Below are 54,108 nucleotides of genomic sequence, written 5' to 3'. Positions count from 1 at the left end.
AAATTGCGCAAATTATCGCAATATCACATAGTCATTCGGCTTGATCTCTACTGCGCGATGAATTATTCAGCGTTTCCTTAAGTATATTTAGTAAACTGGCACCGTAATTGCAATTGATGAACCGTTGACATATAGAAAAACAGCGGCGAATCAAAGGAGACTTCGATTCGCCGCTCGTTGAAAGTGGCATCAACTCCAATTTCTTTTAAAAGAGCTAAAAGCTACTCTGGAATTGGCTTGAATTTCTAGTGGACCGTTTATTTTCCTTTCTTCATAGCTTCGCAACTATCGAGAAAGGCTTGCCGTGCAGCTTCGTCGTTCTTAAAAGCTGTGAGGGATGACTCCAGTCCTCTTCCTGCACAATTCTCAGAACTTGCTTCGGGAACTCCGCCACAACCGATCAGTGCGATACTTAGGCCAATAATACAAGCAACGCTAAATTTAAAATTCATCTAAAATTTTCCTCTATAAAATATTCACTATGGCTTGATGGTTAAACTCGATTTCTCAAACGTTTGGCGCTGGCCCGGCCATTCGAACCCAACGGTATAATTCTACATGAATCCTCAGAGTCATAGTATTTCTGTCATGCTTTAGGCTGGATGGAACAAAAGGAGATTACCGTCATGTCATGGAGTCTAAAGAATTGGCACCGGAACCACATTCTTCAGCAAGAAGGAAACCCAATTCCGTCTGGTAGAAGCTAATCCGGGCTTAGTAAAAAGCATAGGCAATTGATTATATTTGATTTGTTGTATATTCTAGTAAAATAGTTCACGTAAATAGGTGAGCTAACTCCAGAAACTGTGCACTATGATTCGTTATATCAGCCAAAAGCAACTGCCGCTCGAAGGATTTGATACACCACCAGGCATGATTCTTGATTCCAATATATCCTCTTCGCAGGCAACCCACTGGGACGTCCGCCAAAGTGTATCCCTGAAAATAAAGATGAATTGAAACGCCTGAAAGCACAACATCGGCAGGAATATTGCGAGCGCATTCCGATTGGAGGAAAGTTTGGCCTAGGGAAGGATGGTTATTGGCTCAACAATATTCGAGCCAAGTGCGCTGATAATCTGCCGCATGGATCAATAGCGTCTTACTGGTTATGAACCTGCTCATCTTGGTGCGGGTTTTTATTTGCCTGAGGAACTTTTCTGCCAAAATAGCTTTTGGGTGACAAAAAAGGGTATGCCCAGAGAATCCCGTTTGCGCGTGCCTGCCAAGTCGTCTCAAACCGGGATTCTTACTTGGCAGTGCATATCTGATCGCTTGAGTTTCTGAGTAAGCTCTAATTTCGAATGACGTGTTACATTGTTAAGTTGCACAGAACTTCGTGCGTTGATATTTTTTAGCGGTAATGGATTAATAGGCTTTATCTTGCGAAAAGAAGCATCGCCGATTGACAAGAAATTTAAGAGGGGTTGATAAACCCCTCTTTGTTTGCTTAGATTAACTCAATACACTGACATCGTCCCAACTGATTTGATCCGGTTGTACGCCTACCAGCGTGATCGACACATCATCGCCAAAGTCGACGATGAAATCTTGACCGTCGTGATGGAGATTTGTAACAAAACTAGCTAACTGCTCGATTGACGTCAGACCAAGGCCAGTATCAAAAATAATGAAGTTGTCTTCGCTCGAGTTGAAATCCCCAATTCGTAAATGGGCAGCCTCACGGATCACGAAATCATCCGCGCCTTGCCCGCCACGGCAGTCTTCACCACCACGCACTCCGACATGATCGTCGTCGTCAGTTGGGGAATAAACGAGCCTGCCTTCAAACCTGAATGGGCCTTCTTCGGGCGAATCAAGGGCCCATTGTTCCGAAACACGGAAATAGGTGCCATCGCCATCCTCATCAGCGTAAACAGTTATTTCTGTGCCAATACCCAGTTCTTCATCCGTTCGCACTACTCCATCTTCATTGACTGCATAAGTCTCCGTACCGTCATCATCAATGGGTTTAAGTTCCGGAACTCCATTTTTGATTTCAAATACTTCAACGACTTCACCATCATCGTTGATGGTGAACTGGTAACCTTTTCGGTCACCACTGCTAGGGCGATCATCATGTCCTGTACTCATCTTATTTCTCCTGAGAAAGTTAATTAAATCAATGTAACATAAATACTGCTTGATATGACCAAGCAGTATCAAGCACTACTTATGTTAGTCGTTCATCCATTGAGTTAGTTATATTATAAATATAATTATTCAATCGGATTGCGTTGCGCCGGGGTCAATTGATTACTCCAGGAAGCGGGTAGATTCTGAACCCAACCGTTATAAACTACCGGGATCGGCAGGATGCCTTGTCCACCCATTCCCGGATTGCCTTTTATTGCGTCATCCTTCTGTGTGGTACCTGCGGCAAACAATCCTACCGCACCCACAATTTTTGCATCCGATGGATCACCATCATTGTTTGGATCAGGATCTACAATCAACATCCTATTGGAGAACTTGCTGGATACATAGGCATAGTAACCTCCCCCTTTCTTAGCACCATATTGCACGCCGTGGCAACCCGGATCACAGGGCAGCATCGCAACCACTGCATCGGTACTCGTATTGAGGATAGTTATCGTCCCTGAGAGCGTGTTGGCGGTTACCATGTTCTTGCCATCCGGAGAAACCGGAGTTTGGATCGGCAATGCACCTATCGGACCGGTAATGGAACCAGAAATCGGATCATAGTTCTCGATCAGGTTGATGTGTTTCATAACTTTGTGGGTATCCATATTCACCACCGCAATAGTGCTATCGAGCAGGTTAGCCACGTAATACTTGCTGGCATCTGGCATCATGCCTGTCGCCAAGGGATGGCCGAAAGGACTGCTGACTGGCAAAATGGCCTCAATAGAATCGGTATAAAAATTGTATTGCGTGGAGTCCCCTGTAAAGACATTGGGCGTTACCATGGTTTTGCCATCATGGCTCATCCAGTGCGCATGCGCGTTTCCACGTCCAATATCCACTCTACGCAGCACTTGGGTTGCAAGAGGCGCCAATTCCATTACTGAATCAGTGCGCGTATCGCCATTATTTGTGACGTGAAGGCGGTCAGAGTCAGTGAGTGTCATCACATGTGCAGGAGATTCGCCTACGGATACGTTGCGAATAAGTGCGCCGGTTTTACGATCATAAACGGTCAGTTTTGAATCAAACCATTGAGTAACATAAATCACGGCTTGATTTTTATCGGTCCACATATTGTGCGGATTGTTCATGTCGATAGAAGGTAATGCAACTTTACGTGTCACTTGCCATGAAGATCCATCGATCGCTGATACCGTACCGGGTTTTTCTTTGTTTCGCGTAGTTTCAAATTGCGTGGCTACCCAAATTTCGCCGACTGCGGGAGTTTTGGGTTTTTTCAGTGGCGCTAACGTAATATCGTTTCCATAACGCGCATTCAGTACGTCCGGAAGATTGATTACACCTATGTCCACACGCACATCGACATCCGGATAGGTGATATGCCATGGTTTATTACTGGCATAGTTCTGCCAGTTAGCTGGATTGGTGGCAATAAAGAAAGTCCTCAAGAGCCGTGTCGCTAGGTCGCTGCTGGATGGAACAGTAATGCCGTTGATCAAACTGATTGAAGAACCCAGATCCAATCCAGTGGTTTTAGGATCATCGACAATCACTGCGCCAAACATATAGGGATGGATACTGCAGGTGAAAACATACAAGCCTGGCGTCGTTAGTGTGACATCATCGCCACCCTTCCTAGGCTTGGTATTGAAAGGCATGTTAGCGGCGCCCGTGGGGTAAATCAAGCTGGTTCGCGTATGCACAGTGTTGGAATTGCCGGAAAACTTCACGCGCACACCTGGCGTAGCAATGGCAATCGAACGATTGCCTGCAACCGATGTTCCGGTATCAAACCAGCTTCCAGGGGTATCTGTCAGCGCGAAATTGACTTGATTGTCATTCGCAGAGACATTGTTTACAGATAGAAATGTTAGGGTTGTCGTGAAATAAATGATTGCGCTAACAATCTTTCTAAATTGTTTTGTCTCAAACATAGAGAGTCGTCCTTTTTAATTAACTAGAAACAAATTTTGTGTAAATCTTACAGAGTTATATGTATGATTCTTTTGGTTTCATTTAATTCCGGTATTGTTTCGTCGTACACCCCCTTTTGCTTTGTTGAGATTAGAAATTTATATCGACTGAAGCAAAGACCAGATCCTGGTGGATCCTCCGAAATGGCGAACGAAGGATCACCTCTATGAATTAGAATACAACAGAATTAGCTGTTCTGTTTTTTAACGTGCACGACAGGTTCTAGTGGCCTGTGCAACAGTAAACCCTTGTTCGTTAATGAGCTGTCCGGTTACTTGTCCTTGAATGAAGGTGCGATTGATACGTGTGGCGACTGCGGCCACATCGGCTGGATCGCTATCAAAATCAAGTCCTACTTCATCACCGGTGGTGGCCTTGGGACCGGATTTTTGTATGGCTACCCGATATAATTTTGGCAATATAGTTACCAGTCACTAAATTATTGCCATCCACAGAAACTGAAGATCGGTTCGCCCTTGTTTCGCTTGTTACGCGAATATCAGCGGCATTTGCTTCTGAGACAGGTAAGGTCGTTGTCACGAATGCTGCTAATACTGCTAATACTGCAGTTAATGCTGTAAAGAGGTTTTAATTATTGATAATTTCCTTACATTTCTCTCTATTAAAAATTTAAGTCATGTGGATTGTGCATGCTAAGTGCATGTAGTAATAGTAATCCATTTTAATTTTTCACATATAATCCGAAGCGCTGTAGATAGAATATGCTCAAATCAATATAAAGCATGATCTTTTTGTCTGACGTGCCGTATATTCCATCTCAACAAGAAAAGGTTCAGAGCTGCCCATTTAATTTTTCTGGATTCGAAATAATTGGTTCACATAAGTTATTAGATAATTGTATTTCTTGAATATTCTTTGATGTTTATTTTTTATCCACACGCACAAGAAACCATACTGGAATTAAGTCGGCCAAGTTGTCGATTATTATTGCTCATATTAAGTCTTGCTTATTCTATTGATTGTGTTGCTGAATTAACCGGAAAAGCAAGTAGTAGCTTTACCGGTGCTACTGATTATATTTGGCGGGGTTATTCAAAGAGCGATGGAAAGCCTGTTGTACAAGCTAACATTGATTATGAGTTCAAATCGGGAATTTACCTGGGGTCTTTTGCTTCAACGGTTAATTTTGCTGACCATGGATTCGAGAACCGCTCCACCGCTGAATTCAGGCCATACCTAGGGTTTTTTTATCAACTTTCGGATGATTGGCGATTTAATACAGCATGGACCCGCTACATATACGATGGCAAAATATTTGGTCAAGTTGTTGATTATAATGAATTTTATTTATATAGCCATTTTCGTGATTTGCTGACAGTCAACTTAAATTTCTCAGAAAATAGCTATAAGCAGAACCACATGTCATTCAATGCCGAGATTATAGGCCGTTATCCAATCACCGATTCGATCGGAATATCCAGCACCTTTGGCTACAATGACCAGAGGAAGGTTCTGAGCTATGATTATCTTTATTGGACATCAGGAATAACAGCACATTTCTCCCGTAATATTGGTATCGATGTGCGTTATTACGGTGGCATCCACGCATCAAGTGAAAAGGAAACTTCGCCCTCACAGTGGCAATTCCACCCCCATGTTGTCGACAACCGTGTTGTATTTTCCATCACTGTCGGATTCTAATTTTTCCATTTTTTTTGTAAGTCATGAACTTTTTTCTCGTTGTGAGGAATAAACAGACTAAAATCCTAAAAATTAATATCTTAGATTTATGAAACAACGGGTGGCGCCAGAGTTAAAAATGCAAAAATCGTTTAGTTCGCAGGCGCAGCAGGATAAGGAGCGGGGTTTGATCGCAGAGATCGCGAGTGGCGATGAGCATGCCTTTGAACAACTTTATCAAATCTACTTTACTAGGTTATCTCAGTTTATATTCCACATCACAAGACGTCAGGACTGTATTGGAGAGATTATTAATGACGTCATGTATGTGGTCTGGGAAAAAGCATACACATATGATCAAGTGTGCCGTCCCTCCACATGGATATTGGGTATTGCTTATTTTAAGGCATTGAAAAATACAGTACAAAGTAAGAGAAGAGAGGATAGCTTGGTGGAATTGAATGATGAACTGGATTATTTTCCTGAAAGAGGTGCGCAATGGACCTCTCAATTGGAAACCCGTAACTGGCTCGAGACCGCTTTCGATAAATTGTCTACGGAGCAGCGTGCCGTGGTGGAAATGACATATTATCAGGGCTTGCATTACAGTGAAATCTCAGAAATTATGCAATGCCCTGAAAGTACAGTTAAAACAAGAATGTTTCATGCGCGAAAAATTTTGGCAAAAATTCTTCCAGAGCTTGGTGGTAGGAATTCAATATGACACTTACACAGATCAAAATCACTAGTAAAAGCGAGCATCAAGAGGTATGGGATCTTTTACCTTGGTATGTTAACCATTCCTTAGATCCTGCCGAACATGATTTTGTAAGGCAGCATGTTAAAACTTGTGTCACTTGTAGAATTGAAATAAATCAACAACAACAATTGCTTGAAAAGATACAGCAGCAAGATCTTTTGCAGCAGTTGTCGCAGGTTTCTTTTGCTCAGCTGAAAAAGCGAATGCAAGAACAATCCAAACTGAGTGTGTTTGCTGAACAGGCCAAGCCAAGCCAAGAGCAGAAACTTTTTTCGCATCAGTTTCTTGGCTTTGTAAAATACACTGCTCTAGCAGCAAGCTTGCTATTGCTGGCACTGCCATTGATGTTAAATCTGACAACTGATGATCCTGAGTTAAAAGGCGATTACAGAACACTCGCCAATCCGGCTGAAGGTAAACATAAAAACAATTTCATACGCATTGTTTTTGCAGAACATTTAGGTTCAGAACAAATTAAAGCCATTTTGAGTGGTGTTTCAGGCCAAATCATTAAAGGGCCATCTAAAAATGGTATTTATGAAGTTCAAATCGGCAATCGGCAAACTAATTCTCTGGAAGTCAATGATGCCATTTCACAATTGCGTAAAAACTCGCTGGTTGTTTTTGCTGAACCATCTCACCAACTACCTTCTGATTAGGATCATACAATGATGCTGAATATTCAAATGAGAATTAGTTTGCTTTTTTTTCTGTTATTAATAGTAATGCTCGTTGCATTACCAGCTAAAGCTGAGCAGAAATTATCTGTTGATTCTCAACTTTTTGATGCCAAACAAGCAGGCCGTATCATTTTAGTGACCTATGCTGATAAGCACATAAATCGTATTCCGATTGGGGCCGCGGACCAGACATATCGTCAAAGGGGGAGTTACAGCAGTTCAACTTGGAGCAAAAGAGTGGCTGCCAGCATCGGGGGGGATTACAAAATAAAAGTTCTTTCTCAATGGCCCATCAAAGAAATTGGTGAACATTGCGTGGTATTTCTGGTTAGTGAAGATCAATCTATTGTTGAGGTCATCAACGCGCTAAGAAATGACAGTCGTATCGATAATGTCCAGACGATGAGCACTTTTAAAGTCATGGCGAGCAAATACAATGATCCTTATTATCGTTTCCAAACGAATATTCATTCGATGGATTTAGCCAAAATACACAGCCAGGTTACTGGCAAAAATGTAACAATTGCGATTATTGATACCGGTGTTGACGCTACGCATCCGGATTTAGAGGGGCAAATTCGGCAGAGTAAAGATTTTGTTGCACAAAAATCATCAGATTCTTTTGGTGATAATCATGGTACGGCAATAGCTGGTGTTATAGCGGCCAAGGCAAACAATGGGCAAGGCATTGTCGGTATTGCCCCAGATAGCCATTTGATCGCATTGAAAGCCTGTTGGGGAATTAAAGCTGGTGGTTTAGAGGCGATTTGTAATAGCTTTACCTTGGCCTTAGCTATCAATGCCGCAATTGAAATGAAGGTTGATATTCTTAATTTAAGTTTGACTGGCCCTCATGACCCACTCTTGTCCAGGTTAATCGAAAAAGCCATACAACGAGGTATTTTTATCATCGCTTCTCAACCTGACAGCGAGGATGAAAAGTCCGGGTTTCCGGCACAGGAGCCGGGTGTGATTGGAGTCCGAAGTTTAAGCGACTCGGATATCCATCTATCGCCTGAGGACCACATTCTTGTTGTATCTGCGCCCGGGGAAGATATACTCACTACGCTGCCCAAGGGAACCTATGACTTTGTCTCGGGCAGTTCTCTAGCTGCAGCGCATGTTTCAGGACTCGCCGCATTATTGCTGCAACTAAAACACAGTTTAACTAAACAGGAGCTTTTCAATCTATTGGCAAAAGCGAATGAGCCAGCTTTCGATGCGTTATTCAGCAAGGGTCCCCAAAGCAATATAGGCAAAATTAGGTCAAAAGCGGATAAGCGCATATAAAGAGTAGGGCGCCTGAAGAGCTTTGCCATTGCTCGGAAACACGCAGATAAACACTACTTGCATCCACATAACATGGCTCGTCGATGATCAGTAGCTTAACGTTGGTCAACTGTTTTTGTAAATATGCAGTCGTTTTTCATCGCTCACCTATATCTTCCTGTGCCAGTCCTAATGTTCCCCAGAGCGATGACATGCTCGCTTGTCGATCCATTCACAATGTATTCTCGAAGGTATCCAGACTCTTAGTCGCTGGGATTTCGCCAGACGTATGCGGCGTTTAACGATATTTTTTCATAGTATCTATTACGCGCTATTATTGCCAAGTGTAATGTGCAGAGAGGCCGATGAAATTAACGATTTGACTCGTATCCTGTATTAATCGAGTGCCGTCGGTATAGGTCCAATGATTCCATGTCCACTCATTGGTTTTGAAGCGGTTAAGGATATAATCCAGATGCAGGCTGAGGTTTTTCCGCAAGGCATACCTTGCGAATAATTTCAAATTGCTTAGTTCAGTTGAGATATTGGGTACTGAATAAGTTGCTGGATCGCTTGTTCTTTGCTTAAACTTATCAGTAATGAAAGATTGAGATAAACTCGCTCCGACTTCTAATTTCTCAGTTGGCTTTCCATTGATATCGACCCCAAATGAAGTGCCTATGTTTTGGAGATTGGCGGACCAAATTTCACGAGAACCATCCGCAGGACTCCAATTTCTTGAGGCTTGATCAATAAAAGTTTCATTGCGTGAGAACCACGCCACCGCTTGTAGGTTCTCCGAGACTGTATAGGCTGCATCCAATGAATAGTTTCTTGCAGAACCATTCTGTAATCCAAGGTTTGAGCCGCTACGATGCCCATAATTATCGAATGATTCGTCGACCATCACTTGCAGTGACAGGGGTTCAATGGGTTCCCAGTTCAGCGATAGGCGAATCTTGTCACGATTCCGATCAGAAAGATTGAGGGGTGCAATCGTGTTGAAGAAAGGATCACCCGTTGCGGTCATGGTCGAGATAAAGGGCGATCCAAATCGATTGCTGTGGATGTATGCAATCGACCCTGTCACGCTATCGGACAAAGTACGCCGTAGCTCCGCCCGATAGGAAATTTCATCCGTTCTGGCGCGATGACCGACAAAAGTCGGCTGCCAGAGACGATCCCAATGTTCATACTCAATACCGCCAATCAAACGAAAATTCATTGGCAATGTGTAGTTGGCTTCTACTTTGCTCGTCAACGTACTAAATGAACGCGGATGATTGAGCCCGCTCCAGCGATTTCCGTTGAAATCTAATTGCCCTGCCAATGGATTGTATAAAAGCACGGGCGTATTATCATCGCGATCTTCAAATCGAATATTCGCCACGACAGATAATTTTGGTAACGGACGACTGGTAACGCTGGCTTGTACTAATGCTGTATCAATGCGCCCATCCAGATTACTCCCGACACCGGGAGCTAAAAATTGTGTAGGAAAGAAACTGTCCGTCTGCGTTGCTCGGGTATAAGCAGCCTTGAACGTGCCGCGGGTGGTTGGATTAAAACTATAACCGCCGGATAAAAATAACTGATGCGACTGATTATCCGGAGGCAGCGCAATCGGAGAAAATAAATTCGGTGCATAGATTCCGCCTGCACTACTGCCGCCCGTAGTAGTTAAGGCGGTATTCTTATTAATAAACATCGTTCCATAATACCCGCCGGACAACTGTAAGTCCTTACCGTTATAATTAAGGGTGCCGCCGAACTGTCGGGTTGAGTAATTAATGGGTTCGGGCAAAAACTCATAACCGCCGACAACACCTGAAATCGGCGGCCCCAAACGATTACCACGCCCGAAAATTCTTGATCCATCTTTTTCTTCATTACGGAAGTGGAACTGCGCTTCAAAATTGCCGGGCAGAACTCGATTCATCCCAAATGATATCGCCTGACGTTCCGTCTTCAGCTGTGCAGGTTCGCCGGTTGTCGGTGATGTTGGCACATCCAGATGCGCACTGCCAATGCCTGTGACGGCGGTAACGGCTGTAAATGGCTCATATCTGGGTGTTTGACTGAAATCAATAAAATAACTCCAGTGGCCTTGCTTAGTATGCTCGAAGCGGATGTCGCGATTCTGTAATCCTAGATTGCGTCCTAACAATTTTAGCCAGGTGCCGGTATTCTCATCGCGTTTTGTGATGTCGAAATTGAAAGTGCCATATGGTCCTTCATTTCGTACGCCACTGTATTGGCCGAAACGCGCATTATCATTCGCGAGGTAACCTACACCAAAATTGATTGCGCTTTGTGGTTTGGTTAATCGTCTGAGATTTTCATCTTCAGTTGATGCAGCTGTTTCAGCGATAAGCAAGAAAAAAACAGCATAAATAATCTGAAGAAACTTCTTCGTTGATTTGTTCATTTTTCCCTCCCCAATCAGCGCTGCAGAAGATCTTCAAGGCGAACATCCTCAGGGTTATTGCTGCCATGAATCTGGGTATGGCAATTTAAACACCCCCTTGCCAGGAGATTTCTTCGGTAAGAGCCATCGATTGTTCCTGGGCTGCCTTGATGTGTATTGGGCTCATGGCATTCTTGACAAAGAAAGGGCGAGCGAACTTTCAACAGATTGGGCGCTGTCGTTCCGTGCGGGTTGTGGCAAAGTGCGCAATTTTCCTGAACCGGCGGGTGGTTTCGCACGAAAGGGCCACGCTTTTCCATATGACAGGTATAGCAAGTATCGTTAATGCTATCTCGAGTCATCATGCCAGGCCCAGCCGAGCCATGAGAGTTATGACAATCGGAACAAATGACTTTCCCTTCCCGGACAGGGTGACGGGAAGGCCGATTAATCTGCGCACGTTGTTCCTTATGACAGGAAAAACAGACTTCCGATTGAGTAATTCTGTCGCGTACTTTGTCCTGTGCGGTGTGTATCTGATGACACGAAGTGCAAGCCACATCTCTATTGGCATGAGTGCTGCCAGCCCAGTGCATTTGTTTGTCGCCCTGATGACAGTTTAAGCAGGTTTGATTTCTATCTTCCACGGGGTTCAGTGAATTCTTACCAAATGTGCGCGATGGCATCGGTACTTTTTCGGGCCTATCCATGTGACGAATACTCTTACCATGGCAGCTTGTGCAAGTTGGCGCGCGTTCGTCCGCAACAGTTCCATGCTTTGTCTTGCCGATAGTGAGTACCGATTCGGCACCTTCATCATGACAACCCGTGCACGTCCGGTCGCCTCGTAGAACTATATCTTCGGTTGGTTCGTCGTCGTCATCATTATCTGATGCCATTACATTTTGGGAGATCATCCCAATGCTAAGTACAAAAAATATTCCAAGAATTTGTGGAAAAAAGGCGTGCATATTCCATATAAAATTTTTCATAATTTTCTCCTTGTCTGCTGCTGATTCAACGTGAATTGAAAGTGTGACTATTCAATTCTGCTGAGAAAGATGTGATGCTGATTAATGTAAGAAATGGATTTCTTACATTAAGATGCCTTTCCTAGCCTAGTTATGCTATTAATTTCGCCTAAGACAGTATTAGTAGATTTCTGCGGTATACATGGGAAATATTCCCTCGTTATTGGATATTACGTGGGAATATTTCACATGTCAATTGATGGTGTGATGTTTTCCCACATTGTGTTAGAATTTTGAAATTGATTTTTAGGCTATAAATTAACCAGTGAAAAATTTTTATGCATGCTGTCCGTCCAATTAATTCAATCTTCCCGCCTGCACTTATTACTGCACTCCGCTGGGTACTACGTCCATTAATTAAGCTAATGCTGGCAAAAGGGATTACCTATCCGTTTTTGTCGGAAGTGCTTAAAGATTTATTTGTAGAAGTAGCAGAAAATGAATTTAAGATGGATAAGAGACCTTTGACCGATAGTCATTTGAGCTTGATCACCGGTATTCATCGCAAAGATATCAAGCGATTACGTCATGACGAGCACTCCGAAACCGAAATTATTCCACAAACCATTTCACTGGGAGCCCGGCTCGTTAGTCGTTGGACAAGCGATGCACGGTTCCTGGACGAGAACAATCAACCCAAACCATTACCAAGGTTTGCGAGAGAGGGCGGGGATATTTCTTTTGAAGGACTGGTAGCCAGTGTGAGCTGTGATATTCGCTCGCGCGTTGTGCTTGATGAATGGTTAAGACTCGGCGTTGCTCATTTTAATGACAATAATCATGTATGTCTAAATACGTCTGCGTTTATTCCTGCCCATGGTTTTGATGAAAAGGTCTATTACTTTGGCCATAACTTGCATGATCATGCGGCAGCAGCCACCAATAATCTGCTGGGTGAAAATCAACCATTCTTTGAGCGTAGTGCTTATTACGACGGTTTAAGCGTGGATTCCGTCAAAATACTCGCCGAGCAATCTGAACGCTTGGGGATGAAATCCTTGCTTGCCATCAATAAATCGGCTATGGAGCTGGAAAAAAATGATGCTCTGAAAAACGACTCACGTTATCGCATGACTTTTGGTATTTATTTTTTTAGCGAACCGGTGGAGGCTGAAATGCCTGCTGATATAAAAGAAAGTCCGCATAACTAAGTTATAAAAAGGATATTTGTAAATCTGGATAAAAAAAATTCATTGACGGCGATATATCGTAGTAGCTTACCTATATTAAGTTTCATCGCGCTGACATTCGTATGTTCAGTAAGTGTGCTCGTAGTAAATTATTGCGATAACGATACTTCAACGATAAATCCTGTAATCCTTGCAAATTCTGGTATCGGTGGAACGGGTGCAACTCAGTCTGGCATTGGGAGAACGGGGCTTCTCGATGGAGAAAGTAGGGATGCCGGTAATCTGGAAGGTGGAATAGGCGGAACTGGAATTGTCGTAAACGACGGTGGCATCGGTGGCACAGGAATTATCGGCATCATCACTGGATTAGCAAGTATTTGTGTCAATGGTATTGAACTCTACTATGGCAACAATACACTTGTTTCGGTGGATGGACGTCTATCTACAACCCGAGATCTTGCCGTTGGACAGGTAATTGCCGCACGCTCACTTGAGACAGGTCATCAGCTCGCAGCACAAAGTATCGCGATAATCCATGCTGCTGTTGGACCGATCAGCTTCTTTAATGCTGAAATGAGAGAAATGCGCATTTTAGGTCAAATCATACAAGTTGATCCATCCAGAGATCACGGTAATTTTTCAAACCTGGAAACCGGTGACTGGGTGCAAGTCAGTGGTCATAGACTTTCGAATGGTACGGTTGTCTCATCACGTATTGAAGTAATCCTGCCACTTGCAGAAGCCAAAATAAACGGCTATGTGACCCAAATTGATGCGCAGGGCTTTGAAGTCAATGGCACACGTATCAATCATGACGCTAATTTACTTCCAGTTGGCATAGCCCAAGGTATGGAAGTGCTGGTTGCGGGTTATTGGGATGGCGTTAGCCTGAATGCACGACATATCCAGACAGAGCCAACTCGACTAAGTATTGGGAATGTGGAACATGTAGTGATCGAAGGATATATCCATGCAACCACAGATAAGGAATTAAATTTGAGTAACCGGATTATCATACTGGATCCGAGTACTCAGATTGCTGGCGATGCAACGGGTGATCTCAAACTGGATCAACTTATCCAAATCAGTGGCCGACTCAATACGGATCAGCGCATTAGTGCCGAGCGTATTGAACTGGTGCAACAATTGCCAGTGCAAATTCAGGAAAGGAATGAGAGGAGCCAAGTGGATGGCAGTAACAATGCTAATAGAGATAGCTCAGACAATGAATCGGATGTTACATCTTTTCCAAGAAATGATATTAATCAAAGTTATGACAGTGGATTTACAGACAGCGGCTCTCATTCGAATGATGCGCCAATTTCGTCTAAAGATGAGGAAAGACAGATAATTTAGGTTCTGTATGAGGAGCAACGAACGGAGGAACAACAAGACGGTCGAATCAAATCCCTCTGACATTGTCTTTGATATCACAGCGCGTTTATAAATCTCGCCAGCCAGAGTTTAAGCGGACAGGTCGATTACGCTGTTCAGGGAGATTTGTTTAAAGCGATTTCCAAATTCATATTTAATGCAACTTTTGGCTATCGAATACTGGGTAATCCATCTGGTATTACTTTTCATAACGTCTTGTACGGCGCAGCGGGAGTGGCCTATCGATTGTCACCAAATTCAACAATTGGGACAAGCTTTAATATAGGACAATCAACGGTGAGACTGCAGGACAGCAGGGATCTCACACTCTATCTATCACACCGGGTCAGTGATAGATTCCGGCTCAATATCTATGGTTTACGAGGTTTTTCAGAGCGAAGTCCTGATTGGGGTGGTGGCCTTAACCTACGTTACATTTTTTAGTGCTGTCAATATTCGGATATCTGTCTGTATTATGAATATTAGCTGACCCCAAATAGCCGAGCCGGTTATATCGATGCATTCACCAGTTGGATAATAACAACACTTCTGTTGCGCGTTAGACATCCAGAGGAAAATCAGATCGCAAGCAATAAGTACAGTCCAGTTTGAGCATCTTTGTTTAAAGATTTTCTCCAAAATAGTCATCAGAATTTTCATTTAATTTATAGATACCAGCCAGTTAGATTGCTATTTAGAGGTAACTTAATAGCTTCTGATGCTATAATTCCTACAAATATTTCTGAGTGAATAAATGATAAATAAATCATCAAGTTTAGGATCACTCGACATGGGTGATGAGCTGATATTCTTCTCGCATGAAAAAACCAATTTGTCAGATCAATATAGCGATTCTTTTAGAACGCATATTTTTCAAGACTACGTTGAGTGGAAAAAAGAGAAAGTCCACTCGCCGGTAGTAATAATCACCGGGAGTGATCAAAATTACATTACTTCCACTTTGGACAAAATACGAAGAGACGGAGACCTATTTGCATCTTTATGTTTCGTAACGGAGTCAGTTCCTGCATCTTATAGCAGTCTCGTCGATGGACAATTACCGCAACCGCCACAATTAAAACAGATCATTAGTCAATTCTTAGATCTTTTCAGCGCATACAATAATAGTGAAGTGCAGATTTCGCATTTAGGGCGATTAATTAAATACCTATGGTTACGGCCGAATTTCATTCTCCACCCCTACCAGGAATGGCAGCACTTACGTTCGTACCGTTATCCTTTACTAGAAGCATTGAGTCAGGATAAATCTGATTCCTTTGAATGGTTACAGAGTCTCTCTGTTTCTAAGTTATTGGAACCTGTTGCACTGATAGATCGACAAAGGGAGTGCACTTTTTGTCATTCCTCTCATTTAAGCTTTATAGATATTTGCCCCAGCTGTCATGCAATTGATATTGATCTGCAGGCATCTTTACATTGCTTTACCTGCGGATGTGTTGATGTGCAGGAAAAGTTTATCCATAGTGGTGCACTCATTTGTCCAAAATGCAATACTCAATTACGGCACATTGGGAGTGATTACGACCGCCCAATTGAAAACCACAGCTGCCATGTCTGTCTACAAACATTTGTAGAACCCAAGGTATTAGCGCGTTGCACCGTGTGTGAAAAAGAAATGATGCCGAATGATCTCGCTTCAAACCGGATTCAAAGTTGGAAGCTAAGCGATAGAGGAAGGATTATAGCTGTGCGTGGCGAAGTCTTCGACATTGCAACGAGCTTTGATCAATTAAATTTTATTCCTAAAGATCTATTTATTCATGATCTTGATTGGTTATTGATCTCATCTCGGCGTTATCCGGATATAGCATTCGGCCTGTTTGGTATTTATTTTATAAATTTAACAGAACTGATAGATCTCATCGGGCATACGCAGCTATTGCAAATGCTTGAATCCTTTGCTCAGCGGCTGCGCAGTATGCTTCGTACACCTGATTTATCGACACGTACGGCTGAAAATATGCTGTGGTTATTATTGCCGCATACCGACGTACAAGGTCTCAGTAGCTTCCAAAAACGTATCGGAAATAGCATACAATTATTACAAGCAGAGAGTGATATGAAACTGGATTGTCGCTTCATAAGCGTTGACTCTTCACAAATACTAAGGTCAGAAACTGCGGAATTATTGCTTGCTCGATTATATGGTGAGTTAATTTAAGTCATGCAAACTTTGACACAAACCGGACAGATTCTGCTGGTCTCTCTGCTACAAGACCAAGGTACAGTTTCCTATTTGCTCATATTTGTTCCGTTTGTGTTATTCCTTGAATTACCATTATATTTTATGACCTGGTTTGGGGTTTTTCGTTATCTTACGAAAGATACTTATGAGATACCTTTTATTTCACCCGCTACCCCTCGCGTTACTTGTGCCATTACTTGTTATGCGGAAGGAAAGGCCGTACAAAATACGGTCATCTCGCTATTGGAACAGACTTATTCAGGTCACATTGAAATCATTGCGATGGTTGACGGGGTCCAAAAAAATCAAGCGACCTATCAAGCTTTGAAAGATCTCATCCCGCGGATTTTATCCTATCCCAGACGGTCATTAATTATTATTCCAAAGATTCAACGGGGTGGTCGAGTTTCCTCTCTTAACGCAGGATTGAGTCGTGCGAGTGGTGAAGTGTTTCTGGCATTGGATGGCGATACCTCATTCGATAATCAAATGGTTTACCGGTCTGCTTTGCATTTTCAGGATGATAATGTCGTTGCGGTTACGGGACCCATGCGTGTGCGTAATGCCAAGAAATCTTTAGTAACCCGGCTGCAAAGCTTAGAGTATATGTTAAGTATGCAAGTCGGCAAGCTGGGTTTGACGAATATGAACGCGATTAACAACATACCCGGTGCTTTTGGTATCTTCAGAAAATCTCTTCTCCAAAAAATTGGGGGATGGAATACAGGTACTGCTGAAGATCTCGATTTAACGCTGCGTATCAAGCAATATCAAGGACGCTATCCAAAACTTCGGTTTGAATATGAGCCCGGTGCCGTATCGCATACTGATGCGCCTGAAAAATTCAGTGATTTTCTGAGACAACGACTCAGATGGGATGGAGATCTCTGGTATATCTACGCGCATAAACATAAGCACGGGATTTCTCCATCCATCATGGGTTGGGGTAATTTCCTATTTATCCTTTGGTACGGCATCTTGTTTCAGATCGTTATGCCTTTTACCATTGTGTTCTACACGATCTATATGGCGATTACTCAACCTTTACCATTCTTTTTAGCCAGCATGGTATTAGTCTATCTTTTCTATTTTTGTCTGATACTGGTTCAATTTGTTTTATATCTATCGGTCCTTTCGGACAGGAAATGGGAAGACTGTGGCGCTTTTTTGGTATTGCCAATTTATCCATTATTTTTGTTCATAGCGCGTCTCTGGAGTGCGGTTGCTCTTCTCAATCAAATGCTCAACAAAGGTCACTTAGATTCTGCCATGGCGCCCTGGTGGGTTCTGAAAAAGGGTAAACAATGAAGATTCATTGGTACCTGTTACAGATATTGTTCATTTTACTACCGATCAGTGCTGGTGCTGAAGTCAGAACACTTGCGGATTTTTATTTGCATTTGGATCAAGCGGCTTCCGTTCTGAAGACACAAGCAGATCTTGAAGCACAGCAATTTCATTTGCGGGCTAATGAAGCACAGAAGGGTTGGGAGGTATTTGGCGGTGTATCAGGAGGTTACCAAAAAAGTCCATTTGCAAGAGAGCCTTTCGGTAACTTCTTTGACCCCCTGGCCCGAATTGGTTTGCGTTACCCCCTATTGGGTAGTGCAGAAAGACAAGATCGTGCGATTGGTGATGCGGAAGCCCAAGTCAGAATTGAAAATATCCGTCATGAATGGAGCAAAAAATTAGCTGCACTATTTATAGAAGAGAATTATGCAGCTTATTGGAGCGCTGAGAAAATGCTGGCGCTAAATCATGCCTACACCCATCTGCGAAATGCAGGCATCGAAAAAACATTGCGCCAAAGACATGAAACGGGATTGTTGCTCATGTCAGATTATTTCGAGTTTTTATCTGTTTTTGAGCAAGCAGAACGGATGCGATTAGAGTTTATAAACAACAAAGAACAAGCTTTAATGCGATTAGCGCATTTAACGAATACCTCCGTCACGCCTTTTGAAGCAATTAAACCCGGGCTAAACGAGATAACAGGTAACTTAACTTATGATATCAAACAACTTGATCTGGAGATTCTACAAGCTCAAATAGATAATTTACGCAAGGTCAGGGAAACACAAAACTGGCAAGGGATTGATTCCGATTTATCAGTCGTTGCATTTGGCGGACCTGCGATACCACATCCTTCCCCTGAGTCAATGCAATGGGGATATGGAGGGGCTGTGGGGTTCAATTTCAGGATGCCGCTCGAAATCGTTAGCTATCGAAAAAATGAACAATCGCGTTTAAACAGTCAAATTATTAGCTTTCAAACCGAGTATACGCGGCGGGATCAGGAATTAGATCTGGAATTTCGTTCGATGCTAGGCCGTTATCAACAGCTCATGCAACAAATTAAATTTCAGCAAACTCGGCTTGATGCAACCCGGGAATCTGTGCGTGAGCGGTATTTACGCTTGCAATCATTGGATGGAGATGTGCTTGAAAAATATATTCAAGCTATTAATACGTATTACCGGACTGCCATTGAATACGTGGAAGCGGAGGCTGAGCAGTGGAAACTGCATGTTCGTCTGCGTCAGTTTGTTTCCTCACCTGGCAGCACGAGTGAAATCGCTCGTTCAGAAACGGATCTGGTTGGAATGCTTGAACCACTGAGGAAGGCTGATCAGTTTTTTGAAAAGCGTAATGCAAAAGAAATGAAGCCAATAAAATTGGCCAATTCGAACGATCAATTGCTAGTAAGCCGATCGAATTCAACATCGGTGAATTTCTCAGTCTATGCCTGGAACTATGACGATATTGTTGGCCAATCTGGATTTTGGGAAAAAAGTCAATCAATGGGAATAAACCGCCTACTGCTTTCTTTAAATGAGAAGCAAATTGCATCAATTGCTCCTCATCCAACCATATTAAATAAATTCTTGCAAGAAGCAAAACATCATGGCATAAAAGTTGAATTATTATTGGGTGATCCGGGGTGGATTCTTCCGAAAGAGCGTGTGCGGTTACTGGAAATTATCAAGCGATTAAAGTCTATTAGTTTTGATGGATTACATCTTGATATTGAACCCGACCAGCTTGATGGAGAGTTGGCCGGGGAAAATATGCTGGAGGAATTTATAGAAACAATTCGTCAAGCTACCCGTCTTTCTCCTTGGCCGGTTGCAATTAGTATTCATCCCCGCTATCTGGCGAAAGAAACATCCTTTAACTTATGCATACCCTGCCAATTTAAAGAGATAGGGGTAAAAGAAATTACTGTAATGTATTACTCTATGAATCTAAATAGTATTGCAGCGACAATGAAATCCGCAATGAAACAGTATCCAGGGCTCATGTTTAGCCTTGCTCAGAGTCTGGAGCCTGAATTAGGTGTAGAAAACAGCTATGCACACAAGCCGCAAGCATTTTTTAGGGACACAATGCAAAAGCTTTATACTCATTTGCGCGCTTCAAATTTTAATGGACTGGTCATTCAATCATTGAAAGATTGGGAAACATATATTCATGAAAATCCGCTTTAGTCAACCAGAGCACAGAATACCGAATGATGATCGAGGCATACGTATTCAGTATGGAGAGGCAAAACGTCCCATAAGACCATGGCGTTGGTACCTGATATTAATCGTTTCCAGCCTTCCCTTGCTGTATCTGATTGGATTGGTATTGCAAGAAATGCTAATTGTCAAAGCGGACGGGCGTATTACGGTACCGAATATTATCGTGCGTGCATCAGTTGATGGCTATGTAAAGCAGGTATTTGTCAAGTCACTGCATAATGTGGCAGAGGGTGAAGCGCTGGCTATATTGGAGAATTTGCCACTGGAAGATAGTTTTCAGCGGTTAACCACTGAAATTGATTTTCTGAATGAGGAAAAAAATAAGCTACAACGCCAGTCAGGCAATACGACATCGCGGTCTATGTCCCTGTTGAAGTTTGCCCAGGAGCAGGAAAAATTCTATCACAATCGTTTGCATCAATATGAATCATTATTCAAGCAGGGTGCAGCCACTCAAGCTGAGGTTGCAACAGCGCGTAACCAATATCATGGTGCGCTTGAGAATTTGGTGCTGAATGAACGATCACAACGACGAGACCAAGGATTCCCTACCGATACGCTTCAAATGGCGAGTAGGATTAGTCAATTAAGTTTAGAGCTGGAGCAAGTTAAAGATCAGAAGAAACAGTTGCTTATTAAATCTCCCGCAGATGGATTAATCACAGAGCTATTTGTGCAGCCCGGAGAATATCTAGGGAAAGGCCAACCATTTTTAGACATCATCTTTCCTGAAAAAGCACATATCAGCGCGTTTATTCCACCGAAATATCAGGATTATGTGGTGGTTGATCAGATCGTTACGGTGACTCTTCCCAACGGGGAGACTGCCAAAGCACGAATTTCCTCTATTCCAGGCGTAACACAAAAATCACCGCCAGACGGCATTAATTTACTAGAATATCCTCGGTCCGCCATATTGGTTCACATGGAGTTTATCAATCCGGTAGAAACACAATTAATTAATGGAACACCGATTGACATTCGTTTTCCTTTTTTCAGTGACCAGGCAGATCGAAGCCGTTAAGTTTACGTTTTGCATAAAGGCAGATCAGATCGCAGGCGATATGCGCGGCAGCCAGTGCCGTGATCTGGCTGTGATCGTAGGCAGGAGCAACTTCAACAATATCCATGCCGATCAGATTGATTCCGGTAAAGCCACGAATGATCGCTAATGCCTGCGCAGTAGACAGCCCGCCACAAACCGGTGTGCCAGTGCCGGGTGCAAACGCTGGATCCAAACAATCAATATCAAACGTGAAATAAGCTGGACGGTCACCGACAATACGTTCAACTTCTGTAATTACTGCATCCGTGCCGTGCCGGTGCACCCAGGTCGCATCCAGGATGTGGATGCCCATGAAATCATCGTTCCAGGTGCGAATGCCGATCTGCACAGAATGTTTGGGATCAATCAATCCATCTTTCATCGCCTTATAGAACATTGAGCCATGATTCAGCGAATTGGGCGAATCGTCTGGCCAGGTATCACTATGCGCATCAAAATGGATCAGCGCGAGCGGTTCTCCAAACTTCTCGGCATGTGCTTTTAACAACGGATATGTAATATAGTGGTCGCCGCCGAGAGTCAGCATGCGGGCACCGGATGCCAAAATATGACGGGCATGATCGGCAATCGTTTCATGAATTGTCATCGGGTTGTGCACGTCGAGATAGCAGTCGCCAAAATCAGTCACAGATAGATTCTCGAATGGATCAAAACCCCACGGATAAGGTTTTAGCGAAGCGACTTCTGCCGACGCAAGTCGGATTGCCTGCGGACCGAAACGTGTGCCCGGACGGTTGGTTACAGCCAAATCGAAAGGGATGCCGCTGATCACCAGTTCGGCACCGGTAAGATCTTTGCTGTAATTACGCCGCATGAAAGAAAGAATACCCGAAAAAGTCGGCTCACGTAGCATTCCATAGGGATTCTCGCACGCTATGGCGTCATTAATCTTATTTGTCATATTTCTGTCCTTCAGTGTCAATGGTTGATTGCTGTATTTTCCTTAAACATCGTTTGCTGTAGACGATCTCAATCCAACATGATAATACGATTGATTGGAATAGATTCAAGATTCTGATAGAAGACAAAGACCCGTCCGATGGATATTTTCAACAGGATGTAGTTATAATGACCTGCGTATATAAAATTTTGTATTAAAGATGCTATGCAACGATCAGTCTATCGCAAGCACATTGGCGTCATGTTGCTGACTGCCGGTTTGATAAGCGGTTGCGCTTCCATGTTTTCCGGCACTTCGCAGCGATCGACAGAAATACGCGGTGATCAAGCGCCTAAACTTACCGCTCCTTACAACAAGCCTTATAAAGTACAAGGGATAACCTATTATCCGATGCGATCAGCTGCCGGATACCGGGAAGTCGGTCATGCATCCTGGTATGGCTCAGAATCAGGCAATCGCACTGCCATGGGTACGCGTTTCGATCCTCACGGTTTAACCGCCGCCCATAAAACGCTTCCGTTGCCTTCCAAAGTCAGAGTCACTAACCTGCACAACGGCCGCCATGTCGATGTCCTCGTCAATGATCGCGGACCTTTCAAAAAAGGCCGAGTCATCGATTTATCACACGGTGCTGCAAAAAAAATTGGCCTGCACGGCGTGGCTAAAGTCAGAATTGAATATCTTGGCGATAAAATCAGCCAGAAGTAATAACTGGGCTGAAATACTAGTTTCCATTTGATAACGGAAGAAGACTAAGAAGCGTAGTTCCTGATGACGTTATTTCATTAACTCCAGCTTGCAGAGATTCTTGATGTAGATTTCTTGCCGCCCAATTGCCACAGAATATAAAAAATGGGACTTGGGGATCTACGGATCGAATCTTCAAGGCAAGATCTATTCCCGCCTTTCCACCCTCAGGACGTCCCATGTCCGAAATAATCATGTCATATGAATGTGATTTGAATTTCTCAATGCCTTCATTAGAACTTAGTTCGACATCCACTTTCACCCCTCTGTCCTCAAACAAAGCGACTAAAAAACTATTATTCTTTGGCTGATCATCAACCCAAAGAATCCGTTTGGTGCTTGGAGTAAGTGATTTGGTTACTCGTGCAGCATCATTTTTGGTCAGTTGCTTTTCTAGCTCTGCCAGTTTTGACTGAATGTCATCAAGAATTCGACGTTGCTGTTCCGACACTTCTTCCATTGTAAGTTCATTCCCTGCTATTTTGATCTTAAACTTTCTGGAGTGTGCTGATTCGATCAATTTTTTAGCGGGTCAGAAAATTTGAATAACATCAGAGCAAAAATGACTGGCCATGCTAGCGATGCAAGAGCGATCAAGAGCTTAGAGAGTGATTCCATATGCATTCCATCAAAAAGCTATTAATAGTAAACAAACCTCAACTTAAAACATAAAATTTGCTACGTCAATGATGTAGCAATAAGAAACGATCATTAACTGAAATTCTGAACCTAGCCATGTTGTTGTTGCGAAGAAATTTCTGAACAAGCGGTTTTACTAATCAATCCCTACTAAACAGAGTATCCTTCCGAGTTGATATATCATTACCCCTTTTGGGGGAATGTGATCTTGGTTAAAATTACCGGATTGGTTGGGGAAGAAACTTTTTTGAGCGTTGGATAAAAGCGGAATGACCACACGAACTATACCGGCCGAGCGTGCTAATGCCATGTTGTCTGTTATCAAGGAGTTTCAAGGCCTGTCACCCAAAGCTATAGAAATGGTTGCGGCTTCTTGTCAGTGGCATCGCTATGAAACCGGTAATGAAATTGTGCGCTATCATGATCACACTAACAGCGCTTTTTTCATCGCCCAGGGTAAAATTCGTGTCATTTATCATGGCTTGTCGGGGCAAGAGGTTATCTGTGTGATTTGCCCACGGGTGAGATGTTTGGTGAATTGACAGCGATTGACGGCTATCCCCGCTCGGCAACGGTGATTGCCCGAACCAGTGTGCTGTTGGCGTCTATGTCTGCGCTGGATTTTCAGAATCTGATTTATTCCAATCGCCAGATAGCCGAAGTTATTCTGAAGCGCTTGACCGGGCAAGTTCGCCGTTTGACCGAACGCGTATATGATTACAGTACACTGGCTGTGCGTAATCGTATTCAGTCGGAATTGCTGCGTCTGGCAAGGAATCACATGGCATCTGCGAATACTGCAATCATCTCTCCGGCGCCAACCCAGACTGAAATCGCCAATCTGGTCAGCACGCATCGTGAAGCCGTATCGCGAGAACTGAATAAGCTGGTAACAAGTAAGCTTATTATGCGGCAGGGGCACGATTTGCATGTGCTGGATGTAGCTAAGCTGACTGAAATGGTCAATGCGGCGCGCGGCGGTCTCTAATGGAAATCTTGCAGTAACATTTCCTGATTACAATCTCTTGATTATTTGTTATGCCGTGCTTAAATGTGGCAAACTTCGCAGTTGAACTTATTACGGGTCTATTAAATTCGTGTCCCCTTATGAACTTTTCATTGGTTTGCGTTATACGCGCGCCAAAAAACGCAATCATTTCATTTCATTCATTTCATTAATTTCTCTGATGGGCATTACGCTGGGGATGACTGCGCTCATTACAGTCATGTCGGTCATGAATGGTTTCCAGAAAGAAGTGCGCACACGGATTCTAGGCGTCGCTTCGCATGTTCAGATCGGCAGCATTCATGGCAATCTGAGTCACTGGCAGCAAACCGCAGAAGAAGCAGCTAAGCACCCATTCGTAGAAGCTGCCGCACCTTATGTCAATGCGCAAGGCATGCTATCGCACAACCAAGTTGTTCAGGGGGTTGTTGTGCGCGGTATTCTGCCAACAATGGAAGATAAGGTGGCGGATTTTGGAAGAATGATGGCTAGCGGAACGCTGGATAATCTGGTGCCGGGTGAATTTGGTATTGTCATCGGCATGGAATTGGCGCGCTCTATGGGTACTTTCCTCGGTGATAAAATCGTTTTAATTTCGCCGCAAGGGCAGGTCACGCCTGCGGGCATTTTGCCACGGCTGAAGCAATTCACCGTGGTCGGTATTTTCGAAGCCGGGCACTTTGAATATGACTCCGGATTGGTTCTGATTCACATGTTTGATGCGCAGAAACTTTATCGTATGGATAACGATGATGTTTCCGGTGTGCGCCTTAAGCTGAAAGATTTGTTTCTGGCACCCCAAGTTGTTCAAGAATTACCCGCGATGCTGACGATCGACAGCTATATCAGTGACTGGACAAAACAGCATGCCAATTATTTTCGTGCAATCCAGATCGAGAAACGCATGTTATCGCTGATTCTCGCATTGATTATTGCGGTGGCAGCGTTCAATATTGTTTCCACATTGGTAATGGCGGTGACCGACAAAGAATCGGATATCGCGATATTACGTACCCTTGGCGCAAGCCCGCGCAGCATCATGAAGATATTCATTGTGCAGGGAACGTTTATTGGCGTTTTTGGCACAATTTTGGGGGTCGCGGGCGGTATGTTGTTAGCCTACAACGTGGGTGAGGTGGTGGCGTTTATTGAAAGTTTGTTCCACGTTCAGTTCTTATCGCGAGAAATTTATTACATCAGCACCATTCCAACCGATCCACAGATGGCAGATATCACCACCGTTGCTGTGACATCATTTGTCCTCAGTCTGCTGGCAACGATTTATCCCAGTTATCGTGCTTCCAAAGTGAATCCAGCGGAGGCGTTACGCTATGAATGATACCGTTATTTCTTGCCGCAATTTGGTTAAACAGTTTTCTCAGGGTGATTTGGCAGTTCCGGTATTGAAAGGCGTTAATCTGGATCTGATTAAAGGGGAAATGCTGGCAATTGTCGGCGCCTCCGGTTCCGGCAAAAGCACGTTGCTGCATATACTCGGCGGACTGGATGCACCGACGAGCGGGAATATCCGGATTCTTGGACAGGATATTGCGCAAATCAATGAAGAAGAACGCTGCCGGTTACGCAATGGGTCGCTCGGCTTCATCTACCAGTTTCATCATTTGTTACCGGAATTCAGCGCGCTGGAGAATGTGGCTATGCCGCTGCTGATTCGTAGGTTGCCGAACCAGGAAGCCTATGACCGGGCAGAAGATATATTGAAACAGGTTGGCTTGAGTCATCGTTTGACACATACACCCGGTGAATTATCCGGCGGTGAACGCCAACGCGCTGCGGTTGCGCGTGCATTGGTTACACAACCCGCCTGCATCCTGGCTGATGAGCCTACCGGAAATCTTGATCGGCAGACAGCTGAGAGCGTCTTTGATTTGATGCTGGAGTTGAACCATAGAATTAATGCCAGCCTGGTCATTGTCACGCACGATTCCCGTCTTGCCAATCGTGCTCAGCAAATCAAGCAATTGATCGACGGCGTTCTATGCGACATTCCAAATGCATAATGACTACGTGAACAAACCACCGATTATTCATCTATCTTTATAACCGGCTTATGCGTACTTTATTTACGTACATTATGGTTTTTCCCCGGCGCAGCGCTTTTGTTCTGATTGCATTGCTGATTGCCGGTATCGCCGAAGGCTTGAGTTTAACGGCGCTGCTGCCTTTATTATCGATCGCTGTCGGCGATTCAGGCGAATCGGGCGATTCGGGCATCGGTAAATTCATGGAGAAAGCGCTGCAAGATATCGGCATTGAACCCACGTTGGATGCGATCTTGATCATTATCGTTGGCGGCATGTTTCTCAAAGGTGTGGTGTTGCTGTTGGCTAATCGTCAGGTCGGTTACACCGTTGCGCATGTAGCGACGGCCTTGCGCCTGGATCTAATTGAAGCTTTGCTGGCTAGCCGGTGGCAATACTATTTACGGCAACCCGTCGGATCACTTGCTAATTCGGTTGCGACGGAAGCGTATCGTGCGGCCAACGGTTTTGAGCACAGTGTCAACGTGCTGGCGCTTGCTATTCAAGTACTGGTATACGCCATCGTCGCATTGTTTATTTCATGGGAAGCGACACTGGCTTCATTAATTATCGGCTTATTCCTGTTAATTGTGTTGAATCGCTTAGTCAGCGCAACCCGGCGTGCAGGTAACAAGCAAACCCAATTGCTACGTAATTTATTAACGTACTTATCCGATGTGCTCAGCTCGGTGAAATCACTCAAAGCCATGGCGCGAGACAACGTTGCCGATGCTATTTTGCACGAACAAACGCAACACCTGGAAAAAGCCACGCGCCGGGAAGTGATGAATCGAGCCGCGCTAACTGCGCTACAAGAACCCATACTAGCTGCTCTGACAGCCAGCGGCTTATATCTTGCCTTGGTGGTGTGGCAATTATCCTTGCCGGAAGTCATGTTGATGGTTTTTTTGCTGACGCGTATTCTAGGGTTATTGAATAAAACACAGCGCAGACACCAGCAACTGGCCGCGCAAGAAAGTGCTTACTGGGCTTTACGTAAGGCTGCCGAGGATGCGCGTGCAGCGGCGGAAAGCGCAACGGGAACACTGCAACCTACCTTACAAAAAGGTATTACATTGCAGCATGTTAAATTTGATTATGGCCAGAAAACTATTTTCAAAGATCTGAATATCGAAATACCGATCAACTCATTTACTGCGGTCATGGGGCCATCCGGCGCCGGCAAAAGTACATTGCTGGATCTACTCTGTGGACTGGCCGAGCCGCAATCCGGCGAAGTTCAGATTGACGGCGTATCGCTGCATGACATCAATCTTCGCCAATGGCGCCACATGATTGGCTATGTTTCGCAAGACACTATTTTGTTGCATGACACAGTAATGAATAACATTTTGGTCGGAGAGCCCGCATTGACTGCCGTCGATGCAGAACGAGCGTTGCGTCAGGCCGGTGCTTGGGATTTTGTCAGTGCTTTGCCGGAAGGATTGCAAACGGTCGTGGGTGAGCGCGGCGGGCTACTTTCCGGCGGACAACGCCAGCGTGTCGCCATTGCACGGGCGCTGGCTCACAACCCATCCTTCTTGATTCTGGATGAACCCACCAGCGCATTGGACCCGGAAAGCGAAAAAACTATTTGCGAAACGCTACAGAAATTGGCCAAAGATTTGACGGTTATTGCTGTTTCGCATCAACCGGCTGTCATCAATGCCGCAGATCGTGTGTTTATACTTTCCAATGGTGTGGCTGAACCGTTGTCGCAGGCAGCAGCGCAATTGAATCACGAGCCCAGCAGTTAAAAATCATTTAAATGCTATTTGCCCGGTTGATTGCATGGAATCTGCTTGAGCTCTTGTCTGGCGTCACTCCAGGCCAGTGAACGGTAGTCAAAGCCATTTTCAATGGTTGGTTTAATAATGTCGAAGAAGGGCGATATGTCGAAATCGCGCGGTGTGTACAGACTATGATGGCGTATGTGGTAGATCTCCGCATAGCAATCAGCTTGCATCGGATTATCTGACCAGGTGCGTTGAATCTCCGGTAAGATCGGATAGCGCACTGATTCAAACGCTTGCGCGATCAGGGTTGAACAGATAGCGCGTGTCGGGTCGCTGCTGCCTAGGGCCAGAAGGCGTCTGCGGAATCTTGTGGGAACGGGTAGAGTAGGAAGAAGATAGCGTAGGAGATCGAAAATGTGTTTTAGGTCATAGTGTTGACCAATGCGCGCAATGACATAATCGACGACCCGTTTGCGATCCTCATCGTTCAAACCGACAGGACGGCAAATCCGCGTGTGCATTTGCGCATAATGTGCCAGTGTTATTGCGCGCACTCCTTCCTGCAGATCGGCTTCAATCAGTACCTGTGGAAGTTGCCAGGGTGCGCTGGATGGCAATACATCGCCAATGTAGATGGCTGCATGCGACCAGGTGGATTGCGTAAGATATTTGATAGCGACACTGATACGGGCATTTCCTTCAACTAATAGAACATCTCCGGGTTGCAAGGTTGCTGCGAGTTTTTCCTGACTGATCGTAGCAACTTGAGTGCTTTGTCGCACCGGTTTGGTTAGGAACCGTGCCAGACCGCGGCCTACAATTTCAGTTACCTGGCCCATCAATTTTTCCTTATGACGATAAGTATTGGTTTGATTCTGCTATTTACATGGCTATGTGAGGTAAAACAGCAAGGCATCGAACAATTTCAATATCACAATTTTATTCAATGAAAGCAGCTTCTATTATAGGTGTCTACAATGCGTTTTGTGATAGGTAATTTGCCTGTTAATGATGAATGAGCATACTTTCTATTTGATGGCACTAGCGATCACCATTGTTATCGTGACAGCCTGCGTTGTATTACATTACGAGGCATTGCGTTTCTTAAGCCGTACGGTGGGCATACATATGCATAAACGCATTGGGGTGCTGGTGGTGATGCTTGGATTGTTGGTTGCACATGTGCTGGAAATTCTTATATTTGCGCTAGGCTATCTCGTCATGCAATATGGTTTGGGATTGGGACATATCACTGGGATGACCGAAGATAATTTATTTGATTTTATTTATTTTTCATCTGTTGTGTATACGACAGTCGGATTCGGTGACTTATTACCGGTTGGAGCCATACGCATATTGACTGCTGCTGAAGGTCTGGCAGGATTGGCGATGATTACTTGGTCGGCTTCTTTTACCTTTCTGGCCATGCAACGTCTATGGCCGCATTTATTGACACAATCGGACCGCAATTTTAAAGATTGACATAATGAAGATTCTTTCTGAGAACTGTGCAAAACTAAGGCATAGAAGCCACTAGAACAGCATTAATTTGACGTTTACAAAAACAGATAGTCTTGAAATGCTGATGGTAACTGAAAGTTAAGCGTGCGATGCGTTCACAAATTCTGGATTCATCAGGTAGAAAAATGCCCTATAAATCAATCCAAAACTTGGATGGATCGATTTTGTGGAATACGAAACCCATCCATCCATTCAAGTTTGTTTTATTCGGTGGTTTATTTCAGGTTGCTCATATCCTGATTCAATTTGCTTTTACATTGTTCTACCTTGCCGCCCAAATCTAGTAATCCAGCAGTTCTCATACATTCGTTATATTCAAATAAAACGTCATTCTTTTTCTGAGCAGTTTCTAACGAAGCGGAAAGTTGCTTAACTTGCTGAGCAATATTCTTTAAATTGATATCCGAAATTGTGACGCCAATCCCATCAATACTTTGTTTTGTTTCATCCAGTTTCTTCAATGATTCTTGATTGATTTTTTTGGCCTGTTCAGCAAAAGCCTGATTGGCTCTACCGGAGTAATTTTTTAATTCATCAACGTTTTGTTGGGTAATGCCAGCCAATTTCTCTTGATAATTGTTGAGCTCACCTTGAACAAAGGTATTGATGCCTTCTTTGAAGCCATCCAATGAACTGTCAATTTCCTGCTTAAATGCTTGCATCTTCTTTTCGACTAATTGTTTAACGTCATCATCCAGCTTCTTCACGATCGTGTCAGAGATTTTTTCAACAGGAGGCCGTGAGTCGATAATTTCTGTTTTGGCTGCACTCAAGCTGGATTTGATGTCATCGGTGAGTACTTTTTGCTTATCATCAATTTGGCTAAGCGCATCTTTCTCATTCTCTGCAACTAACCACGCAATCAGCAGGAGATCTTTTTTCTTCTCCTGATCGAGACCAAGAATCAGTTGATCCAGCATGTTGGTAGCAACTTCTTTATCCCCGACATCTTTCAGATGGCTTAAATTAGCAGAATTTAATATGTCCTGCAGGTTGCCATGAATCTCTTTGACATTCGCATCTGCTCTGGCTAATACGATCGACTGGCGATACAGTTCATACGGCAAATAAACCAATGCCAGTAAAGCGCACACAACGGAGGCTGCAGTTTTCCATCGTTTGTTTTGAATAAAAAAACTCAACCCAAGAAATACTAAAGCTAAAATGAAAACGGGCATTAAAATTTGCACGATCTCTAGCCAGCCTCTTTCTATCAATGCTTCAATCGAAACAAATTTCAACACTTTGGCAATAAACTCGTTCATTAATGACTCCCCGTACGACGAAAAAATGTAATTAAACGTAACAGCTTTTTTTAGGATACTGATAATTTATCATGGTATCGCCGATTTGATTGAACAAACTTTGGAATTTGTTACTGCGTGCGTAAGCTGGACACGCGTGTACCCAGCAAGAAATTTCATCGGGGAGAAATATGCGCATGGCTGCATCGTATTGGCAGGCCGGTATGTGTTGCAGCGCATATCCGGAGTTGCATCCTGAAAAATGTAGGGCGGATTAGCGGTTTCATCGCGTAACCCGCCATGCACTTATCGTTTTGAACTGCTCTCGTTGGGTTACGCCGATGCTTACGCATTACTAACCCACCCTGCATTTCTCTCTTCTTAGGTTTTGGCGATAATTTCTTGTAACTCTTGAAACAATAAGCGAAAGCTTTTCGGCGGCTTATCAGCTGCTTTTTCCTTGTGCGCACTCCGGATCAGCAACCTCAAGCGCTGTAAGTCAGCTTGCGGGTATTTCTGCGCAAACTCGGTGAGGGCATGTTCATCACTCAGAAGACGTTCGCGCCATCGTTCGAGCTGATGCAGCCGGGCGGTTTGGTGCACCGATACCTGATGCCAGGAATCGAGCTTTTCTTGGATCGGCAGTGCATCAATTTCGCGCATCAAGCGGCCTATGTATTGCATTTGCCGGCGGCGTGCGCCGTGCTTATTCATGGGCCTGGCAAGGTTGATGGCGTCGATTAAAATTTCCGGCAGATCAAATTCGCTCAATTTCTTTTGATCCAATTCTACCAATTGTTCGCCAATTTCCTGCAATGCGTGCATGTCTTTCTTACGCCGGGTTTTGCTCGGCGTTGCGTCTTGTTCGGTATCGTTTTCCGGGGTATTTTGCACGGTAACCTGTGTAATGCGGTGTCAAGAAGCTGCTATCATAGCGCTTTACAAGAATATTTTCGCCTTTGATTTGTTTCCACGATTGAAGTTTTTTATCTAAAATCCAGTTTAAATTCTTTGTCACAACGCTATTTATGAACAACTTACCCGTTTCAGATTCCCGATTCTCTTATCTGCTCAGCACACTGCAGCAAATTGCCCAAGACATTTTGGCGCATGCCAAAAAAGGCGGTGCGACTGCTTGTGAAACCAATGTCTCCGATGGTTTTGGTCAAAACGTTACCGTGCGGCAGAGTGCGGTTGAAACGATTGAATACAATCGTGACAAAGGACTGTCGGTGACAGTTTATATTGGGCAGAAGCGCGGTCATGCCAGCACTTCCGATTTCTCACCGCAAGCTATCAGCGATACGGTTGCGGCCGCATTGTCGATCGCCCGCTATACCGCGAACGACGACTGTGCCGGATTGGCGGAAGCAGAATTATTGGCACAAACATATCCGCACCTGAATTTGTACTTCCCCTGGGAATTGAATGTCGAGGGGGCCATCGAATTGGCAAAAGAGTGCGAACAAGCGGCCTATGAAGTGGATAAGCGCATTACTAATTCCGAGGGTGCCACGATTTCAGTCAGTGAATCGCAATTTATCTATGCGAATAGTCTGGGTTTTATGGGAGGATATCCACTTTCTCGCCACAGTATCAGTTGCGCCATGATCGCTGAACAGGGCGACAGCAAGCAACGGGATTACTGGTATAGCGTTGCGCGTGATGCCGCTGATCTGGAAGCGGTGGAAAGCATCGGGAAAAAAACGGGTATGCGTAGCGCGGCACGACTGGGCGCAAGAAAAATCGCCACCTGTGAAGTGCCTGTATTGTTTGAAGCGCCAATCGCTTCCGGATTGGTCGGACATTTTGCTTCGGCGGTGAGCGGCGGCAATCTTTACCGGAAATCTTCCTTTTTGCTGGATAGCATCGGGAAACAGGTTTTTGCATCCGATATTCAGATTCTTGAATTGCCGCATCTGCATAAAGGCCTGGCCAGTGGCGCATTTGACGATGATGGCGTAGCGACAGTCGAACGCAAGGTGGTGGAAAATGGCATCGTGCAGGGTTATTTTCTGAGTAGTTATTCAGCCCGGAAACTGGGGCTGCGCACAACGGGAAACGCCGGCGGTACGCATAATCTGATTATGCAGAATGCGGCGCCGATGCGTTTTGATGCGTTATTAAAGAAAATGGGTACAGGCTTGCTGGTAACGGAATTAATGGGGCATGGCATCAATGCGGTGACAGGCGATTATTCGCGCGGCGCTTCCGGTTTCTGGGTGGAAAACGGCGCAATCAGTTATCCGGTCGAGGAAATCACCATTGCTGGCAATTTGAAAGATATGTTCCAAGGAATTCTGGCGATTGGTGACGACGTCATAGTGCGCGGATCCAAACAGTGCGGATCAGTTTTGATCGATCGCATGACCATAGCCGGTGGTTGAAAACATTGTATGGGTCGATTGTCTCAACACCAAACAGCGCGATGGGCATTTACCGAACGGTGTGGTTCCGTTTGCTTTCTCGTAAGAGCTTATGAATACTCTCGTGATGTTTTTTAGCTGGTAGAAAAATAACTCGCCGGATTCCAAACAGGAAGCTCTACATTCATCTCTTCCTCAGAAGAAAAATAAACTCCTTGTCAGATTCAGCTAGCGATAATAACTCATTCCCGGTTTGCTCAGCAAAAACCTGGAAATCAATCACGGAACCCGGATCAGTGGCAACAATTTTCAAGGTTTGTCCGCTGATCATTCCAGCCAGCGATTGTTTGGTGCGCAAGATAGGCAATGGGCAAACTAAGCCGCGCGCATCCAGTTCTTTGTCTATTGTCTGCATTTTCCGGTAGAGTAAATTGATTGGTATCAGATTCTAAAGAATTTCTTTCTGATCGTTGTTACTCTTCTTCTTCAAGAAGCGATCAAGAATTTGATTGAGTTGGTCCGGGTTAAAAGGTTTAGGCAGGAAAGCATTCATTCCTGCTTTTATGAATTCTTGTTGATCATGTTCTTTCGTGTTAGCGGTTAAAGCAATAATCGGCATATCAGTCAGGTGCAAATCTTGGCGAATGTGCTGAGTCGCTTCCAGCCCATCCATTTCCGGCATTTGGATATCCATAAAGATTAAATCGAACGGATGAGACTCTGATGTTCTGAGTAAATCCAGGCATTCAACGCCATTTTGCGCAAGACTTACGGTTATTCCCAGAGTACTTAACAAGTCAGAGATCAGTAATTGATTGACTTCATTGTCTTCGGTAATCAGGATATGTGCACCGGCGAATTGCTTTCGGGCAACGCTGTTCCCTTGTTTCTGATTGTTTTTGTCAGCAGTTTCGCTAAAAAGCGCTGCAACGGTATCAACCAAGCCTAATGGTGTGAACGGTTGGATCAGGACGCGGGTTACTTGTTGCGTTTCAATTTCTTTAGAAAATAGGGAATCCTCTAGATTGTTGGTGATCAGCACGATTCTAGGCCGGCGTAAATCGGGCAGTGCAGCCACAATCGCATGGATGGTCTCGCGATATCCCATATTGGGGAAATGCGTGGTGAACAACAGCAAATCGAATGGTAAGGAATCGGGATCAGCAAGCTGTTTAAGGGCTTCAACATTGCTGCTGTTAGCAACAGCGTTCCAGCCCAGAGATTGCGCTATTTCCAAGAGGACTGCACGGGTTGTTGCATGATCATCAATAATCATCACCTTAAGCGACCGAAGCGGCTCGGGGAGGGATACCCAGGGATCCTGGTGATGGTCTATCCGATGCAATTGAATCGTACAATGAAACCGGCTGCCTTTGCCATAGTGACTTTCGGCCACGATATCGCCGTTCATTTGCTGGGCTAGCCGATGTGAGATGGACAAGCCTAAACCGGTTCCGCCAAAACGGCGTGTAATGGAACTATCGGCTTGCGAAAACGCTTTGAAAAGATCCGCCATCTGCTCGCTGGTTATGCCGATACCGCTGTCGGTTATGCTGAAAGCAAGGGTGGCCGTTTCAGAATCTTCGCTGTTCTCAATTGTGATGCGGATAATCACTTCACCTTGGTCAGTGAACTTAATCGCATTGTTAGTAAGGTTGACGAATATCTGACTTAACCGTAACGGGTCGCCGGTAAAATGCCTGGGGACATTCGGCGCTACATAAAAAAGCACATCGACAGCTTTGTCTTTTGCTGCTATTGAAGCCATTGCCGATAGATTTTCCAGGATATTATTCAAATCGAATGGAATGTTATCCAATTCGATTTTATTTGCCTCGATCTTGGAATAATCCAAAATGTCGTTAATGACACCTAACAGAATCTTCGAAGACCCTTCAATGTTGCGTAAATAGGCGCTCTGCTGGGAGTCAAGCGAGCTTTTGCTCAACAGATAAGCGATGCCCAGTACGGCATTCATCGGTGTGCGAATTTCATGTGACATCATGGCTAAGAAGCGGGTTTTGGCAATGCTGGCAGCTTCTGCTTGCTGACGTGCGTGTATCAGCATGGTTTCGCGTTCTTTCCGGCTGGTAATGTCCTGATGGGTTCCAAACATCATTAATGGCTTGCCGTCATCTGTCCAGCTCGATACTCTGCCACGATCCAGCACCCAGATCCAATGACCTGCTCTGTGCTGCATTCGTGCTTCACATTCGTAATAGGGAATTTTCCCGGAGAAATGATCGTTAAGGAGTGCTTCGGATTGCTTTAAGTCATCCGGGTGAGCAAACTTGAGCCATGTTTCAATGGATGTGGGTGCAAGTTCATCAAGGGTGTAGCCGATTATCTCTGCCCAGCGCTGGTTGAAAATAACCTCACCGCTTTGCACATTCCATTCCCAGGTACCGATATGCGTTCCTTCAATGATATTGGATAAGCGCAGGCGTTGGTATTCCAGTTCCTTAGTATGTTGTTTGCGACTGGTAATGTCGCGCGATGAGGCATAAATCAGTTTCTTTCCTGAGATCTCCAGCCTTCTGGCGTTGATTTCAACATGAAAAATAGTGCCGTCTTTACGCCGGTGAAGCGTCTCAAAAACGCGTGGCGTTTTTGAGACTTCACGCACCGCGCTGATCAGTTTTTCTTTCGGGATCATGGCATCCCAGTCCATGACATTGAGTTGGGTAGTTTCTTCGAAGGTATAACCGAGCATCATGGCGAATGAACGGCTAAATTCCACGATATTTCCATCTTCATCCAAAATATGGACGCCATCACTGGCGAGGTCTAGTAAGGCTTCAAATTTTAGGGATATATTTTTTAGTTCCGTGATGTCTGTGGCATAGCCATTCCAGATGGTACTTCCATCATTCTGTTTCTCGGGTTTTGATTGTGTATGTACCCACTTGATTTCATTCTGCGCGGTAACAATCCGGAACTCGGAGCGCCAATCATTCAGTGTATTTAAAGATTCCTGGATCGACAGATTGAGTGATTTGGAATCCTCGGAATGAATGAGTGAAAATACTGGAGAAGCATCTGAGATTACTGATTCAGGAGAGATGCCAAAAACATCGATGATTCCTCTACTAACATAAGGCAGGCAACTTCGCCCGTCGGGGAAAAGCTGGAACTGGTAAATAAAGCCAGGAATATTATTGGATAAACTTTCAAGGAATTTATGACTCTTGACGAGCTGGTTTTCCAGATTCTTGCGTGCTGTGATATCGATCAGGGTAACCAGATAGTTTCTGGCGGAAGTCGGAGATTCAAGCGGCGAGGCGGTCGCGATGACACTACGTAGCGAGCCGTCCTTACAGCGGATTATGACGTCAATAGGCTCGAAATCCGTATTATCCCTTAATGCTTTTTCCAGATTCCTATTCCATGTTTCCGCCACCCACTGGCGATATGCGCTATCCGGGTAAGCTTTCGGCCACCAATCAGCCAATGTGGGTATATCTTTCAATGTATACCCAAATAATTGAACAAATGATTTGTTTAAAAAGATGATATTTTTGTGTTCATCATTCACTGCCTTGGGTATAGGAGATGAATCAATGATCGCGTAAAGCTTGGCTTCACTTTTTCGCAATTCTGCTTCAACCTGGTTGCGCTCAGCAAATAGCACACTGACAAACTGTGCTGTGAGCGAGATACCGAGGACAAAGATATTCATGTCGAAAATCTGCGGATTCTCATTCACGACAAAGGGGCCGAATCCGTGTGATGTCTCAAACAATGCCAGTACGGTAATACCGCTGCAAATAAGGGATACAACAGCTAATCCGCTTTTTATCGCAATCCATAGTAAAAGGGGAACATAGATGACTAGCGCCAGGGCAATGCCGCCGATAGGAGTGTCGCCGAAAACCAGCCAGGTTGCAGGCAGCATCAGAACAATCGGTACGGTCGCGCTTTGAGTGGATAGCAGGACACTTTTGATACGATCGGACGAGGAAAAGAGAATCAGTAAAAATGGGGTAACCAGGAGTTGCCCCAAGCAGTTTCCAAACCACCAGTATGTCCAGGTTTGTAAGTAGCTCTGTGACTCTTGAATGACATTAAAGAAGAGCAGCGTTGCAGTGCCAAGGGTGGCGCTAAATGGCTGGAGAATTAAAAAAATTAAGGTGGCCAGGCGGCTGAAGTCATGTACGCTGCTAAGCGCTGGATCAAGCTTCCAGCGTTTAAACAAGGTTGCCCCAATCACTGCTTCGATGCTGTTAATGGCAGAAATAGTCAGGGATGGCAAAAATTCAAGGCCAGTGCTTAAAGCGAGCGCGAGTTGTCCCAAAAAAATACCTGGCCAAACCCTGCGGCCAAACAGGATGATAGCGGCCAGTGCAATACCTTCAGCCACAAAGAAAACCGGGGTGACAATGAAATGCGAGACAGTAATTAAAAAACTAATATGCCCAAAGGTAAAGTACAAGGCAGCTAATACCAAAATCTGAAAGATATAATAACGGTATGAGGCTGGTTGATTGCTGCTTGGCATAGATAGTGGCTTATAGATATTGAATAAACAGTTAAAGCCGAATCGAGTGGAAGAATTTGAGTAGTAAAGCCATAGATGTAGAGATTATCACGGCAATGATTAAAACAAAATATTCGCTAGAGCTGATCGGTATCCGGGTGTTTTTTCATTTGTAGATAGCTTCATGTTCTGTCTGCACAGTGCTGCGCGAACACTCAAAACCAAACAGAAACTTCGCTGGCGATAGTTGATTTTCCTCGGAATATGCGAGTGCCTTGTTTTTATAAGGTTGTTCCTTTTGTGTGATTTTTTCTGGTATCTATATAATTATTAGTGATTTGTGTTTTTTGATATTCGTTGGATTTTGGTATTGATTGCTTCAAAGTGCTTTATTATCAAGTTATATCCGAGCTCAACAGGTAGAATACTCAATTGAATATATAAATAATGCCATTTGGCTGGTCTGATCGGTCAATCAAAAGAATGTATTATGAGTAATCATATAATTTCAGTGCTTTGTTGTGCTGTACTTTCAAGCTTTTTATATTTGAATCGAATGGCATTATTCTGTGATGCTTCCTAACGATTGATTCAATACGGGACGCCTCTAACAGGCCAACTAAAAAACATTTTCGAGACAGCCGATGCAAGGCAAAACAGACGAAAAAGCGCAGTTTATGCTTAATAAATGAGCATTTTGAGTCTGTTTTTAACACTGCAGCGGCAACGCAGATAGTTTTTCAACGGCAAATTAAAGATATTTCTGAGCTATGTACTTAATAGCAGATGTTTTTCTTGCGGAACCAATAGGTTGAGTTTGTATCTGAATTAACAGTGAATTCTTTCAGGATGCCTAATTTTTATGCGCTTTCTCCCTGCACTGATGAAGCGGCCGAGTAGATTATGCTGTACTTAATATTTGTTATTGCAATGACGGCACTTATTGTCGGGCCGTCTTACTGGGTCAAACATACCCTTAAGAAGTACAGTTACCCTGATGATCGATATCCAGGTACTGGTGGAGAGCTGGCACGCATTTTATTGGACTGGGCCAACTTACAAGCGGTTAAGGTGGAGGTGACGGAGCAAGGTGATCATTATGATCCGCTAGAGAAAGCTGTGCGTTTGACAGCGGATAAATTTAACGGTAAATCGTTGACAGCAATAACCGTGGCTGCGCATGAAGTAGGGCATGCAATCCAAGACCGGGATGGTTATTTGCCGCTAAAATTACGTACGCGATTGATACAAATCGCTGCCCCAGCTGAAAAACTGGGTGCGGCTATTTTGATGATGGCTCCTGTCATTACAGTGATTACCCGGGCACCGGTCGCCGGTGCATTGTTTTTTGCCGGTGGCTTGTTAACGTTGGGTACCGCGACGGTCGTGCATTTGATTACTCTTCCGATGGAAATGCACGCGAGTTTTGCGCGCGCGCTGCCGATGCTGGAGCACGGTAAATATCTGATTCAAGGGGATGAGCCGCATGCACGCAAAATCCTGCGCGCCGCAGCCTGGACGTATGTTTCAGCCTCGCTCATGACATTGCTCAATATCGGCCGATGGTGGGCAATTCTTCGACGCTAGCTGTTTCGAATTTGTATGGCCCCAGTATTTATGCTATGTGCAGTCTTGACCCTGTCACATAAGCGACTTACCATGCGAGTATTCGATGGTAACTGCCCATTTAAATACAAGTAAAATAATCATCAGCAATATCTTCAGTTAAAAAGGACAAATATGATGCATTTGGTTAAACGACAAAAGGCAAAAGCCGAACGTGGGTTTACACTTCTTGAGTTGCTTGTTGTGATGGTCATCATTGGTCTGTTAGCTGCCTATGTCGGGCCGAAATACTTTTCACAAGTCGGAAAATCGGAAATTAAAATGGCTCAAGCGCAAATCGATGCGTTGGAAAAGGCATTGCATCAATATCGTTTAGATGTGGGAAGCTATCCAGCAACCGAGCTGGGATTAACTGCATTGGTCGCACGGCCCAATAATGAACCAAGATGGCAAGGGCCTTATCTTTCAAAATTGCCACCAGCGGATCCTTGGGGGCGTGCCTATGTCTATAAATATCCTGGCGAACGCGCGGAATTCGATTTACTCTCCTTCGGGAAGGATGGGCAGCAGGGCGGTGAGGGTGAAGCAGCTGATATCACGAATTGGTAAGTCCAAGTAATGCGTTATGAAGTGAAAGCAGTTTTATCCGGGCAGGGTACTGTGTACCTTGAACTGGAGGCTAACAGTGAAGAGGAGGCTCGTCTTCAGGTTGCTGAACAGGGTGGAATGGTTTTAAGTATACGGCGAAGCTTTTCAGGTTTTTCACTGAAATCGAAAAGCCATTTTCCATTGGTGCATTTCAGTCAGGAATTACTTTCACTTCAAACTGCAGGACTCAGTCTGGTAGAAAGTATTGAAACCTTGCTAGAAAAAGAACAAGACACCGGCAATCGCAAAATTATCCAGAATATCCTTGCAAGACTTTATGAAGGTGTAACCTTCTCCCAGGCATTGGGAGAGTTTCCCCAGGCATTCCCGCCTTTGTATATTGCAACAGTGCGTGCCAGTGAACGAACTGGAGATCTTGCGGAAGCTTTAACACGATTTATTACTTACCAAACCCAGATGGATTTTGTACGCAAGAAACTGGTCGGCGCATCGATCTATCCTGTGCTGTTACTGGTTATTGGTTTTCTGGTTTCTATCTTCTTGCTGGTATTTGTTGTTCCAAAATTTAGTGCCATTTATGACGATATGGGCAGTGATTTGCCCTGGCTTTCGCTATTATTGATTAAATGGGGGCATTTTGTTCATGAACGTGGCTTGGAATTGGCCATTGCAACGGTGATTCTGCTGGCCGTGACAATTTACACAGTAAGCCGGCCAGCCTTTCGCGCCAATGTCATGCGATTATTGTGGCGCATTCCCGCGATTGGAGAGCACATGCGTGTTTATCAATTGGCGCGTTTCTACAAAACATTGGGAATGCTGTTACGTGGCGGAATTCCGATTACACAAGCACTGGAAATGGTCAGTGGGTTGCTGCAACCGCATTTTCGTCCAAATGTGAATGCAGCGGCCAAGCATATTCGTGAAGGCAAAACGATTTCCAGCGCGATGGAACTCGAGGGACTAACAACTGCCGTGGGGAATCGTATGCTCCGCGTTGGCGAGAGAACTGGTTTGATGGGAGATATGATGGAGCGAATCGGTAATTTTCACGATGAGGAAATCGCCCGCTGGGTTGAGTGGACAACCAAACTGATTGAGCCGCTATTGATGGCGGTCATCGGCATTGTGATTGGCGGTATTATTATTCTTATGTATATGCCAATATTTGAATTGGCAGGAAGCATCAATTGATTGAAGCATCAATACAATCCGGGAACAAGCAACCGATTGATCTCAGTCGCCTGGCTGATGTCCGGCGGAGAGCATTCGAACAAGGCATTTCTGTTATCCAGATATTGGATGAAACCGGCGGCTATACACCCGATGAACTGGTACAACAGCTAGGAAAACTACTGCATATGCCGGTGCTGGAAATGAAAGCGATTCATGCCTTGAGTCCGGCATTTGATCGATTGCCTTTTGCGGAAGCAATCATGCATGAATGCGTATTATTTCGTCGAGACCAGAACTATTTGCTCGCTGTCAGCAATCCATTTTCAAACAAAATACGCGCATGGGCTGAAGAACGTTTTGATATGGCTGTTGAATGGTATTTGGTACATCCGGCTGACCTGACCGCTTTTTTTACTCAGCAAGAGAAAACCATGCGCGCCATGGATCAAGTATTACCTTCTACTGAGTTAGACAATATACAGAGCGGCATCGAAGACCTGTCTTTAAAAAGTATCAATGCGGGTACCAGCCAGGTTGTTCGGCTAGTGCATTCTACCTTGTATGACGCGCATAAATCCCAAGCCAGTGATATTCATCTGGAAATGACAACAGGCGCGCTCTCTATTAAATACCGCATCGATGGCGTATTAACATCCATTGGTGTGATGCAGGGTGCAGACTTGGCTGAGCAAGTCATTTCCCGGATCAAAGTGATGTCAGAATTGGATATCGCGGAGCGCCGGGTGCCGCAAGACGGCCGATTTAAGATTTCTATCCAGGGGCGGGAAATTGACTTTCGTGTCTCTATTATGCCGAGTATTTTCGGCGAAGATGCTGTCTTGCGTATTCTTGACCGGCAAGCGTTATCCGATCATATTGAAGGATTGACATTAAACCAGCTGGGTTTTAATCAAGCAGCCATTGCGATTATTCGCCGCCTTAGCTCGGAACCCTATGGGATGTTGCTAGTTACCGGTCCAACCGGCAGTGGTAAGACAACCTCGTTGTATGCTGCAATATCGGAAGTGAATCATGGTCACGACAAGATTGTTACCATTGAAGATCCAATTGAGTATCAGTTACCCGGTGTGTTGCAAATACCGGTTAACGAGAAAAAAGGACTGACCTTCGCGCGAGGGCTCCGGTCAATCCTGCGTCATGATCCTGACAAGATTATGGTGGGCGAAATTCGTGATGCTGAAACCGCGCAAATCGCCATACAGGCTGCGCTGACCGGGCATCTTGTATTTACAACGGTGCATGCGAATAATGTGTTTGATGTCATTGGGCGATTTTCCCATATGGGTGTGGATCCTTACAGCTTTGTGTCTGCCTTGAACGGAATCGTGGCACAAAGATTAGTGCGTTTGTTATGTGTACACTGCGCGGTGGACGAACGTCCGGATGATAAACTGATCGCAGAATCCGGAATTTCCGCCGAAGAAGCGAGTCAATTTAAGTTTCGAAGTGGAAAAGGTTGCGGCCAATGCCGGGGAAGCGGGTATCGGGGGAGAAATGCGATTGCCGAGATTTTGATTCTGAATGATGAAATCCGCGAACTCATTGTGGCGCAAGAGCCGATACGGCGTATCAAAGAAGCGGCGCGAAATAATGGCACGCGCTTTCTCCGGGAAGGTGCTTTAGATATGGTCAGGCAAGGACTAACCAGCTTAGAGGAGGCAAACCGTGTCACGATTGTGGCGTGATCAGATTGAAGTTTTTCTGGCGCCTGAACGGGTGGATTTGGTTCGTTCAGCGCGAGGTTTTAAGCCGGTTCAATCCGCTAAAGTGACAGTATTATGCGAACGTGTTCAAGGTGCGCCTATTTGGGAATCCGCCTTGCGCCAATTGGAAGAGAAGCTGGGGGATGCGGCTGGCACGGAACTGGCGGTGACGCTGTCGAATCATTTTGTACGCTATGTTGCGTTGCCGCCGCAAGCAGAAATAACCTCGCCTGAGGAAGTGAAGACTTATGCCACTTTTCGTGTGCGCGAAGTTTATGCGGAGCGTGTTGATTCTTGGATACTCAGTATCAGCGAATGGAGTCCAGTGTATGGTGCGGTTTGTGCGGCAATACCTCGTGATTTGATGGCGCGGGTGGAAGATCTGGCCGCACGCTATCAATTTAAACTGAAAGAAATCGAGCCTTATTTGGCATCCGCTTATGATCGATGGCAAAAGCTGTTGCGCGGCAATAAAATGTACTTTGCTGTGATAGAAACTGGGCGAATTTGTATTGCGCTATCGGTAAACGGAATTTGGTACAGCATACGTAATCAGCGAATTCTGCAAAATGCGGGGGATGAGCTTCTCGCTGCGCTGGACCAGGAGGCGGTACTGTCCGGAAATAAAGAAGCTATTGAGCTGGTTTACATGTTTGCGCCTGAGCATCCGGATTTAATGTTGCCTGAGAACTGTGGATGGCGTGCTGTGCCGATACAAACCGAGCAAATACCCGCGCTTGCGCATTATCCAACTGTGCCGGCCGATTATGCCAGGATGAACCAATGCCTCGCTTAAGATTAAAATTTCCCGATCATGGGCAGTCCGTTCCGCATATTGATTATTCAATCCTGTTCATTGGATTGTTAATTCTTACCGGTGTGCTTTTGCAATTCCAGCAAATCACGGAAGAAGTGAATTACTGGACTAATCGCGTCGAACGCTTGGAGAAACAGCAGCAACAAAAAGCGCCGCCACGTACTCGTGGAACACCACGGGTCAAAGAATTCAGTCAGGAAATTCGCAAAGAAATCATCCAAGCCAATGCGGTTTTGGATCAAATGAATTTACCCTGGGAGGCCTTATTTGATTCAATCGAAAATGCGGCTACTGAAGAAATCGCGTTATTATCATTGCAACCAACTGTCTCCAGCCGGACATTACGTATCAGTGGTGAAGCCAAGAATATGTCCGAGTTACTTGATTTTGTAGAAGCATTAGAACTGGAATTGACTTTTGAAAATGTGCATTTGTTAAATTACAAGATTAAACAAGATAATCCACATCGTCCGATTATTTTTCTTCTGACTGCAGCATGGATTCAGACCTCTTGAAAACTGAAACATTCCAAACACAATTAAATCAACTGGCGATGCTGCTGCGTTGGCAGGTAGGCCGCCTTGGTAATATTGGTAAGATCGGCCTAGGCTTAATTGTGGCTACCGGCATCTATTTTTTCTCGACGGTTTTGCCGCAAGAATCAATGCTGCTGAAACTGAAAGAACGCGCTGATCTGCTTCAGATGCAGGCGTTATCCAAACAAATGCCCGGCGAAACAGAAAGCGGAAAACAAATGAGTGGTGAACAAGCACTGCAAGCGTTTTATGAGTTTTTTCCACGTATTGACTCATCACCATTCTGGATTCGTGAATTGGTGCAACTGGCTAAGAAACAAGGGGTGGAACTCAGCAGCAGTGAATATCGTCTGGTTAATGAAAATGATGCACGTTTAGCCCGGTATGAGATGATATTGCCGGTAAAAGGGAGATATCCTCAAATACGTGCTTTTATGGCTGATGCGCTTGAGACTGTTCCTGCGATGGCAATTTCCGCTATCGCCATTAAACGTGAGAGTGTTACCTCTGAAAAACTTGAAGCGCGTCTTGAAATTAATCTTTTCTTGAATAAATAAGATGGATCAAGCTGAGAAAAAGCGAAAATTGATGGTAGGGGGTGCATTGATTGCAACATTGATCGCTGCAGTGCTGGTTGACGAGGAAGAGACAGTCATTGATACCGTGGATACCATACAAACGGTCAAGCCATCCGGTGATCGAGTAAGGAATCAGGAAAACAATGTTGAACAACTGGATGTGAGTAAATTGGGGCAAAGAAAATTCAGCGCTCTGGCTGGTGAGCTTTTCGCATCCACTACTTGGGCGCCTAAGCAACCTCAAGTCAATTTGCAAGAACAAGCTGCTATCGCAGCAGAAGCGGTTAAATCAATTAAATCCACTCCTCCACCCGCGCCAACAGCACCCCCTTTACAATTTAAATATGCTGGAAAAGCAATTTCAGACAATGAAACATGGATTTTTCTCTCTCAGGCTGGGGAAAATCTCATCACTAAACTGGGTGGAAAAATTAACGATAAATACCGGCTCGACTCAATCAATGACGATGCGATTACAATGACTTATTTGCCACTTAATGTAAAGCAAACGCTGACGATCAATAATACGATAGCAGGGGCTTTCCGATGAAAAGCTGGAAAACGATTGTCCTAATCATTCTGTTCATAACTCTTGCTGGGTGTGCGATTAATAACCGAACATTCGGAACCCGGAATTTGGCGTTCGATGATGGGCAAAAGTTGATTGCGCAAGGTCAGTTTGAAAGCGGGCTTGCAAAACTAGAGCAAGCGCGACGTGAGGAACCTGAAAATAAGGAGATTCAAACAGTATCTATACGTCTGGTTGGAGAAGTAGTTGGCAAACTTCAATTTGATGCTGAGAACTTACGCTTGTCTGGAGATCTGGAGCGTGCAGAACAAGCATTTCAACGCATCTTAAATCTCTATCCATTCAATGAACGCGCTAAGGAGGGTATCGAGTTAATAGCATTGGAGCGCCGCCATATCGCAGCAGTTGATGCCGCCAGAGCATTGTTGGTGCGCAATGATGTGTTGGGGGCAGAAACAATGGTACGAGCCATTTTGCAGGAGAATCCGCAGCAGTCGTATGCGCGTCAGTTGATTTCAGAGATTAACTCAAGATTGACGCGACCTGAAGTGACTGATTTGGCACTGGAATCAGCCTTCAAGAAAGCGGTGACAATGGAATTTAAAGATACTGATTTAAAAACCGTGTTTGAGTTGATGTCCCGCACGGCGGGAATTAATTTTGTTTTTGATAAAGATATAAGACAGGATACCAAACTGTCCATATTTGTCCGGCAAAACACTATCGAAGATATACTGAAGTTGATTCTTACGACCAATCAATTAGCCTACAAGGTGCTCAATAGTAATTCGTTGTTGATTTACCCGAATACGCCAGCCAAGTTGAAAGATTATCAGGAACTGGTCGTACGCAGTTTTCAAATTGCGCATACTGATGTCAAGCAAATGGTAGCGATGATTAGAGGCATCGTTAAAGCGAAAGACATTTATGTCAACGAGCAACTTAATCTGTTTATCATGCGCGATACGCTGGAAGCGATTCGTTTAACTGAGCGATTAGTAAGCTTGAATGATTATGCAGAGCCAGAGGTCATGCTCGAAGTCACCATTCTGGATATTACGCGTACTAACAAATTTTTATTGGGACCTAATTTCCCTCAGTCGCTGCAATTTAACTATGCTGGACAAGCAGTTGTTGGTGCTCCAGCGGCCTTACTCAGTAACTTTGGCTTTTCTGGACTCAAAAGTTTCGGTATGACTAGTCAAGCCAAAGTCGATTTCCTGCAAAACCTTTCAACGGGAGATATATTGGCTAACCCCAGGATTCGAGTCAATAATCGGGAAAAAGCTAAAATTCATGTGGGTACCAAGCAACCCTTCTTCACGGCCAATGTGCAGCCGGGTATTAGTTCTATCGTTACCTCAACGCCGACTTTTATTGATTTAGGGGTTAAGCTCGATGTTGAGCCTCGTATTGGCATAAACGATGACATAACACTAAAAGTTACCCTGGAAGTAAGCTCTTTAATAAATACTATAACAGGTCCGGGTGGAGCGACGGCTCCCGTTGTCGGAACGCGAAATGCTGAAACTATGCTGACTATAAAAGATGGAGAAACGCAAGTTATAGCTGGGCTTATTGATAATCGAGAATCTAGAAAAGTGGGCGGTCTCGCAGGGTTATTAAATATTCCTGGATTGGACCGACTGACGTCCAATCAAGATATTGAAAGAACGAAGAATGAGGTCGTTCTGCTCATAACCCCACGAATTGTTCGTAATATTCCAAGACCAATTAACTTAGAAAACGAATACCACTTTGGTACGGCAAGTGATGCGGGTAAATTACCGGTTACCATTAAAAAGACTGCAGCGCAATCACTGGCCATTGCTCCGGCTGGATCGGGGCGTGGTGGCGTAAGAAGCATAGCGGATGCTTTCGCACCATCGGATGATCAAAATCCTCCCCCGAATCCTTTTGCTAGTGCTGCTTCGAGCGCAACGGCTACTCCAGCACTTACGCTACAAGCGCCATCCAACGTAGGCTTGGATAAAGAATTTTCGGTTAATGTCAGGCTGGTTGGTGCAAAAGCTATGGTTAATACGGACCTACAATTAACTTACGAGGCCAGTATGTTGGAGGCGCTGGATGGTGGAGATAAATCCGGAACACGTACAATCAAGTTAGGTAAAGATCAAACGTCTGGTTTGGCGACACAAATACGCTTTAAGGTGATTGCTGCAAACCCAGGCGCAACAGAAATTAATATCCAGAATGCAGTCGCAGAAGACCTGGAAAATGGCACCTCAGTTGAAGTAACACTGCCGCCCCCCGTCAGTATTAATGTCAAATAAGCGGGGCATGCAGCATTTACTCGGAATCTCTGAAAAACACAGGGGTTTTACGCTGATTGAGCTAATGATTGTTGTGGCGATCATGGCCATTCTGGCCACAGCAGCAATGCCGTTGCGCGAACTCATGGTGAAGCGTGAAAAGGAACAAGAGTTGCGCGTTGCACTACGGCAGATACGCTCGGCGATTGACGCCTATAAACAAGCAGTAGACGAAGGGCGTGTTACCAAGAAAGCCGATGAATCCGGTTATCCACCCAGGCTAGAAGAATTATTCATGGGGGTGCCAGATGTTAAGAGTCCGGATAAAAAGATAATTTATTTTCTGCGCCGCTTACCCAGGGATCCTATGTTTATTGAGCTGGATGTCGTCGGGATAACGGCAACTCCAGCTGTAGACACCTGGGGAAGGCGTAGTTATGAGAGTCCATGGGATAGTCCCAAAGAAGGTGATGATGTTTTTGATGTTCACTCACGTTCAGAAGGCATCGGTCTTAATGGCATTCCATATCGGGATTGGTGATTGTTATGCTGTTTTGCAAGCCGAAGTACAAAGGATTTACACTGATCGAACTACTGGTGGTCATGGCAATCATCGCCACTTTATTAAGTATTGTTGCGCCGCGCTATTTCAATTCGCTCGATAAGGCCAAGGAGGCCGTTCTGCAGCAGGATCTCGGTATCATGCGTAACGCGATTGATCAGTTTTATTCTGATTTTGGGAAGTATCCCATTGATCTGGAGGAATTGGTCGACAAGCGGTATTTACGTAGTGTTCCGGTAGATCCATTCACTGAGAATAACAAAACCTGGATTGAAGTGCCTCCTAAAAATCCTACTGAAACAGGCGTCTATGATGTTCACAGCGGCTATTCAGGACGGGCATCGGATGGTACGTTTTATGAAGAATGGTAAGCGATGCCAATTTGCTCGACTTTTCACAGCGAAAGTAGTATGCCGCAGCTAGAAAATGGTTTTGTTTATCTATGGGCTTTGTTTGCAGTTGCTTTGGCTGGGATTGTAATGGCAGGAACGGGACAGGTGTGGCAAGCCAAATCTCAGCGGGAGAAAGAAGCTGAATTGTTGTACATAGGCGAAGAATTCCGTAAAGCAATCATGTCTTATTACAATACAGGCACTAAACAATATCCAGAATCACTGGAAGATTTGCTTCAGGACAAACGCACACCGGCTATTAAACGCCATTTGCGTAAAATCTATACGGATCCGGTAATGAACACAGTTGAGTGGGGTATCGTTGAGGAACCGCCACCCAGCAGTAACGCAGCTGCCAATAAGACCGCAGCGCCTGGTAATAGCCCGGCACCCAATAAGAACCCAACATCCGGTAATAGTGCCGCGCCTAACAATAATCCGGCAGCCAGTAACAGCCTGGGGGCCAATAATCCGGCATCCGGTAATATTTCGACAGCCAATAATACCACGGCACCCAACAGTGCCCCGGCATCCAACAATACAGTGCCAAATACTGGCTCAGTAACAACCTCCAATATTAGTAAGAGAATTATTGGGGTATATAGCCTCTCTGAAAGAAAGCCGATTAAGAAGGATAAATTTCCTGAACATTTTGCCAAATTCTCGGAAGCACTAACCTACCAGGATTGGAAGTTTGTTTATAAGCCAGGCGATACCAGCGGCTCGACAAAACCAGCATCGACTCCAGCAAAACCCAACGCGGTTTCACCAACCGCTTCGCCCTTTGCACCCCAATCTTCATCGAAGACAAATCCTTCGCCCCCTTCTCCGGGAAATGCTTCACCCTTTGCACCGCAATCTTCAGCACCGTCGAATCCCAGTGCGCCCTCATCGGGCTTTCCATCGCAACAATAGCGGTAATTTTATAAGACCAGCATTCTATCCTCCTCAGGTACTGGAGTTGTGGATCAACTCGATCCGAATGACGAGATTTCGTGGCCTTGTCGGATGAGAATTGCGGAAATATGAAAAATCTCATGGTAATGGCGGGGATTTATACACGAACAATTGCCACTGCATCATTGACAGCAGTCAAAATCTAAGTCTAAGTTATCAATAAAAGGAAACGATAAGTTTCAGTATTTGTATGAATATCGAATTACAGTACGTTATTGAGTCATGTCAAATGATTCAGAGCTTCTCACTGATGTAAGACAATGCTGATGTTAATTAATTGTCCTTTTATGTTAGTCTGTTTTTTATTGGTGCTTCCTACTGAATCTGCCATTCGATTGTTTAATTAGAATATGCCCATTACAGTCCTCTCCGCTATGAAAGAAACAGTTTAACGGTCTCTCATTTATCGAATTTTGAACCGGAAAACCCACGTATTTGCAGCGATTTTTTGAGAAATGAAAAATAGTTGAAATTGTAAACCAGTAATTTGTAGGGATTACTCAATACAAATTGCTATGCCAAATGGGTATGGAATATGAGTGAATACATAAAGATACTGATCGTTGAAGATGAAAAGATTGTTGCAGTCGATCTGAAAAGACGCCTGACCAAATTAGGTTACCAAGTCACAGGAATGGCTGCCAGCGGTCATAAAGCGCTAGCGTTGATAGATCAGGAATTGCCCATATTGTGTTGATGGACATTCACATACAGGGAGATATTGATGGCGTGGAAGCTGCCACCCTACTGCAAAAAACACATAGTATTCCAGTCATTTACCTGACTGCTTACTCTGAAGAAAAAACCCTGACTCGAGCCAGCGCAACCAAACCCTACGGCTATTTGTTAAAACCGTTCTCCGATAGAGAATTACACATCATTATCCAAATTAGCATAGAGCGTTACCAAAGTGACATTCGGCTCATAAAAAATGAGCAACACTTTCGTCTTGCACTGGAAGCTGCACGGCTGGGCACATGGGAGACAACAACAGATTCTCATGAGATATTCATGGGTAAAAGTCCTGAGGGAAATCTTCAACCGATATCCGACTGGAAAAGCTTCTTTCGCACAATTAATGAAAGTGACAGGCAGAAAGTGTCTGAATTTATTGCTAAGCTACGTGGAAAGAAAGGTTCCACCGCTGAGATAGAGTTTCGTGTTATTTCTGATGCAGGGAAAAACTATTGGTATAAATTGTATGGCAAGTCATTTAAAAATCGCAACGCAGGAAAACATCAAATAATTGGTGTTTTGCAAGAAACAACCGAGAGCCATCTTGCAAAAGATCGATTAGCACAAGCTGCTACCGTTTTTGAATGTGCTACAGAAGGTATCATTATTCTTAATAAGGATAGGCAGTTTAGTTGTGCCAATAACGCCTTTTATGAGATTACTAAGTTTCAACCGCGTAATCTAAGAAATAAAGAATTACCATTTCTAACCAGCCGTTCTCTGGGCGAAGATAGCTACAGTAATATATGGCAAGGTATCGATAAGGATGGTCATTGGCGAGGTGAAATCAAAGCATCCAAGAGAAATAATGAAACCATGTATGCCTGGTTAACGATTGGATTCATTCCGGCGGCTGTCAGTGATGAGAAACAATTCGTTGTGATGATATCGGATATTACAGCTATCCGGGAAACACGAGAGCAGCTTACACAGACTGCGTATTACGATAGTCTAACAAATTTGCCTAACCGTATGTTGACCATGGATCGGCTAAAACAAGCTCTTGCAAAAGCTTCGCGAGACGCGTCGCTGCTGGGTGTTTTGTTTGTCGATCTGGATAACTTTAAACGCATTAATGATACCCTGGGCCATAGGCACGGTGATTCGATGCTGTGTTTCGTTTCACAAAGAATACTTGCGGTATTGCGGGAAAGCGACACATTGGGAAGGCTGGGCGGCGATGAATTTATCGTGATTGTAACGAATGTCGAATCCCGCGATGCGCTTATCAAAGTCGCTGAAAAAATACTGGAGTGTCTCTCTAGTCCAGTGGTCATTAGCAATATGGAGGTTGTTCCATCTTGCAGTATCGGCATCAGTGTTTGCCCGGATCATTCCAATCACCCCGATGATTTATTGCAAATGGCGGATACGGCCATGTACGAAGCAAAGAACAAGGGACGTAACCGTTACGCTTTTTACCACCCCACTTTGACGCAACAGGCCGTCCATTACATGACGCGAGAAAGGGAGCTGCATCATGCTTTAATGAAAAATGAATTTCTGCTTCATTACCAGCCACAATATTCTTTAGCGCAGAAAAAAATAACTGGAGTTGAAGCGTTGATCCGCTGGCAACACCCTGTTAAAGGATTGTTGTCTCCCGCAGAAATTATCCCTGTCGCTGAAACTAGTCGACTTATCGTTGAAATTGGCAACTGGATTCTGACGGAAGCATGCAGACAACTTAACCAATGGCGAGCCGAAGGCCTAAATGATTTGCGAATTGCCGTTAACATTTCAATCCGCCAGCTTGCGGATAAGCACCTGCAAAAATTTATTGCAGAATTATTGCAGCAGTATTCTTTGCCTGCTCACTTACTCGAACTGGAAATCACAGAATCCTGCTTGCAGGATGAATTAATTTACATTACCTGTTTAGAAAAATTGGAAAGTCTGGGAATAACTATTTCCATCGATGATTTTGGAACAGGGTATTCCTGCTTGAGTTCATTAAAGAATCTCCCGATACACCGGTTAAAAATTGATCAAAGTTTCGTGAAAAATATACCACACGATAACAATGATTGTGCCATTGCGGCGGCTATTCTGGCATTGGCCCAAAAGCTCAACCTGCAAGTTACTGCAGAAGGTATCGAAACATACGATCAAATTGATTTTCTTAATAATCTTGGTTGTGATGAATTGCAAGGTTATTTGCTCAGCAAACCGGTCGATCCTGAACAGATTCCTTATTTAATCAAGATATTGCCGGATCGTCTGAGGGCATTAAAATTTTAAATTTTTTCCTGTTTATAGTTTATTCAGATTAATTAAAAATATGCTGCTGACCCATTTCGGTAATTTCACGAATCCAAAAGAGTTGATGCAGCTTGCGGTGGAAGCTTCTCCCAATGGCATGGTTATGACGAATTCTGATGGAAAAATTGTCATGGTTAATTCTGCGACTGAAAATCTATTTGGCTATTCCAGGCAAGAATTAATCGGTCAACCTCTTGAAATACTTGTCCCTGAACGATTCCGGAAGCAGCATCCTGGATATCGGCAAGCCTATATCAGCGAATCAAAATCACGCCCGATGGGTCATGGCAGAGAACTCTATGGTTTGAACAAGAACGGAAAAGAATTTCCGGTTGAAGTGGGTCTGAACCCGGTTGAAACTGAGAATGACGGTATTTTTGTATTAGCTGCTATTGTCGATATCACTGATCGCAGACATGCTGAGGGAATGATACACCTGTCAGTTGAAGCTTCTCCCAACGGTATGGTTATGACCGATCATACTGGAAAAATTATGATGGTAAATTCTACGACTGAGGAATTATTCGGTTATCAACGTGAAGAATTGGTAGGCCAATCTATTGAGATTTTGATACCGGACTCGCATCGCGGGCATCATCCACAATTAAGAGGTAATTATCTAAAGAATCCAAGTAGACGTTCTATGGGCCATGGCAGGGATCTTTATGGTTTGCACAAGGGCGGAAAAGAATTTCCCGTTGAAGTGGGGCTGAATCCGATCCAAACGCCCAGCGGTATTGTGGTACTTGCTTCCGTTATTGATATTACCGAACGGAAGCAACAAGAAGAACAGCTCAAAGCAGCATTGAAAGAAAAGGATTTATTTTTGGCGGAAATACATCACAGGGTGAAGAACAACCTTCAGATTATCGATAGCCTGCTTGGTATGCAGTCTGATTTGTTATTTAATAGTACGGCTATCTCTGTTTTGAAAGAAAGTCAAAACAGAGTGAAATCCATGGCTTTGATACATCAAATCTTATATGAATCATTGGATTTTTCTCGCGTTGATTTTTCCAGCGTTACTCAATCCTTAGTCGATAGCCTTTCGACTTCTTATGCCATAGATACTTCCAGAATAAGAATTAATATTGATGTTGATCAAGTATTTCTTTCAATCGATACAAGTATTCCTTTAGGATTAATTCTTAATGAGCTATGCTCGAACGCGATGAAATATGCATTTCCTGAGAACGATTCTGGAAATATTAATATCACTTTAAAGCATTTGAATCCAAAAATTTTACAGGTACTCATTACTGATGACGGTATAGGCATACCGGAGGAGCTAGATATCGAAAATATTGCCTCTCTTGGCCTACAGCTTGTTCATTTGTTGAGTGAACAGATTTCAGCGGAATTGATTATTCATCGTAGAAATCCGACGAGTTTTCATCTCAATGTTCCGTTATCTATCGAGTAGGCAGACTACATCCAGTTGAGTGAAGTATTAACAGGCTGTTGCAAAACGTTTTCGAGGCAGCCGATGCAAGGCAAAAACAGGCGAAAAAGCGCAGTTTATGCTTAATAAATGAGCATTTT

Annotated in this window: 47 protein-coding genes; 34 read left to right on the top strand and 13 right to left on the bottom strand. The window is 44.3% G+C overall.

Annotated elements, in window-relative coordinates:
- Positions 1 to 257: 257 nt before the first annotated feature.
- The 4 genes from K2P83_RS10605 to K2P83_RS10590 all read right to left on the bottom strand — a co-directional run bounded on the left by K2P83_RS10605 (position 258) and on the right by K2P83_RS10590 (position 4,502).
- On the bottom strand, positions 258 to 452 hold the full coding sequence (locus K2P83_RS10605; RefSeq protein WP_292928964.1) for an entry exclusion lipoprotein TrbK: 195 nt from the start codon (positions 450 to 452) through the stop codon (positions 258 to 260).
- Positions 453 to 1,455: 1,003 nt separating this feature from the next.
- Positions 1,456 to 2,094, bottom strand: a complete 639-nt coding sequence (locus tag K2P83_RS10600) for a hypothetical protein (RefSeq protein WP_292928962.1) — start codon at positions 2,092 to 2,094, stop codon at positions 1,456 to 1,458.
- 125 nt (positions 2,095 to 2,219) lie between these two features.
- Complete coding sequence (locus tag K2P83_RS10595) at positions 2,220 to 4,043, bottom strand: copper oxidase (RefSeq protein ID WP_292928960.1); 1,824 nt, start codon at positions 4,041 to 4,043, stop codon at positions 2,220 to 2,222.
- Positions 4,044 to 4,286: 243 nt separating this feature from the next.
- Complete coding sequence (locus tag K2P83_RS10590; protein WP_292928958.1) at positions 4,287 to 4,502, bottom strand: hypothetical protein; 216 nt, start codon at positions 4,500 to 4,502, stop codon at positions 4,287 to 4,289.
- Positions 4,503 to 4,962: 460 nt separating this feature from the next.
- Between K2P83_RS10590 and K2P83_RS10585 the strand changes: the two genes are divergently transcribed.
- From K2P83_RS10585 to K2P83_RS10570, 4 genes are all read left to right on the top strand, one after another.
- Positions 4,963 to 5,745, top strand: a complete 783-nt coding sequence (locus tag K2P83_RS10585; RefSeq protein ID WP_292928956.1) for a TorF family putative porin — start codon at positions 4,963 to 4,965, stop codon at positions 5,743 to 5,745.
- A gap of 88 nt (positions 5,746 to 5,833) precedes the next feature.
- The gene (locus tag K2P83_RS10580; RefSeq protein ID WP_292928954.1) at positions 5,834 to 6,448 is read left to right on the top strand and encodes a sigma-70 family RNA polymerase sigma factor; all 615 of its coding nucleotides are present in this window, start codon (positions 5,834 to 5,836) and stop codon (positions 6,446 to 6,448) included.
- Entirely contained in the window at positions 6,445 to 7,143 is a 699-nt protein-coding gene (locus tag K2P83_RS10575; protein WP_292928952.1) for a zf-HC2 domain-containing protein, read from the top strand. Before K2P83_RS10580 ends, K2P83_RS10575 begins: the two co-directional genes overlap by 4 nt.
- A 9-nt stretch (positions 7,144 to 7,152) precedes the next feature.
- Complete coding sequence (locus K2P83_RS10570; protein WP_292928950.1) at positions 7,153 to 8,454, top strand: S8 family serine peptidase; 1,302 nt, start codon at positions 7,153 to 7,155, stop codon at positions 8,452 to 8,454.
- Between the two features lie 313 nt (positions 8,455 to 8,767).
- Here K2P83_RS10570 and K2P83_RS10565 read toward each other — a convergent pair whose 3' ends face one another.
- Both K2P83_RS10565 and K2P83_RS10560 read right to left on the bottom strand, forming a co-directional pair.
- Positions 8,768 to 10,861 (bottom strand): MtrB/PioB family decaheme-associated outer membrane protein, encoded by a 2,094-nt coding sequence (locus tag K2P83_RS10565; protein WP_292928948.1) that lies wholly within the window; start codon positions 10,859 to 10,861, stop codon positions 8,768 to 8,770.
- A 14-nt stretch (positions 10,862 to 10,875) separates the two neighbouring features.
- Positions 10,876 to 11,832, bottom strand: coding sequence for a DmsE family decaheme c-type cytochrome (locus tag K2P83_RS10560; protein ID WP_292928946.1), 957 nt, complete (start codon positions 11,830 to 11,832; stop codon positions 10,876 to 10,878).
- A 317-nt stretch (positions 11,833 to 12,149) separates the two neighbouring features.
- On the opposite strand from K2P83_RS10560, the gene K2P83_RS10555 reads away from it, so the two are divergent.
- The 6 genes from K2P83_RS10555 to K2P83_RS10530 all read left to right on the top strand — a co-directional run bounded on the left by K2P83_RS10555 (position 12,150) and on the right by K2P83_RS10530 (position 21,129).
- The gene (locus tag K2P83_RS10555) at positions 12,150 to 13,022 is read left to right on the top strand and encodes a DUF6502 family protein (RefSeq protein ID WP_292928944.1); all 873 of its coding nucleotides are present in this window, start codon (positions 12,150 to 12,152) and stop codon (positions 13,020 to 13,022) included.
- Between the two features lie 114 nt (positions 13,023 to 13,136).
- Complete coding sequence (locus K2P83_RS10550) at positions 13,137 to 14,357, top strand: DUF5666 domain-containing protein (protein ID WP_292928942.1); 1,221 nt, start codon at positions 13,137 to 13,139, stop codon at positions 14,355 to 14,357.
- Between the two features lie 808 nt (positions 14,358 to 15,165).
- On the top strand, positions 15,166 to 16,557 hold the full coding sequence (locus K2P83_RS10545) for a diguanylate cyclase (protein WP_292928940.1): 1,392 nt from the start codon (positions 15,166 to 15,168) through the stop codon (positions 16,555 to 16,557).
- 3 nt (positions 16,558 to 16,560) lie between these two features.
- Positions 16,561 to 17,889: a glycosyltransferase gene (locus K2P83_RS10540; RefSeq protein ID WP_292928938.1), complete on the top strand. Its 1,329-nt coding sequence runs from the start codon at positions 16,561 to 16,563 to the stop codon at positions 17,887 to 17,889.
- On the top strand, positions 17,886 to 20,069 hold the full coding sequence (locus K2P83_RS10535; RefSeq protein ID WP_292928936.1) for a TolC family protein: 2,184 nt from the start codon (positions 17,886 to 17,888) through the stop codon (positions 20,067 to 20,069). Before K2P83_RS10540 ends, K2P83_RS10535 begins: the two co-directional genes overlap by 4 nt.
- Positions 20,053 to 21,129 carry an HlyD family efflux transporter periplasmic adaptor subunit gene (locus K2P83_RS10530; protein ID WP_292928934.1) on the top strand — a complete coding sequence of 359 codons (1,077 nt, stop codon included), beginning with the start codon at positions 20,053 to 20,055 and terminating at the stop codon, positions 21,127 to 21,129. The genes K2P83_RS10535 and K2P83_RS10530 overlap by 17 nt, the downstream gene beginning before the upstream one ends.
- On the opposite strand, the gene speB is transcribed toward K2P83_RS10530, so the two are convergent.
- A complete protein-coding gene (gene speB / locus K2P83_RS10525) occupies positions 21,101 to 22,072 on the bottom strand; it encodes an agmatinase (RefSeq protein ID WP_292928932.1) in 972 nt (323 codons plus the stop codon). The two genes, K2P83_RS10530 and speB, sit on opposite strands and share 29 nt — an antisense overlap.
- Before the next feature lie 204 nt (positions 22,073 to 22,276).
- Here speB and K2P83_RS10520 point away from each other — a divergent pair, with 204 nt between their 5' ends.
- On the top strand, positions 22,277 to 22,780 hold the full coding sequence (locus K2P83_RS10520; RefSeq protein WP_292928930.1) for a septal ring lytic transglycosylase RlpA family protein: 504 nt from the start codon (positions 22,277 to 22,279) through the stop codon (positions 22,778 to 22,780).
- 16 nt (positions 22,781 to 22,796) lie between these two features.
- Here K2P83_RS10520 and K2P83_RS10515 read toward each other — a convergent pair whose 3' ends face one another.
- Positions 22,797 to 23,279, bottom strand: coding sequence for a response regulator (locus K2P83_RS10515; protein ID WP_292928929.1), 483 nt, complete (start codon positions 23,277 to 23,279; stop codon positions 22,797 to 22,799).
- A 448-nt stretch (positions 23,280 to 23,727) separates the two neighbouring features.
- Here K2P83_RS10515 and K2P83_RS10510 point away from each other — a divergent pair, with 448 nt between their 5' ends.
- From K2P83_RS10510 to K2P83_RS10490, 5 genes are all read left to right on the top strand, one after another.
- Positions 23,728 to 24,000 (top strand): cyclic nucleotide-binding domain-containing protein, encoded by a 273-nt coding sequence (locus tag K2P83_RS10510; RefSeq protein ID WP_292928928.1) that lies wholly within the window; start codon positions 23,728 to 23,730, stop codon positions 23,998 to 24,000.
- The gene (locus K2P83_RS10505; RefSeq protein WP_292928927.1) at positions 23,985 to 24,446 is read left to right on the top strand and encodes a Crp/Fnr family transcriptional regulator; all 462 of its coding nucleotides are present in this window, start codon (positions 23,985 to 23,987) and stop codon (positions 24,444 to 24,446) included. Before K2P83_RS10510 ends, K2P83_RS10505 begins: the two co-directional genes overlap by 16 nt.
- Positions 24,447 to 24,555: 109 nt before the next feature.
- Positions 24,556 to 25,803 (top strand): lipoprotein-releasing ABC transporter permease subunit, encoded by a 1,248-nt coding sequence (locus K2P83_RS10500; protein WP_292928926.1) that lies wholly within the window; start codon positions 24,556 to 24,558, stop codon positions 25,801 to 25,803.
- Positions 25,796 to 26,485 carry a lipoprotein-releasing ABC transporter ATP-binding protein LolD gene (lolD, locus tag K2P83_RS10495; RefSeq protein ID WP_013967219.1) on the top strand — a complete coding sequence of 230 codons (690 nt, stop codon included), beginning with the start codon at positions 25,796 to 25,798 and terminating at the stop codon, positions 26,483 to 26,485. Before K2P83_RS10500 ends, lolD begins: the two co-directional genes overlap by 8 nt.
- Positions 26,486 to 26,535: 50 nt before the next feature.
- A complete protein-coding gene (locus tag K2P83_RS10490) occupies positions 26,536 to 28,263 on the top strand; it encodes an ABC transporter ATP-binding protein (protein WP_292928925.1) in 1,728 nt (575 codons plus the stop codon).
- A 14-nt stretch (positions 28,264 to 28,277) separates the two neighbouring features.
- On the opposite strand, the gene K2P83_RS10485 is transcribed toward K2P83_RS10490, so the two are convergent.
- The gene (locus K2P83_RS10485) at positions 28,278 to 29,081 is read right to left on the bottom strand and encodes a YiiX/YebB-like N1pC/P60 family cysteine hydrolase (protein ID WP_292928924.1); all 804 of its coding nucleotides are present in this window, start codon (positions 29,079 to 29,081) and stop codon (positions 28,278 to 28,280) included.
- Between the two features lie 172 nt (positions 29,082 to 29,253).
- Here K2P83_RS10485 and K2P83_RS10480 point away from each other — a divergent pair, with 172 nt between their 5' ends.
- Complete coding sequence (locus tag K2P83_RS10480) at positions 29,254 to 29,724, top strand: potassium channel family protein (protein WP_292928923.1); 471 nt, start codon at positions 29,254 to 29,256, stop codon at positions 29,722 to 29,724.
- Between the two features lie 254 nt (positions 29,725 to 29,978).
- On the opposite strand, the gene K2P83_RS10475 is transcribed toward K2P83_RS10480, so the two are convergent.
- Complete coding sequence (locus K2P83_RS10475; RefSeq protein WP_292928922.1) at positions 29,979 to 31,028, bottom strand: hypothetical protein; 1,050 nt, start codon at positions 31,026 to 31,028, stop codon at positions 29,979 to 29,981.
- A gap of 85 nt (positions 31,029 to 31,113) precedes the next feature.
- Between K2P83_RS10475 and K2P83_RS10470 the strand changes: the two genes are divergently transcribed.
- On the top strand, positions 31,114 to 31,266 hold the full coding sequence (locus K2P83_RS10470) for a hypothetical protein (protein WP_292928921.1): 153 nt from the start codon (positions 31,114 to 31,116) through the stop codon (positions 31,264 to 31,266).
- Between the two features lie 122 nt (positions 31,267 to 31,388).
- Here K2P83_RS10470 and yjgA read toward each other — a convergent pair whose 3' ends face one another.
- The gene (gene yjgA / locus K2P83_RS10465) at positions 31,389 to 31,901 is read right to left on the bottom strand and encodes a ribosome biogenesis factor YjgA (RefSeq protein WP_292928920.1); all 513 of its coding nucleotides are present in this window, start codon (positions 31,899 to 31,901) and stop codon (positions 31,389 to 31,391) included.
- Positions 31,902 to 32,035: 134 nt separating this feature from the next.
- Between yjgA and pmbA the strand changes: the two genes are divergently transcribed.
- The gene (gene pmbA, locus K2P83_RS10460; RefSeq protein WP_292928919.1) at positions 32,036 to 33,394 is read left to right on the top strand and encodes a metalloprotease PmbA; all 1,359 of its coding nucleotides are present in this window, start codon (positions 32,036 to 32,038) and stop codon (positions 33,392 to 33,394) included.
- Between the two features lie 163 nt (positions 33,395 to 33,557).
- Here pmbA and K2P83_RS10455 read toward each other — a convergent pair whose 3' ends face one another.
- Complete coding sequence (locus K2P83_RS10455; RefSeq protein WP_292928918.1) at positions 33,558 to 33,788, bottom strand: sulfurtransferase TusA family protein; 231 nt, start codon at positions 33,786 to 33,788, stop codon at positions 33,558 to 33,560.
- A 33-nt stretch (positions 33,789 to 33,821) separates the two neighbouring features.
- Positions 33,822 to 37,871: a PAS domain S-box protein gene (locus K2P83_RS10450; RefSeq protein WP_292928917.1), complete on the bottom strand. Its 4,050-nt coding sequence runs from the start codon at positions 37,869 to 37,871 to the stop codon at positions 33,822 to 33,824.
- Between the two features lie 882 nt (positions 37,872 to 38,753).
- Here K2P83_RS10450 and K2P83_RS10445 point away from each other — a divergent pair.
- From K2P83_RS10445 to K2P83_RS10375, 15 genes are all read left to right on the top strand, one after another.
- Complete coding sequence (locus K2P83_RS10445; RefSeq protein WP_292928916.1) at positions 38,754 to 39,437, top strand: zinc metallopeptidase; 684 nt, start codon at positions 38,754 to 38,756, stop codon at positions 39,435 to 39,437.
- Between the two features lie 153 nt (positions 39,438 to 39,590).
- On the top strand, positions 39,591 to 40,025 hold the full coding sequence (gspG, locus tag K2P83_RS10440; RefSeq protein WP_292928915.1) for a type II secretion system major pseudopilin GspG: 435 nt from the start codon (positions 39,591 to 39,593) through the stop codon (positions 40,023 to 40,025).
- 9 nt (positions 40,026 to 40,034) lie between these two features.
- Positions 40,035 to 41,219, top strand: coding sequence for a type II secretion system F family protein (locus K2P83_RS10435; RefSeq protein ID WP_292928914.1), 1,185 nt, complete (start codon positions 40,035 to 40,037; stop codon positions 41,217 to 41,219).
- Entirely contained in the window at positions 41,216 to 42,907 is a 1,692-nt protein-coding gene (locus tag K2P83_RS10430; RefSeq protein WP_292928913.1) for a GspE/PulE family protein, read from the top strand. Before K2P83_RS10435 ends, K2P83_RS10430 begins: the two co-directional genes overlap by 4 nt.
- Positions 42,888 to 43,721, top strand: a complete 834-nt coding sequence (locus tag K2P83_RS10425; RefSeq protein ID WP_292928912.1) for a hypothetical protein — start codon at positions 42,888 to 42,890, stop codon at positions 43,719 to 43,721. Before K2P83_RS10430 ends, K2P83_RS10425 begins: the two co-directional genes overlap by 20 nt.
- On the top strand, positions 43,709 to 44,257 hold the full coding sequence (locus K2P83_RS10420; protein WP_292928911.1) for a PilN domain-containing protein: 549 nt from the start codon (positions 43,709 to 43,711) through the stop codon (positions 44,255 to 44,257). Before K2P83_RS10425 ends, K2P83_RS10420 begins: the two co-directional genes overlap by 13 nt.
- Complete coding sequence (locus tag K2P83_RS10415) at positions 44,254 to 44,835, top strand: hypothetical protein (protein ID WP_292928910.1); 582 nt, start codon at positions 44,254 to 44,256, stop codon at positions 44,833 to 44,835. Before K2P83_RS10420 ends, K2P83_RS10415 begins: the two co-directional genes overlap by 4 nt.
- A gap of 1 nt (position 44,836) precedes the next feature.
- A complete protein-coding gene (locus K2P83_RS10410; RefSeq protein ID WP_292928909.1) occupies positions 44,837 to 45,406 on the top strand; it encodes a hypothetical protein in 570 nt (189 codons plus the stop codon).
- Positions 45,403 to 47,679, top strand: a complete 2,277-nt coding sequence (locus K2P83_RS10405) for a secretin and TonB N-terminal domain-containing protein (protein ID WP_292928908.1) — start codon at positions 45,403 to 45,405, stop codon at positions 47,677 to 47,679. Before K2P83_RS10410 ends, K2P83_RS10405 begins: the two co-directional genes overlap by 4 nt.
- Complete coding sequence (locus K2P83_RS10400) at positions 47,669 to 48,199, top strand: type II secretion system protein (RefSeq protein WP_292928907.1); 531 nt, start codon at positions 47,669 to 47,671, stop codon at positions 48,197 to 48,199. Before K2P83_RS10405 ends, K2P83_RS10400 begins: the two co-directional genes overlap by 11 nt.
- Positions 48,200 to 48,204: 5 nt before the next feature.
- Complete coding sequence (locus tag K2P83_RS10395; RefSeq protein WP_292928906.1) at positions 48,205 to 48,591, top strand: prepilin-type N-terminal cleavage/methylation domain-containing protein; 387 nt, start codon at positions 48,205 to 48,207, stop codon at positions 48,589 to 48,591.
- A 39-nt stretch (positions 48,592 to 48,630) separates the two neighbouring features.
- On the top strand, positions 48,631 to 49,527 hold the full coding sequence (locus tag K2P83_RS10390; RefSeq protein ID WP_292928905.1) for a hypothetical protein: 897 nt from the start codon (positions 48,631 to 48,633) through the stop codon (positions 49,525 to 49,527).
- A 577-nt stretch (positions 49,528 to 50,104) separates the two neighbouring features.
- Positions 50,105 to 50,266 (top strand): hypothetical protein, encoded by a 162-nt coding sequence (locus K2P83_RS10385; RefSeq protein ID WP_292928904.1) that lies wholly within the window; start codon positions 50,105 to 50,107, stop codon positions 50,264 to 50,266.
- A complete protein-coding gene (locus tag K2P83_RS10380; protein ID WP_292928903.1) occupies positions 50,266 to 52,545 on the top strand; it encodes an EAL domain-containing protein in 2,280 nt (759 codons plus the stop codon). Before K2P83_RS10385 ends, K2P83_RS10380 begins: the two co-directional genes overlap by 1 nt.
- 40 nt (positions 52,546 to 52,585) lie before the next feature.
- Entirely contained in the window at positions 52,586 to 53,989 is a 1,404-nt protein-coding gene (locus K2P83_RS10375) for a PAS domain S-box protein (protein WP_292928902.1), read from the top strand.
- The last annotated feature ends 119 nt before the right edge of the window (positions 53,990 to 54,108 follow it).

The sequence above is a fragment of the Nitrosomonas sp. genome (assembly GCF_019752415.1).
Lineage (GTDB): Bacteria > Pseudomonadota > Gammaproteobacteria > Burkholderiales > Nitrosomonadaceae > Nitrosomonas.
Note: the sequence above shows the minus strand (reverse complement) of the source record. Positions and strands in the feature narration are given on the sequence as shown.

What these genes read in the sequence shown, in the direction of transcription:
- K2P83_RS10570 (WP_292928950.1), top strand. Translation starts at nt 7,153, where the DNA reads ATGATGCTGAATATTCAAATGAGAATTAGTTTGCTTTTTTTTCTGTTA.
- K2P83_RS10420 (WP_292928911.1), top strand. Translation starts at nt 43,709, where the DNA reads ATGCCTCGCTTAAGATTAAAATTTCCCGATCATGGGCAGTCCGTTCCG.
- K2P83_RS10435 (WP_292928914.1), top strand. Translation starts at nt 40,035, where the DNA reads ATGCGTTATGAAGTGAAAGCAGTTTTATCCGGGCAGGGTACTGTGTAC.
- K2P83_RS10540 (WP_292928938.1), top strand. Translation starts at nt 16,561, where the DNA reads ATGCAAACTTTGACACAAACCGGACAGATTCTGCTGGTCTCTCTGCTA.
- pmbA (WP_292928919.1), top strand. Translation starts at nt 32,036, where the DNA reads ATGAACAACTTACCCGTTTCAGATTCCCGATTCTCTTATCTGCTCAGC.
- K2P83_RS10565 (WP_292928948.1), bottom strand. Translation starts at nt 10,861, where the DNA reads ATGAACAAATCAACGAAGAAGTTTCTTCAGATTATTTATGCTGTTTTT.
- K2P83_RS10585 (WP_292928956.1), top strand. Translation starts at nt 4,963, where the DNA reads ATGTTTATTTTTTATCCACACGCACAAGAAACCATACTGGAATTAAGT.
- K2P83_RS10450 (WP_292928917.1), bottom strand. Translation starts at nt 37,871, where the DNA reads ATGCCAAGCAGCAATCAACCAGCCTCATACCGTTATTATATCTTTCAG.
- K2P83_RS10510 (WP_292928928.1), top strand. Translation starts at nt 23,728, where the DNA reads ATGACCACACGAACTATACCGGCCGAGCGTGCTAATGCCATGTTGTCT.
- K2P83_RS10480 (WP_292928923.1), top strand. Translation starts at nt 29,254, where the DNA reads ATGAATGAGCATACTTTCTATTTGATGGCACTAGCGATCACCATTGTT.
- K2P83_RS10575 (WP_292928952.1), top strand. Translation starts at nt 6,445, where the DNA reads ATGACACTTACACAGATCAAAATCACTAGTAAAAGCGAGCATCAAGAG.
- lolD (WP_013967219.1), top strand. Translation starts at nt 25,796, where the DNA reads ATGAATGATACCGTTATTTCTTGCCGCAATTTGGTTAAACAGTTTTCT.
- K2P83_RS10605 (WP_292928964.1), bottom strand. Translation starts at nt 452, where the DNA reads ATGAATTTTAAATTTAGCGTTGCTTGTATTATTGGCCTAAGTATCGCA.
- K2P83_RS10490 (WP_292928925.1), top strand. Translation starts at nt 26,536, where the DNA reads ATGCGTACTTTATTTACGTACATTATGGTTTTTCCCCGGCGCAGCGCT.
- K2P83_RS10600 (WP_292928962.1), bottom strand. Translation starts at nt 2,094, where the DNA reads ATGAGTACAGGACATGATGATCGCCCTAGCAGTGGTGACCGAAAAGGT.
- K2P83_RS10395 (WP_292928906.1), top strand. Translation starts at nt 48,205, where the DNA reads ATGCTGTTTTGCAAGCCGAAGTACAAAGGATTTACACTGATCGAACTA.
- K2P83_RS10385 (WP_292928904.1), top strand. Translation starts at nt 50,105, where the DNA reads ATGAGTGAATACATAAAGATACTGATCGTTGAAGATGAAAAGATTGTT.
- K2P83_RS10545 (WP_292928940.1), top strand. Translation starts at nt 15,166, where the DNA reads ATGGGTGATGAGCTGATATTCTTCTCGCATGAAAAAACCAATTTGTCA.
- K2P83_RS10580 (WP_292928954.1), top strand. Translation starts at nt 5,834, where the DNA reads ATGAAACAACGGGTGGCGCCAGAGTTAAAAATGCAAAAATCGTTTAGT.
- K2P83_RS10375 (WP_292928902.1), top strand. Translation starts at nt 52,586, where the DNA reads ATGCTGCTGACCCATTTCGGTAATTTCACGAATCCAAAAGAGTTGATG.
- K2P83_RS10445 (WP_292928916.1), top strand. Translation starts at nt 38,754, where the DNA reads ATGCTGTACTTAATATTTGTTATTGCAATGACGGCACTTATTGTCGGG.
- K2P83_RS10535 (WP_292928936.1), top strand. Translation starts at nt 17,886, where the DNA reads ATGAAGATTCATTGGTACCTGTTACAGATATTGTTCATTTTACTACCG.
- K2P83_RS10555 (WP_292928944.1), top strand. Translation starts at nt 12,150, where the DNA reads ATGCATGCTGTCCGTCCAATTAATTCAATCTTCCCGCCTGCACTTATT.
- speB (WP_292928932.1), bottom strand. Translation starts at nt 22,072, where the DNA reads ATGACAAATAAGATTAATGACGCCATAGCGTGCGAGAATCCCTATGGA.
- K2P83_RS10400 (WP_292928907.1), top strand. Translation starts at nt 47,669, where the DNA reads ATGTCAAATAAGCGGGGCATGCAGCATTTACTCGGAATCTCTGAAAAA.
- K2P83_RS10520 (WP_292928930.1), top strand. Translation starts at nt 22,277, where the DNA reads ATGCAACGATCAGTCTATCGCAAGCACATTGGCGTCATGTTGCTGACT.
- K2P83_RS10455 (WP_292928918.1), bottom strand. Translation starts at nt 33,788, where the DNA reads ATGCAGACAATAGACAAAGAACTGGATGCGCGCGGCTTAGTTTGCCCA.
- K2P83_RS10560 (WP_292928946.1), bottom strand. Translation starts at nt 11,832, where the DNA reads ATGAAAAATTTTATATGGAATATGCACGCCTTTTTTCCACAAATTCTT.
- K2P83_RS10595 (WP_292928960.1), bottom strand. Translation starts at nt 4,043, where the DNA reads ATGTTTGAGACAAAACAATTTAGAAAGATTGTTAGCGCAATCATTTAT.
- K2P83_RS10485 (WP_292928924.1), bottom strand. Translation starts at nt 29,081, where the DNA reads ATGGGCCAGGTAACTGAAATTGTAGGCCGCGGTCTGGCACGGTTCCTA.
- K2P83_RS10475 (WP_292928922.1), bottom strand. Translation starts at nt 31,028, where the DNA reads ATGAACGAGTTTATTGCCAAAGTGTTGAAATTTGTTTCGATTGAAGCA.
- K2P83_RS10530 (WP_292928934.1), top strand. Translation starts at nt 20,053, where the DNA reads ATGAAAATCCGCTTTAGTCAACCAGAGCACAGAATACCGAATGATGAT.
- K2P83_RS10405 (WP_292928908.1), top strand. Translation starts at nt 45,403, where the DNA reads ATGAAAAGCTGGAAAACGATTGTCCTAATCATTCTGTTCATAACTCTT.
- K2P83_RS10390 (WP_292928905.1), top strand. Translation starts at nt 48,631, where the DNA reads ATGCCGCAGCTAGAAAATGGTTTTGTTTATCTATGGGCTTTGTTTGCA.
- K2P83_RS10515 (WP_292928929.1), bottom strand. Translation starts at nt 23,279, where the DNA reads ATGGAAGAAGTGTCGGAACAGCAACGTCGAATTCTTGATGACATTCAG.
- K2P83_RS10410 (WP_292928909.1), top strand. Translation starts at nt 44,837, where the DNA reads ATGGATCAAGCTGAGAAAAAGCGAAAATTGATGGTAGGGGGTGCATTG.
- K2P83_RS10380 (WP_292928903.1), top strand. Translation starts at nt 50,266, where the DNA reads ATGGACATTCACATACAGGGAGATATTGATGGCGTGGAAGCTGCCACC.
- K2P83_RS10505 (WP_292928927.1), top strand. Translation starts at nt 23,985, where the DNA reads ATGTTTGGTGAATTGACAGCGATTGACGGCTATCCCCGCTCGGCAACG.
- gspG (WP_292928915.1), top strand. Translation starts at nt 39,591, where the DNA reads ATGATGCATTTGGTTAAACGACAAAAGGCAAAAGCCGAACGTGGGTTT.